Origin of the sequence: Kineosporia mesophila, assembly GCF_021129235.1 — a bacterium.
In the GTDB taxonomy this organism is placed as follows: Bacteria; Actinomycetota; Actinomycetes; order Actinomycetales; family Kineosporiaceae; genus Kineosporia; species Kineosporia mesophila.
This window is the reverse complement of record NZ_JAJOMA010000025.1, coordinates 1-57,671: the sequence shown is the minus strand read 5'-3', so window position 1 is coordinate 57,671 and position 57,671 is coordinate 1. Positions and strand designations below refer to the sequence as shown.

The window sequence follows — 57,671 nt, the reverse complement described above, 5'->3', positions numbered from 1 at the left end:
GTCGGCATGCCGTCACCGGCGCGGCCGAGCCCGATCCGGGCCTGGGTGGTCGCGCGCAGCTCGTCCCAGAAGTCCGTCACCGCGACACTCCCGTCAGGGCCCGCAGAGCGGAGGACGACGCCTCGACCGGCAGCACCCGCCCGTCGTCGTCCATCATCTGCATCTTCCGCAACCAGGCCTCGAACTCCGGCGCGGGACGCATCCCGAGTGCCTGCCGGGTGTAGAGCGCGTCGTGGAACGACGTGCTCTGGTAGCCGAGCATCACGTCGTCGGCCCCGGGGACCGCGATGACGAACGAGCAACCGGCGACGCCGAGCAGGGTCAGCAGGGTGTCCATGTCGTCCTGGTCGGCCTCGGCGTGGTTGGTGTAGCAGACGTCGACGCCCATCGGCAGGCCGAGCAGCTTGCCGCAGAAGTGGTCTTCCAGCCCGGCCCGGATGATCTGCTTGCCGTCGTACAGATATTCCGGGCCGATGAAACCGACCACGGTGTTGACAAGCAGCGGCTTGTACTCCCGGCACACCGCGTAGGCCCTGGCCTCAAGGGTCTGCTGATCCACGGGCCGGTCCCCCACACCCCGGTGGGCGTCTGCCGACAGCGCCGAGCCCTGCCCGGTCTCCATGTACATGACGTTCTTGCCGACCGTCCCCCGCCCCAGCGACAACCCCGCCTCGTAGCCCTCCTTCAGCATCGACAGCGAGACCCCGAACCCCTCGTTCGCCGCCTGCGTACCCGCCACCGACTGGAACACCAGGTCGACCGGCACCCCCGCCTCGATCAACCCGATGGTGGTCGTCACGTGCGTGAGAACGCAGGTCTGCGTGGGAATTTCGTACTCCGAGCGGATCCCGTCGAGCAGGTGCAGCAGATCGGCGCAGGTCTGCGGCGAGTCCCCCGCCGGATTCACGCCGATCACCGCGTCACCACACCCCAGCAGCAGCCCGTCGAGGGTCGCGGCGGCAATGCCCCGCAGGTCGTCGGTGGGATGGTTGGGTTGCAACCGGGTGGCGAGCCGGCCCGGCAGCCCCACGGTCGACCGGAACGCCGTGGTCACCCGGGTCGCCTTCGCCACCGCGATCAGGTCCTGGTTCCGCATGAGCTTGCTGACGGCCGCGACCATCTCCGGGGTCAGCCCGGGGGCGAGCGCGCCCATCACCGAACCCGCTTCAGGACGCGGCGCCAGCTCCAGCAGCCAGTCCCGGAACGCTCCCACCGTCAGCGACCTCACCGGCTCGAACGCCACCGCGTCGTGCGTGTCGAGAATGAGCCGCGTGACCTCGTCCGTCTCGTACGGCACCAGCGGCTCTTCGAGAAACTGCGAAAGGGGGACGTCTGCCAGCGCCAGTTGCGCTGCCACCCGCTCGGCATCGCTGCCGGCGGCGCATCCGGCCAGCTCGTCACCCGAGCGCGCCGGCGTGGCCTTCGCCATCAGCTCGACCAGCCCGTCGAACCGGTACGTCGTGCCCCTGCTCGTCTGCGTGTAAACGCTCATGGCACGCCCTCATCCGTCTGTTTACCGCATCCCATCACCGGGTGCCGACATCGTCAACGAACGGGCCGTTTCGGTCATGGGTCGCTGTGTTTCGCGAGCCGGCGAACCCCTCAGGACAGCAGCGGCTGCGAGGGCCCGGGCGCGACCCAGCGAAAGCCGTCGATGCGGTCGAGATTCTCCTGGGAGAGGTCGTGCAGGGGTTCGTGGGCGAGAACGTCCTGGGTCTGGCCGGGCCGGAATCCGGTGTAGAAGTCGATGTCGATCTCACCACCACCGGCCAGGCTGTAGGCCCCCCCGCGCTCGAAGAAACGCAGGAGGGGTTCATAAGGGTCGGCATCCGGGCCGAGCTGATGCGCCACATTGTCGTAGCGAGGATCGCCGGATGCCGAGAGCGCAGACCAATGCAACGCCTGGTAGATCGAGTTGATCGTGTGCACTCCGCTGATCCGCCCGGCCCAGTGCGCCCGGAACCGGTCCAACGTGGCCTGTTCCGCCCGGATCCCCGGCGCGACGAGCTGCGCGAGGTCTCTGAAGTACCACTGCCGGTGGACCCGGCCCTCGGGCAGGTGCGACTCGATCGTCGTGCACCAGACCGCCGACCTGCGCAGATGTTCCCGCATGAGCAACACCCGGGACGTGACCGGGTCTTTCCCGTCATCGTCGTACTCGATGTCCCAGACGATCTGCTGGATCCGGTCGACCAGATCCTCAGCCGCCTTGATCATCGCGGGGCTGGTGCCGGTCAGGCCGATCTTCTCATCGAACATCTCGTCCGGCCTCCCTGAGTAAGGTCATGGCTGCTTCCACTATCTCGTCGATGCGGGAGAGATCGCCGACCACCCCGGCGGACGGCCTGGTCAGGCCCCATCGTCGCCAGTGCTTCAGGACGTCGGAGGCGTGTGCGTTCGGAGCCACGTCATGGGCTCCATAATGCTTCCGGGTGGCCTGATTGCTGGCCGTCGGATTCGCGTAACAGTCCGGATGCGGCGATCTGTACGGCAGCCCTCTGGCCATCAGTCTGGCCTCGACGTACTCGTGCGCCACGAATTTCCTCAGGAGCTCGAGGTTGCCGGCATCCAGCTCACACCCGGTCGCCACTGATTCCCACCGCGAGGCTTGAGTTCCGTCCGGTGAGAAATACCCGTAGGCGGTCTGTCCGGGGCCAGTCGGTGTGACATGCCGGGTCAGGAAAAAGTGGCGCTTCACCGTCGCAATGACCTCGATCGGGGCACCGAGCACCTGAGCAATGCGCGGGACGTCGTCGGCCATCTGAATGATGCGCGTGTAGATGCGCATTACCTCGGCATCCTGGCTGTCCTCAGTGTCTGGTGGTTCCACGAAACGACGCGGGTCGAGCAGATCCACGACATCCGGGAGGCCGGTGCAACCCGGTGGGTTCTTTGCGGCCTCCGAGGGCGGCGTTCGCCGAGGAGCTTCCAGGGCCGAGCCGGACTCCTCACGCGCCCGGCCCAGGTCGGTGCGGACCTGCTCCGCCCAGGTCTCGGTGTCCTGGTGCAGTTCCTCGATCTCGTCGCGGACCTGCTCGATCCGCCCGGCCAGCACCTCGAAATCCGTGATTTCGGCCCAGTTCCGGGCCTCCTCCAGGTACTCCGCGGCCGAGTGCAGTGCGCGGGCCGCATCCATCAGGCGTTCGTGGGTCGCCGTCAGGATCGCCGCCACCTCGGTGAGGCCCGGGGCCGCCGGCATCGCGGTCTCGAGGGGATCGGCCGTCTCGCTGATCGCATCGAGGGCCTCGTCCAGCTGGGCCACGGCCACGTCCAGGGCCTCCGAACAGGCCTGCAGGCCCTCGGCCAGGCTGTCCCAGCCATGCCCGACCGCGTCGTCCCGCAGCGCCCGGGCTCTCGCGAACAGTGCCCCGACCTCGCCGTAAGCCTCCGCCGCCCGCCCCCGCAGCCGCGTCATCACCCTCCCCGTCCCGAAGAGCCAGGGAGGATAACGGGCTGCGAACCCCACCGGAAACGAAGGACGCCCACCAGCCCGTGGGCTGGTGGGCGTCCTTCATGCAGGTGGTTCGGTCAGCCGACCCGGAAGGGGCGGTCCTCCTCGAAAGGGCCCACCACTGACAGGGACAGCGGGCGGGACGCCAGGTCTGTGGCGAGGTCCTGCACGTCCTGCGCACTGACCGAACGGATCCGGGTCAGTGCCTTGTCCAGGCCCAGGTACTCGCCGTGCACCAGTTCCGCCTTGCCCAGACGGGACATGCGCGAACCGGTGTCTTCGAGGCCCAGCACCAGACCGCCGGCCAGCTGGCCGTGGGCCCGGTACAGCTCTTCTTCCGGCACACCGTCGGCGGCCAGACGCCGCAGTTCGGCGACCATCAGGGTGATGACCTCGTCGACGCGCGCCGGCGTGCAGCCCGCGTAGAGACCGAAGTAACCGCTGTCGGAGTAGCCGCTCGCGAACGAGTAGACCGAGTAGGCCAGGCCCCGCTGCTCACGGATCTCCTGGAACAACCGGCTGCTCATGCCGCCACCGAGCACGGCATTGAGCACCGACATCGCGTAACGGCGAGGGTCGGTCGCGACCAGCGAGGTGGTGCCGGCCACGACGTGCGCCTGCTCGGTGTGGCGGTTGACCACCACGAGCCGGTGCGGGGAACCGTCGGCGGGGAGCTGTGCCGCCTCCCGCTCGGGGAGGGAGACGTTGCGCCGCGCCTTCGGGCTGTGACCGGCATCGAGTGCCCAGCCGGACCGGGCGAGGCTGGCGGAGACCAGCTCGCAGACCCGGTCGTGGTCGACGCCCCCGGCCACCGTGACGACCAGGCCGGGAGCCCGGTAGTGCTCGGCGTAGTGGTCGACGATGTTGTCACGCACGACGGCGCGGATCGTCTCGGGCGTGCCACCGATGGGCCGGCCCAGGGGATGCTGCCCCAGGACGAGCTCGGCGAACCGCTCGTGCACGACGTCCGCGGGGTCGTCGTCGTTCATCGCGAGTTCCTCGAGGATGACCCCGCGCTCGCTCTCCACGTCACCGGCGTCGAGCTTGGCGCCGGTCACCATGTCGCAGAGCACGTCGACGGCCATCGGCAGGTCGTCGTCGAGCACCCGGGCGTAGTAGCAGGTGTGCTCCTTGCCCGTGACGGCGTTCGACTCACCGCCCACCCGGTCGAACGCGGTGGCGATGTCCATCGCCGTACGCCGGCTCGTGCCCTTGAACAGCAGGTGCTCGAGGAAGTGCGTGGAACCGTGGTGCCCGGTGGTCTCGTCGCGCGAGCCGACCCCGACCCAGAAACCGATCGTGGCCGAGCGCAGGCCGGGCATGGCCTCGGACAGGACCCGGACCCCGCCGGGGAGAACGGTACGGCGCACGATGGCGCCGCCGTCCTCCCCAGCGATGATCTGGGACGATCCGGAGGCTCCCGCTGCGACCAGCGGCAGAGGAGTCGCCGTCACGTCAGGCGGTCGCGTCGGCCGCTTCGGACTTGCCCTCGGCGTCTTCCTCCAGGACCGGCGCCAGCGAGAGCTTCCCCCGCGGGTCGATCTCGGCGATCTGGACCTGGACCTTCTGGCCGATGCTGAGAACGTCCTCGACGTTCTCCACCCGCTTGCCACCGACCATGCGGCGGATCTGCGAGATGTGCAGCAGACCGTCCTTGCCCGGCACCAGCGAGACGAACGCACCGAAGGTCGTCGTCTTCACGACGGTACCCAGGTAGCGCTCCCCGACCTCGGGCATGGTCGGGTTGGCGATCGCGTTGATCGCCGTCCGGGCGGCCTCGGCCGAGGGGCCGTCGACCGCACCGATGTACACCGTGCCGTCGTCCTCGATCGAGATGTCGGCGCCGGTGTCGTCCTGGATCTGGTTGATCATCTTGCCCTTGGGCCCGATGACCTCGCCGATCTTGTCGACGGGGACCTTCACGCTGATCACGCGGGGCGCGAACGGGGACATCTCGTCCGGCCGGTCGATCGCCTCGCTCATCACGTCGAGGATGTGCAGACGCGCGTCGCGGGCCTGGGTCAGCGCGCTCGCGAGCACCGACGCCGGGATGCCGTCGAGCTTCGTGTCGAGCTGGATCGCCGTGACGAACTCCGACGTGCCGGCGACCTTGAAGTCCATGTCACCGAAAGCGTCTTCGGCGCCGAGGATGTCGGTGAGCGCGGCGTACTCGGTCTTGCCGTCGACCGTGTCGGACACCAGGCCCATCGCGATACCGGCGACCGGGGCGCGCAGCGGCACACCGGCGTTCAGCATGGACAGGGTCGAGGCGCAGACCGAGCCCATCGAGGTGGAACCGTTGGAGCCGAGGGCCTCGGAGACCTGACGGATCGCGTACGGGAAGTCTTCCCGGCTCGGCAGGACCGGGACGAGCGCGCGCTCGGCCAGGGCGCCGTGACCGATCTCGCGGCGCTTCGGCGAACCGACGCGGCCGGTCTCACCGGTGCTGTAGGGCGGGAAGTTGTAGTTGTGCATGTAGCGCTTGCGGGTCACCGGGGAGAGGGTGTCCAGCTGCTGCTCCATGCGCAGCATGTTCAGCGTGGTGACACCCATGATCTGGGTCTCGCCGCGCTCGAACAGGGCCGAGCCGTGCACGCGCGGGATGACCTCGACCTCGGCGCCGAGCTGACGGATGTCCGCCAGGCCCCGGCCGTCGATGCGGACCTTGTCCTTGAGGATGCGCTGACGGATCAGCTTCTTGTTGACGGCGCGGAAGGCGGCCGACACCTCCTTGTCGCGACCCTCGAACTCGGCCGCGAACTTGGCCTTGATGCCGTCCTTGAGCTCGTCGAGACGGCTCTCGCGCTCCTGCTTGCCGGCGATCGTCAGCGCCTGCGACACGTCGTCGGACGCCGCGGCGGAGACGGCCTGGAACACGTCGTCCTGGTAGTCCGGGAACAGCGGGAACACGGCGGTCGGCTTGGCGGCGGCCGCTGCGACCTCGGCCTGCGCCTTGCACAGCGCGGAGATGAACGGCTTGGCGGCCTCGAGGCCGGCGGCCACGACGTCTTCGGTGGGGGCCTCGACGCCCTGGTCCTTGATCAGGGTCCAGGAGCCCTCGGTGGCCTCCGCCTCGACCATCATGATCGCGACGTCCTCGGTGCCGTCTTCCAGCGTGACGACGCGACCGGCGACGACCATGTCGAAGACGGCCCGCTCGATCTCGCTGTGACGGGGGAAGCCGACCCACTGGCCGTCGATCAGGGCGATGCGCACGCCACCGATCGGGCCGGAGAAGGGCAGGCCGGAGATCTGCGTGGACAGCGACGCGGCGTTGATCGCGACGACGTCGTACGGGTCTTCCGGGTTGAGCGCCAGCACGGTGACGACGACCTGGACCTCGTTGCGCAGGCCCTTGACGAAGGTCGGGCGCAGCGGGCGGTCGATCAGGCGGCAGGCCAGAATCGCGTCGGTGCTGGGCCGGCCCTCGCGGCGGAAGAACGAGCCGGGGATCTTCCCGGCCGCGTACATCCGCTCCTCGACGTCGATCGTGAGGGGGAAGAAGTCGAACTGGTCCTTCGGCTGCTTGCCGACCGTGGTGGCCGACAGAAGCATCGTGTCGTTGTCCAGGTAGACGGCGACGGAACCGGCGGCCTGCTTGGCGAGGCGGCCGGTCTCGAACCGGACCGTGCGCCGGCCGAACGAGCCGTTGTCGATGACGGCCTCGGCCGCGGTGATCTCGGGACCCTCCAAGGGTCACTCTCCTGTTCTTCCGCGGCTCTTCGCCGCGGCATCGGTCAGGAGTGGTGCGGGAGTCGTGGTCGAGGCGTTCCGGTCTTCGATCGAGGCCCACGCGGGTCGCCTGTCGCTGTTACTGACGGCATCTCGCGGAGGCCACTACCGAGGACCGGTGACCGGTGCTCGCCGACCCCTCCTGTTTTCTTGCCTGAGGTTGGTGCTTGGTGCAGGTGATACGCCGGTGCTGCTTTGCGCTACGGCCCACCGATGACCCGATGATCGGGTAACGATGGGCCGAAGACACAACCTGACACACCGAAAAGGCCGTGCCCGGGAGCCCCGGTCACGGCCTCACTTCAGTTAGCGGCGCAGGCCGAGGCGCTCGATCAGCGCCCGGTAGCGGGTGATGTCCTTCTTCTGGACGTACTTCAGAAGGCGACGACGCTGACCGACCAGCAGCAGCAGACCACGACGGCTGTGGTGGTCGTGCTTGTGCTCCTTGAGGTGCTCGGTCAGGTCCTTGATGCGCTGCGTCAGCATCGCGATCTGGACCTCGGGGGAACCGGTGTCACCCTCGACAGTCGCGTACTCCGCGATGATGCTCTGCTTCTTTTCGGCGTCGAGCGGCACTCGATGTCCTCCTGAAAATCGCTGCGCGGCGCGCCGGGGCACATCCACCCGGGCACTCTGGAATCCGCGGCCGATCTAACGGCACCCGCTACGTTAACAGCGCAACGGGCAGTCATCCCAATTGAGCAACGGGTGTTGTGCCGATCAAGCCGGTGTGTTCACTCCCAGCACCTCACGGCACCGGGCCACATCGGCGTTCATCTGGTCGACGAGCGACTCGATACCGTCGAACCGCAGCGTGGGCCGCAGCCTCTCGACGAACTCCACGGCGACCCGCTCGCCGTACAGGTCGAGGTCGGTCCGGCCGAGCACGTAGGCCTCGACCCGGCGTTCCTCACCGTCGAACGTCGGGTTGGTGCCGACCGAGATCGCCGCGGGCAGCCGCTCACCGGTGTCGTGCCGGGAACAGGCCCCGGGCTCACCGTTCTCGCCCGGGCGCACCAGCCAGCCGGCGTACACCCCGTCGGAGGGCACGGCCCCGATCGCGTCGGTGGTCAGGTTGGCGGTCGGGAAACCCAGTTCCCGACCGCGGTGATCGCCGTGCACGACCACGCCGGTCACCCGGTGCGGACGGCCCAGCACGTCGGCGGCCTCGAGCACCTCGCCCGAGGCGATCAGCTCCCGGGCCAGCGTCGAGGACCAGCGCCGGGCGCCGTCCGCCGCCAGCCGGTCGGCCACCTCGTCCACCGAGAAGCCCAGTTCCGACCCGAGTTCGCGCAGCGTGCCGATGTCACCGGCGTTGCGGCGGCCGAACCGGGTGTCGGAGCCGACCACCACCTCATGGGCGCCGAGGGCGTCCGCCATCACTTCCTGGACGAACCGCCGCGGGCTCCACTGCGCCAGCTCCGCGGTGAACGGCAGCATCAGCACGGCGTCCAGGCCGGTGTCGGCCAGCAGCTCGAGCCGGTGCTCCACCGTCGAGAGCGGCTGGGGAGCCCGCTCCGGATGCAGCACCGCCAAGGGGTGCGGGGCGAAGGTGATCGCCACCGCACGCCAGCCGTGGGCGGCCGCGGCCTGCACGGTCCGGTCCAGAACGGCGAGATGACCCCGGTGCACACCGTCGAAGTTCCCGATGGTCACCGCCGAGGGGCCGAAGCCGGGAGGAACCTCGCTCAGTTCCCGCCACACGTGCACCTGGCTCTCTTTCACGGGACAACTCTGCCAGGTGGCCACTTCAGTTCCACGTTCGGTGCTCCGATGTGGTGAAATCAGACGCTCGTCGTGAGAGCAAGGTAACAAGCCCCTCACGATCGGCGATTGAGAAAGCACGTTCAGTTAACCAAGTCCAGCGAGGACACCACTATGGAAAGCCAGCGTGTCGCCGGACGGGCCCCGATGCCCGCCCAACGAGGGATCGACAGTTTTCTCCACAGCAGTGGCGGGGGCTTCTGCGTGATCTGCGGAACCGTCTGGCCGTGCAGCCAGGCCGCTCCGCAGAGCAGCGACGAGAAGACCCTGGCGACCAGCAGCCGCTGATCCGGCTCCCCGCCTGTTCAGTACCTCTCCGCCTGTCAGTACGTCTCAGCCGGTCAGAACCACGAGCGGGCGCGCGGTCAGCCCGGCGTCGGCGATGAGAGCCACCAGTGACCCGTCCGGGGCGTACGCCGCCACGGGTCCCGGGCCCAGCTCACTCGCTTCCAGCCGCTGGCCGTGCGCCAGCTTGCGCGCCTCGTCCTGGGTGAGGTCCCGCCCGGTGAACGCTGCCCGCGCGGCGTCCGCGATGGGCAGCAGGGCGAACGACTCCTCCAGCTCCGGCAGTGTGTGCGCGCCGTCGAGCCGGTAGGGACCGACCCGGGTGCGCCGCAGCGCGGTCAGGTGCCCGGCGCTGCCCAGGGACGCACCGAGGTCGCGGGCCAGGGCCCGGATGTAGGTGCCGGACGAGCAGACCACGTGCACGTCCACATCCAGCACCGGCGTGCCGTCCTGCTCCGCCGGGCGCACCGCCAGCACGCTCAGCTCGGACACCGTGACCGGGCGCGCCTCGAGCTGCACGTCCTCGCCCTCGCGCACCCGGGTGTAGGCCCGTTTGCCGTCTTTCTTGATCGCGCTGACCGAGCTCGGCACCTGCTGGATCTGGCCGCGCAGGAACTCCGCGGCCGCATCGACCTCTTCCGGCGTGAGCGGCGACTGCCCCGGCGACGACGACGTCGTGCCCTCGGCGTCGTCGGTGATCGTGCCGATCCCCAGACGCATCGTCGCCGCGTAGGCCTTGTCCGCGCCGACCAGGTAGGTCAGCAGCCGGGTGGCCCGCTCGACCCCGATCACCAGCACGCCGGTGGCCATCGGGTCGAGCGTGCCGGCGTGGCCGACACGACGGGTGCCGGCCAGCCGGCGGATCCGGCTGACGACGTCGTGCGACGTCATCCCGGCCGGCTTGTCCACGATCACCAGGCCGCTGGGACCCGGCTCACGGGACTTCACGCGTCGTCGTCCTCGTCCGCCACCACGGCGGGCTTCTTGTACGGGTCGGCGTCGCCGGCGTACTGCTTGCCGTTCGCCAGGGCCGCGACCTGAGCGTCCTTCTCGTGCGCCTTGGTCAGGAGCTCGGCCATCTGCGCCGCCGTCTCCGGCAGGGCGTCGGCGATGAACTCCAGGGTCGGCGTGAGCCGGATCCCGGTGCGCTTGCCCACCTCGGACCGCAGAACGCCCTTGGCGCTCTCCAGGGCCGCGGCGGTCGAAGCCCGCTCGGTGTCGTCACCGAAGACGGTGTAGAAAACCGTGGCGTGCTGCAGGTCACCCGTCACCCGGGCATCGGTGACCGTGATGAACCCCAGACGCGGATCTTTGATCCGCTTCTCCAGGGCCTCGGCCACCACCTCGCGCACCCGGTCAGCCAGCTTGCGTGCCCGTGCCGTGTCGGTCATCGTCCGTCCCGCTCGTCAATCGTCGTCAGTGTCGCTCCACACCCGCAGACGGGCGGAGAGCACTTGCAGTTCGGGCCGGCCGGCCACCAGCCGCTCGCAGGACTCGAGCACCTCGCGGCACTGGCCGGACTCGGAAGAGACCAGGGCGACGCCGATCTCGGCGCGCCGGTGAAGATTCGCCTCGCCGGTCTCGGCGGCGTGCACCTCGAACTTACGGCGCAGCTCGGCCACGACCGGTTTGATCACCGACCGCTTCTCCTTGAGCGAGTGAACGTCGCCCAGCAGAAGGTCGAGCGTCAGAGATCCGATGTACACGGCACCTCCGGCAGTTGACGGCGGTGAGGCCGGCCGGTGCGGCCGGCCTCACCTGCCTTCAGCTCGATCAGGCGCGTGCCTTCTCGCGCATTTCGTAGGTCTGAATGACGTCCTCGTTCTGGATGTCGTTGAACGACCCCAGTCCGATACCGCACTCGAAACCTTCGCGGACCTCGGTCGCGTCGTCCTTGAACCGCTTGAGCGACTCGATCGAGAGGCCCTCGGCGACCATCTTCTCGCCGCGGAACACCCGGGCCTTGCTGTTGCGCCGGATCTCCCCGGAGCGAACGATGCAGCCCGCGATGTTGCCGAACCGGCTGGAGCGGAAGATCTCGCGGATCTCCGCGCGGCCCAGCTCGGCCTCTTCGTACTCCGGCTTGAGGAGGCCCTTGAGGGACGCCTCGACCTCTTCGATCGCCTGGTAGATGACCGAGTAGAAGCGCAGGTCGACGCCCTCACGGTCGGCGTACTCGGCGTTCTGGCCCTCGGACTTCACGTTGAAGCCGATGATGATGGCGTTGGAGGCCACAGCCAGGTTGATGTTGTTCTTCGTGATCGCACCGACACCACGGTCGATGATCCGAAGCTCGACCTCTTCGCCGACGTCGATCTGGAGCAGCGCGTCTTCCAGAGCCTCGACCGAACCCGCGCCGTCACCCTTGAGGATGAGGTTGAGGGTCTCGACCTTGCCCTGCTCGAGGGCCTTGGTGAAGTCCTCGAGGCTGATGCGCTTACGGGACTTGGCCAGGGCCGCGTTCCGCTCGATCGCCTCACGCTTCTCGGCGATCTGACGGGCGGTGCGGTCGTCGGGCGCCACCAGGAAGGTGTCGCCGGCGCCGGGCACGCTGGTCAGACCCAGGACCATGACCGGACGGGACGGCGTGGCCACCTCGACGGTCTCACCGTGCTCGTCGATCATGGCGCGGACCCGGCCGTGGCCGGTACCGGCCACGATCGAGTCACCGATGCGCAGCGAGCCGGACTGGACCAGCACGGTGGCGACGGGACCACGGCCACGGTCGAGGTTGCCCTCGATCGCGACGCCGCGGGCGTCCTTCTCCGGGTTGGCCCGCAGGTCGAGCGCCGCGTCGGCGGTCAGCAGGACGGCCTGGAGCAGACCGTCGATGTTGAGCCGCTGCTTCGCCGAGACCTCGACGAACATCGTGTCACCGCCGTACTCCTCGGCGACCAGGTTGTACTCGGTCAGCTGCTGCCGGATCTTGTCCGGGTTCGCGCCTTCCTTGTCCACCTTGTTGATGGCCACCACGATCGGCACGTCGGCCGCCTGGGCGTGGTTGAGCGCCTCGATCGTCTGCGGCATCACGCCGTCGTCGGCCGCGACCACCAGCACCGCGATGTCGGTGACCTTCGCACCACGGGCACGCATGGCGGTGAACGCCTCGTGACCCGGGGTGTCGATGAAGGTGATCGCGCGGTCCTGGCCCTCGTGCGTGGTGTGGATCTGGTACGCACCGATGTGCTGGGTGATGCCACCGGCCTCACCCGCCACCACGTCGGTCTGCCGGATCGCGTCGAGCAGCTTCGTCTTACCGTGGTCGACGTGACCCATCACGGTCACGACCGGCGGCCGCGCCACGAGGAACTCCTCGTCGGCCTCGGCCTCGCCCTCGATGTCGATGTCGAAGGTGCCGAGCAGCTCACGGTCCTCGTCCTCCGGCGAGACGACCTGGATGACGTAACCCAGTTCCTCACCGAGGACGTCGAACGTCTCCTCGTTCAGCGACTGCGTCGCCGTGGCCATCTCACCGAGGTGGAACAGCACGGTGACCAGGCTGGCCGGGTTCGCGTTGATCTTGTCGGCGAAGTCGGTCAGCGAGGAGCCGCGACGCAGGCGGACGATCGTCGTGCCGTCGCCGCGGGGAACCGTGACGCCACCGGGAGCCGGTGCCGCCATGCTCTCGAACTCTTGACGCCGCTGACGCTTCGACTTACGGCCTCGGACCGGACGGCCACCGGCGCGACCGAACGCGCCCTGCGTGCCACCACGGCCACCACGACCGCCACCACCGGGACGGCCGCCGAAGCCACCGCCACCGCCGCCGGGACCACCCGGACCGCCGGGACGACCGCCGAAGCCACCGCGGTTACCGCCACCGCCGCCGCCACCGGGGCCACCGCGACCGGGGCCACCCGGACGCCCGGCGCCACCGCCACCGCCGCCACCGGGGCGACCGACGCTGGTGCGACCGGGCATCATGCCCGGGTTGGGCCGGTTCGGCATGCTGCCGGGGCTGGGACGCGGGCCGCCCGGACGGGGTGCCGGACGGTCGCCGGCGTCGCCGCTACGGGCAGCCGGAGCACCCTCGGGACGCGGGCCGCGCTGCGGGCGCGGCATGCCCTGGGAAGGTGCGAAGGGGTTGTTGCCGGGACGCGTGGGGCCGTTGCCCTCACCGCCGCCGCCACCGGGACCACCACGGCCACCCGGACGGGGCATGCCCTGGGAGGACGCGAAGGGGTTGTTACCCGGACGCGGCGCGCCGGGACCGGGACGCGGGCCCGGACGGGCGTCGCCACCGGGACGGGGACCACGGTCCTGGCGCTCGGGACGATCGCCACGCGCGGCCGGGGCCTGCGGGCGGGCGCCCGGGCCGGGACGCGGGCCACCTCGCTCGGGACGGTCACCCGAGTGCGGACGGTCGGAACGCTCCGGGCGGGGACCACGGTCCTGGCGCTCGGGACGCTCCGTGCGCTCCGGAGCCGGGGCGGAAGCCGCGGCGGCGGGGCGCTCGGCCGGAGCCGGCGCCGGGCGCGGACCGGGCGTGGGACGCGGACCCGGGGTCGGGCGGCCACCCTCGGAACGAGCCGGGGCCGGAGCCGTGAACGGGGCGTCACTGGCCGGACCGGGAGCCGGTGCCGGTGCGGACGGGGCCGCGGCGGCGGGGCTCGGAGCCGGACGGGACGGGGCCGGCGTCGGCGCGGGCCGGGCCGGTGCGGCCGGGGTCGCAGCGACGGCGGGTGCCGACGACGCGGCCGGTGCGGCCGGTGCCGGGGCCGGTGTGGGACGAGCCGGCTTGGCCGGCTTACGGCCACCGGCACCTTCTGCGGCGGGCATCGCCTCGCGGAGGCGGCGCACCACAGGGGGCTCGACGGTGGACGACGCGGAACGGACGAACTCGCCCATGTCCTGCAACTTGCTCAGTACGGTCTTGCTGTCGACTCCGAGCTCTTTCGCGAGCTCATAGACCCGGACCTTTGCCACATCACTCCTGTCTCGGCCCGAGCCAGGAGGAGGCTACGGACCGTAGTTACGTAAAGGGGGTGCTCATCGGAGCGCGCTCATCGGGTGCTCACAGCGCCGACTCTGCCTTCGAAGTGCTGCTCATGGCGTTGGACCCGCTTTCGTCTGGACACACCTGACACCTGTTACTACTTCGCTGCGACGAACTCATGTACCTGAACCGCGTCGAGTGGGCCTCCACGGCGGAGTGCCCGGGGAAAAGCCCTGCGGCGTTCAGCGAGTTCAAGGCAGCCCGGCACAGGGTGCAGTGATGCACCTCTGCCGTACAGCTTATGGCCCGGATCGGGGACGACGCACCACTTACCGTCGACCTCGGCCGCGACCACCCGCAACAGGTCGGACCGCTCGGCGCGTTCACGACATCCCACACACGTACGAATCGGTCCGCGCGGGACCGGGGACGAGCGCTCAGGATTCGTGGCCGCGTCACCGGCCCCGCCCAGCATAGCCCCGGATCCGGCGCGTTTGTTCCCAGGGTGGCTCAAGGCTCGCTCAGAAACTCCCCGGACCGGCCGGCGCCGCCGGTGTGTCCGGACCGGATCGTCCCGACCGCCCCGGCTGCCCGGACTGACCGGAGGGGCCGGAGGGGTCGGACTGACCCGGCTGGGCCGTGTCGGACCGGATGTCGATGCGCCAGCCCGTCAGCTTCGCGGCCAGGCGGGCGTTCTGGCCCTCCTTGCCGATCGCCAGCGACAGCTGGTAGTCCGGCACGATCACCCGGGCGGAGCGGGCGTCCAGGTCGAGCACCTCGACCGACGACACCCGGGCCGGGGACAGCGCACTGGCCACGAAGGCCTCGGGCTCCTCGTTGTAGTCGACGATGTCGATCTTCTCACCGCGCAGCTCGGTCATGACGGCGCGCACCCGCTGCCCCATCGGGCCGATGCAGGCGCCCTTGGCGTTGACACCCGCCACAGTCGCGCGCACAGCCACCTTCGACCGGTGACCCGCCTCCCGGGCCAGCGCCGCGATCTCGACGGTGCCGTCGGCGACCTCGGGCACCTCCAGCGCGAACAGCTTGCGCACCAGGTTGGGGTGCGTGCGGGAGAGCGTGATCGAGGGCCCCTTCAGGCCCTTGCGCACGCCGATCACGTAGCAGCGCAGCCGCGTTCCGTGCGGGTAGGTCTCCCCCGGCACCTGCTCGGCCGGCGGCAGGACCGCTTCGACCGTGCCCAGGTCGACGTGCACCATGCGCGGGTCGGCGCTCTGCTGCACGATGCCGGAGATGATGTCGCCCTCCCGGCCGCGGAACTCGCCGAGCACCTGCTCGTCCTCGGCGTCGCGCAGCTTCTGCAGGATCGTCTGCCGGGCGGTGGTGGCCGCAATCCGGCCGAAACCGGCCGGGGTGTCGTCCCACTCGCGCTTGAGCGCGCCCGTGTCGTCCAGTTCGCGGGCCCAGACCACCACGTGCCCGCTCTTGCGGTCGAGCTCCACCCGCGCCAGCGACTCAGCGCCCTCGGTGCGGTGGTAAGCCTGCAGCAGAGCCGTCTCGATGGTCGTTACCAGCGTGTTGAGCGGGATTTCCTTCTCGCGCTCGAGCGCGCGCAAGGCCGCCAGATCGATGTCCATCGTTCAGCCCTCGTCCTCGTCGGAGTCGTCGTCCGCCTCGAGGTCGTCGAGGTCGGCGAAGTCGTCGGGGTGCCCGAACTCCAATTCGATGCGGCCGCCGGTGATCTCGGCCCAGGGCACCTGCTGCTCGTCGTCCAGCACGATGCCCGCGTCGGTGACGTCGGTGAGCCGGCCGGTCTGCGGGGTGGCCCCGGCCGCGGCCAGGGTGCGCACCAGGCGCCGCCGGGCACGCATCCAGTGGCGGCGCTGCGTCAGCGGACGGTCGGCACCCGGAGAACTGACCTCGAGCACGTAGGGCAGACCGCCCATCACGTTGCTCTCGTCCAGCGCCTGCGAGATCGACTGCGAGACGATGGCCACGGACTCCATGGGCACACCACCGAGTTCGGTCTCGGGAAGATCGACCGTCACTCGCAGTACGCGCCGTTTGCCGGCGGGCGTCACGATGACGCTCTCGATCATCAGCCCGGCGTCTGCGGCCAGCGGTTCCGCCAGGGCCCGCACACCGTCGGCTGCCTGTTGTCCGGAGGACGCGCTCATGCCGACCTCCTCGATATTGGATTGGGAAACCATGGTGGCGCACCCGGGCGGGCGCGCCAGCGGACAAACATACCGTCACTGGGGGGCTTCCCTTGACCTGGGCCCGACTTGTCAAGATCGGCCGGAACCCACGGTTCACATCCGTCTCGTGAAATGATCCCCCGGTGCTGAGCCCGAACACCGGAACGTCCCTTGCCCCACCCGCATCCGTGCCGGTGCCGCCGGCCGGTCGCAGGGCGTTCCTCGCTCTCGGCACCCTGGCCCTGACGAGCGTGGGGCTCACTGCCTGTAGTTCCGCGGGTTCCGCCGTCGGCACCACGGCGGCAGCGAGTACAGACTCCGGCCCCGAGGCGGCCGCCGTCGCGCGGGCCGTGACGACGGTGACGGCCCTGCGCGCCAGTGCCTCGGCCCTGGCCTCCGGCACGCTGCCGAACGGCGCGACCCTGCGGATCAAGGGCAGCACGGCGAAACTGCTCACCCGGACGGCCGAGGCGCACACGGCCCAGCTCACGGATCTCGGCTCCCCCGTGTCCGGGACGACCTCGCCCACCCCGGGGCCCACCTCGTCCGGTACTCCAGACACGTCCGGCACCGAGACGGCCGAGTCCCCCTCCGCCCTGGCCAAGGCCGAATGGTCGGCGGCCCGAACCCTTCTGGGTGATGCGGCCGGCCTGAGCCCGGCCTTCGCCGGGCTGCTCTACCGACTCGCGGCCTCGTGCGCGGCCAACGCCGACCTGCTGCGCTCGGCCACCGGGGGCAAGGCCTTCGGTGAGCTCACGGTCTCCTCGATCGAGGACGACGACGAGGACGCGAGTCCGTCGGCATCGGCTACCAGCGACGAGGACGCCACCACCCCGGGAACGAGCGCAACCTCGTCCTCAAGCACCCTCACCACCGGCGAGAGCGGCGCCCTGAACCGGCTGCTGGCCGGGGAACACGCCGCGTTCTACGCGTACCCGCTGGTGGTGGCCCATATCGGCGGCGACCGACGGGAGGTCGCCGACGAGATCTGGGAGGTGCACCGGCAGCAGCGTGACGAGCTGGAGCGCCTGCTCCTGGCCGCGAACGTGGACCCGGTCCAGGGCAGCGCGGCCTATTCGGTGACCCCGCCGACCAGTGCCGGAAAGGCCGCGGCCCTGGCCACGACGATCGAGCAGCGCCTGGCCGGGCTGGCCGTGGACGTCATCGCGGTGGCGCAGGACGACACGGTCACCACGACCGCCGCCGGGGTGCTGGTCGACTGCACCCGGCGCCAGGCGGCCTGGACGAAGAAGCCGGTCGCCGACCCGGGCAGCAGCAGCTGATCAGCGCCAGCCGTCCACCAGGGTGAGCACGTCGAGGAGCCGGTGGGCCGTGCCGTCCGGGGTGACCTCGACGGGCACCTGCTGGTCGGGCGGAAGGTCGCTGTGCGGCACGTGAACCGCCCGCATCCCGGCCCGCTGGGCCCCGTGCACGTCTTCGTAGACGCGGTCGCCGACGTAGACGCACGCGGCCGGATCGGGTGAGCCCACCGCCTTCAGGGCGGCCCCGAACGCCTCCGGATGCGGCTTCACGTAAGGGATCTCGGACGAGTACACGTCACCGTCGATGAGATCCAGGATGCCGTCACGCGCGAACAGGCCGCGGTGGTACTCCCGCGACCAGATGGTGTTGGAGAGCACTCCGATCCGGATGCCGCGCTCCCGCAGACCGGCGAAGACCTCGGGCACGTCCGGATCGAGATAGGTGTGCGGCTCCCAGAACTCCTCGTAGGCCACCCGGGCGGCCTGATGGCCCGGATGGTCGGTCTGCACACCGACGGCCTCGAACACCTCGGTGAGCCGGGCGCTGGCTCCCGTCTCCTTGAGCCGGGCCCAGGAGTCCCGCTCGGCCTGGCGCATGCGCCGGGCCAGCTCCGTGCCACCGTCCGGATGATCGGCGGCGTAGATCTGCGCGAACACCTGCCACTGGCGATCCAGGTCGATCGCGTGCCACGGAGTCAGCGTGCCGCCCCAGTCGAAGATCACGGCCTCGATCGCCACGGCTCACCCCTTCGCTTCGAGAACGGCGAGAACAGCCCGCGCGTAAGCGGATTCGGCGTCCGCATCGACTTCCCGGAGGGTCGTGCCGTCGTTCCGGGAGAACGTCACCGCGAATCCCCCGGTGACGCTCTCCAGGCTCACGAAGCGCATCGCGAGCAGTTCCCGCAGCTGGGTCTCGCGCGGCATCCAGACCACCTGCTGCTGCTCGAGGGAGTCCAGGGCCCACTCGGTGGTGCCGTTGAAGCCGATCACCTGGCCACCGGGCACGTCGTGCACCTCGACGACCATGTTGCTGACCACGAAGACCTCCTCGTCCATGCCCCGGTCAGGCAGGACGAAGCGGTCCCCGGGCAGGGGGTTCCAGGCCAGACCGGCCTTCCGCAGTTGCTGAGCCAGAGCCAGATCAAGCATGGAACCCCACCCGCCTACTCGTTGATCGCTGCCACCACGTGCTTCACGGCCTCGCCGAGGAGGACATTCTCACTCGCGCCGCTCTTGCGGTCGATGAACTCGATCACGCCGTCGGCCAGTTTCTGGCCCACCACCAGGATCGAGGGCACCCCGATCAGGTCGGCGTCCTTGAACTTCACGCCGGGCGAGACCTTGGGACGGTCGTCGAACAGCACCCGGACGCCCGCGGCCTCCAGCTCCCGCGACAGCTTCTCGGCCGCCTCGAACACCGCGGTGTCCTTGGCCGCCTTGCCCTGCGCGATCACGTGCACGTCGGCCGGGGCCACCTCGCGGGGCCAGCACAGACCCTTCTCGTCCCAGGAGGCCTCGGCGATCGCGGCCAGGGCCCGGCTGACGCCGATGCCGTACGAGCCCATGGTCACCGTGACCAGCTTGCCGTTCTGGTCGAGCACCTTCAGCCCGAGCGCGTCGGCGTACTTGCGGCCGAGCTGGAAGATGTGGCCGATCTCAAGACCGCGGGCCAGCGTGAGACTGCCCTCGCCACCCTCGGCGGCGCAGACCGGGCAGGGGTCGCCCTCCACCACGTTCGCGGCCTCGATCGTGCCGTCGGCGGTGAAGTCCCGGCCGGCGACCAGGTCGAACACGTGCTTACCGGGCTGGTTGGCGCCGGTGATCCAGGCACTGCCCCCGGCCACGCGGGGGTCGAGCAGGTAGCGGATCTTCGTCTGGGACTCGGTGCCCAGCGCCTGCGGGCCGATGTAGCCCTTCACCAGACCGGGGTGCTGGGCGAAGTCGGCCGCCTCGAACGCGTCGATCTCGGCCGGGGCCACCGCGGCCTCGAGGCGCTTGGTGTCCACCTCGCGGTCACCGGGCACACCGATCACCAGCGGTTCGCGCTCGCCGGTGGGGTGCACCAGGGTGACGACGACGTTCTTCAGGGTGTCGGCGGCGGTGAAGTCCCGGCCGGGGAACATCGCGTTGGCCGCGGCGACCAGCGAGTCGATGGTCGGGGTGTCGGGCGTGTCCTCGATGTGCGCGGCGGGCAGACCCTCCAGGGGGATCACGGCCGGGGCGGGCGTGGTGACCGCCTCGGAGTTGGCCGCGTAGTGCCCGGTGGTGCAGCGGACGAACGTGTCCTCACCGATCTCGGTGGGGTGCAGGAACTCCTCGCTGCGGCTGCCGCCCATCGCGCCGGACGTGGCCGACACGATCTCGAAGTCCAGGCCGAGACGCTCGAACGTCTTGATGTACGCGTCGCGGTGCCGCTGGTAGCTGGCGGCCAGACCGGCGTCGTCGATGTCGAACGAGTAGCTGTCTTTCATCACGAACTCGCGGCCGCGCAGCAGACCGCCCCGGGCCCGCGCCTCGTCCCGGTACTTGGTCTGGATCTGGTAGAGCGAGACCGGCAGGTCCTTGTACGAGGAGTACTGGTCTTTCACCAGGAGCGTGAACATCTCCTCGTGCGTGGGCCCGAGCAGGAAGTCGTTGCCCCGCCGGTCTTTCAGGCGGAACAGGTTGTCGCCGTACTCGGTCCAGCGGTTCGTGGCCTCGTAGGGCTCACGGGGCAGCAGCGCGGGGAAGTGCACCTCCTGGAAGCCGGCGGCGTCCATCTCCTCACGGACGATGCGCTCGACGTTGCGGAAGGTGCGGTAGCCCAGGGGCAGCCACGAGTAGATACCGGGCGCCGCGCGGCGGACGTAGCCGGCGCGGACCAGCAGGCGGTGCCCCGGAACCTCGGCGTCCGCCGGGTCCTCGCGAAGCGTTCGCAGGAACAACGACGACATCCGAAGCAGCACGTGACTCATCCTCCTGGGGGTGGACTGAACAGCTCTACAGCCTAGTCCTTGGCCACCAGTGGTTTTATCCTCCACCCGCGCCCGGGGGAACCGGACGCGGGTGGAGGACCTCTTACTGCAGGCGGATCGGGTTGACCACGTCGACGGAGACCGTGAGCAGGGTGAAGGCACCGAAGATCACGATGATCGCCAGGGTGAGCGGGATCAGCTTCTCCCGGTCGACCGGGCCCGGGTCGGGGCGGCTGCGGCGCGCAGCCAGCTTGCGGCGGGCCGCCTCGTACCAGGCCACCGCGATGTGACCACCGTCGAGCGGGGGCAGCGGCAGCAGGTTGAACAGGCCCAGGAAGACGTTCAGCCCGGCCAGGATGGACAGGAAGGTGGCCCCGCCCTGCAGGCCGCTGGTCTGCACGATCTCCCCGCCCAGACGGCTGGCGCCGACGACGCTCACCGGGTCGTCGGGCGAGCGCTCGCCCCCGAGCAGGGCGCTCCACAGCGAGCTGATCTTGCTGGGCAGCCGGGTGATTGCCTCGACGCCGCTGACCAGGGTCTGCCCGGTGGTCTTGAACGCCTGGCCGACGCTGTCCACGAAGCCGTAGCGGTCGTTGTAGACCTCGGTCTGGTTCTGGATGCCGATGGTCGGGGTGGCGACCAGCGAGCTGGAGTCGGTGGCCCCCAGCGGCGGGCGCTGGGTGTTGACCAGCGTCACCTGGGTGGTGCTCTCCTGGCCGTCGCGCACGTAGGTCAGTGCCACGGCCTGGTCGGTCGGCTGCTCGCGCACGGCCTTCTGGAACGCCGCGTACGAGGGGATGCCGGAGGTGCCGAGACGGGTGATCCGGTCGCCCTGCTTCAGCCCGGCCAGGGCCGCGGGCGACTTCGGGTCGTCGGCCGTGCAGGCGCGCAGGGCGCCGTCACCGGTGACGTCGTAGTCCGGGATCACGCACTGCGAGACCGCGCCGACCACGGCCGGGGTCTGGTCCAGGGCCTTCGCGGTGGGCACGCCGAAGAGCCAGAAGGCGGGCACCAGCAGCAGGATGCAGATGACCAGGTGGGTGATGGAGCCGGCGGCGAGCACGATCGTGCGCTGCCACAGCGGCTTCTGCCAGAAGGCCCGGCCCTGGGCCTCGGTCTCCTCGGCCTCGGGTTCCTCCACACCCGGCGCCATGCCGATGATGTTGACGAACCCGCCCAGCGGTACGGCCTTGAAGCCGTACTCGGTCTCACCCCGGCGGAACGACCACACCGTGGGCCCGAAACCGGCGAAGTAGCGGGTGACCCGCATACCGAACAGTTTCGCCGAGAGCATGTGCCCGGCCTCGTGCAGACAGACGCTGATGAGAAGGCCGAGCGCGAACAGGACCACCCCGATCGTGTAACTCATCCCCGCCGTTACTCCCTGATCGCCGTCAGATGCACCCTGTTCGCCCGGATCGGGGAACGCCCCACTTTTATACCCGCCCGGCCTGTCGACCGGTGGCACAGGACAGCCCGGGTTCTTTCTTCTGGAGCTCTGTCGGCCGGGATGAACATCCGGTGTACCCACCGTGCGGGTGAGGACAGGTGAGAAGGAGCACCCACCGGGCACGGCATAATTGACGCTCCGATCCGTTCTGAATGGACGGAAGGGCAGTTAAACGGGGTTTTCCCAAGGAGGCACGGTTCAGGTCATGAGCGTCAGTCTGGGTATTCCAACCGCGCCGCCGCCCGTTCTCAACCCCCGCCGCAAATCCCGCAAGATCCAGGTCGGCAAGGTCGCGGTCGGCGGTGACGCACCGGTCTCGGTGCAGTCCATGACGACCACGCTGACCTCCGACGTGAACGCCACGCTGCAGCAGATCGCCCAGCTCACGGCGGCCGGGTGCGACATCGTGCGGGTCGCCTGCCCGAGCCAGGACGACGCCGACGCGCTGCCGGCGATCGCGCGGAAGTCGCAGATCCCGGTGATCGCCGACATCCACTTCCAGCCGAAGTACGTGTACGCCGCGATCGACGCCGGCTGTGCCGCCGTCCGGGTGAACCCGGGCAACATCCGGCAGTTCGACGACCAGGTCAAGCAGATCGCCAAGGCCGCGGGCGACGCCGGCACCTCGATCCGGATCGGCGTCAACGCCGGCTCGCTCGACAAGCGCCTGCTCGCCAAGTACGGCAAGGCCACGCCCGAGGCGCTGGTCGAGTCGGCGGTGTGGGAGGCCTCGCTGTTCGAGGAGCACGGCTTCCACGACTTCAAGATCTCGGTCAAGCACAACGACCCGGTGGTCATGGTTCGGGCGTACGAGCTGCTCGCCGAGCGCGGTGACTGGCCCCTGCACCTCGGGGTCACCGAGGCCGGCCCGGCGTTCCAGGGCACGATCAAGTCGGCCGTCGCCTTCGGCCACCTTCTCGGCAACGGCATCGGCGACACCATCCGCGTGTCCCTCTCCGCCCCGCCGGTGGAGGAGGTCAAGGTCGGCATCCAGATCCTGCAGTCGCTGAACCTGCGCCCGCGCAAGCTCGAGATCGTCTCCTGCCCGTCCTGCGGTCGCGCCCAGGTCGACGTGTACACGCTCGCCGAACAGGTGACCGCGGGCCTCGAGGGCATGGAGGTGCCGCTGCGCGTCGCCGTCATGGGTTGCGTGGTGAACGGCCCGGGCGAGGCGCGTGAGGCCGATCTGGGAGTAGCCTCCGGCAACGGCAAGGGCCAGATCTTCGTCCGTGGTGAGGTCGTCAAGACCGTGCCCGAGTCGAAGATCGTCGAGACCCTGATCGAGGAAGCGATGCGCATCGCCGAGGAGATGGGCGATGATGCGCCGGAGGGCTCTCCCCAGGTGTCCGTCAGCTGACCTGCGGCCGGCTGCGGGGCGCACCATGACGACAGGTGAGGTTTGCACGTGCTGCGCTCGGCGCTGAAGGTTCTGGCCAGGGACGACGTCGAAGAGGCCCTGGCCCTGTGTGCCCAGGACCCGGTCGCGAACCTTTTCGTGGCCGCCCGGCTGCGGGCCCTGAAGGGTGACCCGCGCCGGCACGGCGGCGAGATCTGGGGCTGGTACGAGTCCGGCGCCATGCGGGCCGCCTGCTGGTCGGGCGCGAACCTGGTGCCCGTCAACGCCAACGAGCAGGCCGTGGAGGCGTTCGCCTACCGCGCCCGGCGCAGTGGCCGGCAGTGCTCCAGCATCGTCGGTCCGGCGCACATGGTGCTCGGGCTGTGGCAGCACCTCCAGGCGTCGTGGGGTCCTGCCCGCGACATCCGGGCCAACCAGCCGCTGATGGCCATGTCCACCCCGCCCACGGTGGAGTCCGACCTCCTGGTGCGCCGCAGCCAGATGTCCGAGCTCGAGCTGCTCGTGCCGGCCTGCGTCGCGATGTTCACCGAGGAGGTCGGCTACTCCCCCGTCGCCGCCGACGGTGGAGCGGTGTACCGGGCCCAGGTCAGCGGCCTGGTCGCGTCGGGCCGCTCGTTCGTGCGCATGGACGAGACCGAGTCCGGCCCCGTCGTCGTGTTCAAGGCCGAGCTCGGTTCGGTGGTGCCCGAGGCCGTGCAGGTGCAGGGCGTATGGGTGAACCCGCGCTACCGCGGCCAGGGCGTCGCCGCCCCGGCCATGGCCAGCCTGGTCGAGACCGTGCAGCGTGAGGTCGCCCCGATCGTTTCCCTGTACGTCAACGGCTACAACACCCGGGCCATCCGGGCCTACGAGCGGGTCGGGTTCCAGACGGTCGGCACCTACGCGACGATCCTGTTCTAGATCACTGCCTGAAGACGACCGGAGCACCGATGGTGCTCCGGTCACCTTCCGGCGGGGTCACCTTGTCGGCGGGGCCGGGGACGCGGGTCCCGTCACCCTCGACACCCAGCTGGTCCGGATCGGGGGGTCAGGACAGCTTCGCCATCCGCTCGCGGGCCCGCTCACGAGCCCACGTGTCGGCAGCCAGCACGGCCTCGATCGTCAGGGAACCCTCCTGCGTGTGGTCGGCCAGCACGTCGCCGACCACGTCGAGGATCTGGTTGAAGCCGATGCGCCCGTCGTGGAAGGCCCAGACGCACTCCTCGTTCGCGGCGTTGTAGACGGCCGGGAACGTGCCCGCCCGCTCGCCCGCGGCGCGGGCCAGCCGCACTCCCGGGAAGGCCTCGTCGTCGAGGGGGAAGAACTCCCAGGTGCTCGCGGTGGTCCAGTCCAGGCCGCCGATCGCCTCGGGAACCCGGTGCGGCCAGCCCATCCCGAGAGCGATGGGCAGGCGCATGTCGGGGGGCGAGCACTGGGCCAGGGTGGAGCCGTCGGTGAACTCGACCATCGAGTGGACGATCGACTGCGGGTGCACGACCACGTCGATCCGGTCGAAGGGGATGCCGAACAGCAGGTGCGCCTCGATCACCTCGAGACCCTTATTGACCAGGGTGGCCGAGTTCGTCGTGACCATGGGGCCCATGTTCCAGGTGGGGTGCCTGAGAGCCTGGGCCGGCGTGACCTTCTCGAGGTCCGCGCGGGTCCGGCCCCGGAACGGGCCACCACTGGCCGTCACCACCAGCCGCTTCACCTCGTCGGGCGTCCCCCCGCGCAGGGCCTGGGCCAGCGCCGAGTGCTCGGAGTCGACCGGCACGATCTGGCCGGGGGCGGCGGCACCGGTCACCAGCTCGCCGCCGATGATCAGCGATTCCTTGTTGGCCAGGGCCAAGGTGCTGCCGGCGCCGAGCGCGGCGAGCGTGGGGGCCAGGCCGATCGCCCCGGTGATGCCGTTCAGCACCACGTCGGCCGGGCGGGCCGCGACCTCCGCGGCGGCGTCGGGCCCGGCCAGCACCTCGATACCGTGCCCCGCCCCCGCGTGACGGTTCAGGAGCTCCTCGAGAGCCGCGCGCTTCGACGCGTCCCCGGTTGCGACGACCGCCACCCGCAACTGCGCCGCCTGGGCGGCCAGCAGCTCGAGGTTGCCGCCACCGGCGGCCAGGGCGACGACGCGGAAGTGGTCAGGATTACGACTCACCACGTCGATCGCCTGAGTACCGATGGAACCGGTGGAACCGAGGAGCACGACGTCGCGACGTTCAGACATGGCGGCCAGTCTGGCATCCCGGAGCGCAGGCCCGGTGCCGGGGCGAACGGCTCATGATCGCCGGGGGAACCACCGACGAGCATCTCGGCCCCGGTGCCCACGGCGTCGAGATCGGCGTCGGGGTGGACCAGGAAGGGCGCGTTGCCGCCGAGTTCCACCGACGCGCGCAGCAACTGGGTGGCGGACTGCTCGACGAGCTTCTTCCCCGGAGTCCCTCGGGGAAGACAGACCGTGCCCGGGCGATCACGCGAAATCCGTACGGAAACTATGCTGGGCCCATGCCCGACTCCAGCCTCCCCCAGTCCGGCGCGGCCGGCCTGTCCGCAGCGCCGTACTCCGCCCCGGCCGTCGCCCAGAAGCGCCACCTGGTCACCGAATTGCCCGGTCCCCGCTCCCGTGAGCTGGCCGCCCGGCGGGACGCGGCGGTGGCCTCGGGGGTCAGCAGCCTGATGCCGGTGTTCGCGGCCCGGGCCGGTGGCGGCATCGTGGTGGACGTCGACGGTAACCACCTCATCGACCTGGGTTCCGGCATCGCCGTCACCACGGTGGGCCACGCGGTGCCCGCCGTCGTCGCCGGGGTGCAACAGCAGATCGCGCAGTTCAGCCACACCTGTTTCACCATCACCCCGTACGAGGGTTACGTGGCGGTCTGCGAGGCGCTCAACCGCCTTACCCCTGGTGACTTCGAAAAGCGTTCCGCCCTGTTCAATTCCGGCGCCGAGGCAGTGGAGAACGCGGTGAAGATCGCGCGCCGCGCCACGGGCCGCGACACCGTGGTGGTGTTCGACCACGCCTACCACGGCCGCACCAACCTGACGATGGCAATGACCGCCAAGAACATGCCCTACAAGGACGGTTTCGGCCCGTTCGCCGGTGAGGTGTTCCGGGCGCCGATGTCCTACCCGCTGCGCGACCCGCTGGGTACCGACGGGGCCGCGGCGGCCGCCCGGGCCATCAGTGACATCGAGAGCCAGGTCGGTGCCGGACGGGTGGCCTGCCTGGTGCTCGAGCCGATCCTGGGTGAGGGCGGTTTCATCGAGCCCGCAACGGGTTTCATCCCGGCTCTGGCCGCCTGGTGCACCGCGAACGAGGTGGTGTTCGTGGCCGACGAGGTGCAGTCCGGCTTCGCCCGCACCGGTCATTTCTTCGCGAGCGAGCACGAGGGCGTGGTGCCCGACCTGGTCGTCACCGCCAAGGGCATCGCGGGCGGCATGCCGCTCTCGGCGGTCACGGGCCGGGCCTCGATCATGGACGCCGCCCACGCCGGCGGCATCGGTGGCACCTACACGGGCAATCCGGTGGCGTGCGCCGCCGCGCTCGCCGCGATCGCGACCATCGAGCAGGACGGTCTGGTGGAGACCGGGAGGCGGCTGGGCGAGCGGCTGCGGTCCTTCCTGCTGGATCTCCAGGCGAAGTTCCCACAGATTGCGGACGTCCGGGGGCGCGGAGCCATGCAGGCGATCGAACTGAACGTCCCCGGCTCGGCCACCCCGGACGCGGGCCTGGCGGCCCGGGTCGCGAAACACTGCCACCAGCACGGCGTGATCGCCCTGACCTGCGGCACCTACGGCAACGTCATCCGCCTGCTACCGCCCGTGACGATCACCGACGACCTGCTCGACGACGCCCTCACCGTGCTCGCCGAGGCCTTGGCCGAACAGGTCGGCTGAGCGCCCCCGGGCAACGGGTGGGCGAACCGCACCTCGGTAGCGTTCCGTGATACCGGACGGGGGCCGCCCACGAGGCGCCCCCACCGGGCATCGCGCGGGGCGCGACCCAGCGTTCGGAATCTCCGCCCGAAGTGACGAGCCATCCACTGATTGTAACGAAAACCAGGCCGTTCAGAGGATCCCTCGGTGCGGGCCCTATGGAAGGCTTCACGAACGGCCGCAATCCCACGGCCCCGTTGAAGCCCTTCTCCCCCAGGGGTCGCACGATGGAAACCGCTTCCGTTCCGTCCGCCCGGCGCGGCTCGGTGAGTCACGAGGACAAGCACGCCTGGCCGTCCATGAATGCGTCGCGGCTCGCACTGCACCGCCTGCTCGACAGTGGTGGCCCGAAGATCGTCTATCAGCCGCAGCTCTCGCTGTCGCGAATGACGGTCGAGGGCTACGAGGCACTGGCCCGGTTCCCCGCGAGCCCCATCCGCGGCGCCGAGGACTGGTTCACCCGGGCTCGCGATCTAGGTCTCGGCACCGCGCTGGAGTCCGCAGCCGTCGTGCGTGCCCTCGCCCGCCGGCACGAGCGTCCCCCCGGCACCACGATCGCGGTCAACGTCTCGCCGACCGTTCTGACCAGCCCGTCGTTCATCGCCGTGCTGCCCGCCGATCTGACCGGTATCGAGATCGAGCTGACCGAGCACGAGTGGTCGCCGGGCACCGGCGCCCTGCGCCGTCAACTCGATCAGCTGCGCGAACGGGGCGCCCGGGTCGCGATCGACGACGTCGGTACCGCCCACTCAGGCCTGCGCCGGGTACTGAACCTCGTTCCCACCAAGCTGAAACTCGACCGGGCGATCGTGCAGGGCGTGGCGGGCAATCCGTCGAAGGCCGCGCTGATCAGGGCCGTCGTGGACCTGGCCGAACAGATCGGCGCGACCGTCTGCGCCGAGGGGGTGGAGAACCTCGACGATCTGGAGGCCATCGCCGATCTCGACGTCGCCTCCGCGCAGGGCTGGGCCGTCGGCCTGCCGGAGGCGGAGTTCCGCGCCGCCGAGCCCGGCGCCGTGCGTTCGGCGCACGCCCGCATGGTGGCGATGCTGTCCGGCCGACCGGCGCAATCCGGGCGCCCGCTTGCTTCCGGAGATCCGGCCCGACCGGCGCCGGCCACTTCCTCGCCCCGGCCCTCGGCGCCGGAGGCGAGAAGCGCCCCCGCCATCGACGAGTTCCTGACCCGCCTCACTTCCGTCACCTCCCTGACCGGCCTGCATACTCTGGTGACCGGCTGCGGACGGGTGCTCGGCGCGGACCACCTCGAGGTCAGTGTGCTCACCGACGACGAGTCGGCCCTGGTCGCAGCCGGTCGCCCGGACGCCGCCCCGTCCGGCGACAGCACGCCGACCTATCCCCTGGCCAGTTATCCGCTCACCCAGCTCTGCCTGAGCACCCGCTCCGTCGTCCCCGTCTACCGGGGTCACGATCCCTTCGGCCGTGGTGCCCCGGGGAAGCAGACCGAGCGGGACCTGCTGCAGCGCCTGCACTTCGAGACCGTACTGATGGTGCCGGTGATCAGCCGCGACCGGGTGATCGGCCTGCTGGAGTGCTACCGCCGCGACGACGCCCCCTGGTCCCGCCGCCAGATCCGCGGTGCCCGCACGATGGCGGCCATGCTGGGCCCGGTGCTGGACGGCCTGCTGCCCTGAGCCCGCGCCCTCCTGGTTTCCGCGCTGCAGGCTCTCCTGTCCTCCGCCTCACCGTGGGCCCCGTTACGGCGACCGGTCTTCCGTACGCCCTGGACCGCATGCCTCGCGCCCCCGTCGGAGCCTGGATGCAGAGCGTCGGCGCCCAGTGGTTCCCGAACGGGCACTCCTACTCGGCGAGCTTCGTCGCCCTGGTGCAGACCGCGTCGCTCCTTCCCGTTCTCGCCCCCTCCCTACCGGCCGGGGCGCTCGCCGACTCGCTCGGCCGCCGCCGTCTGCCGGTCACGACCACCGCACTCTCCGCCAGCGCCACCGTGCTGACCGGGCTCGACGCCACCGGGGTGCTCACACCCGGGTCGCTGCTCCCGGCGCTGCCCCGGTGGCTGAGTTCCTCGTGGCTGCCGGCCGGCTCGGCGATCGCCGACGCCGCGGGCTGCGCCGCTCCCGCCCTCGACCCGGTCCGGCTGTTCGTGCCGGTGTTCCTGGTCACGGGCACGTCCTGGATCGTCACGTCGACCCCTTCCGTGAGCAGACCACGAGTGGCGGTTCACCGCATCGGCTGTCAGCTGTCGAACCCCAGGCCGAACCGGTCGAGGGTGCGCAGCCAGAGGTTGCGGTGGCCGTTCGAGGCGTCGGCGCGGGCCAGGCTCGCGCGGGTCAGCTCGATCCCGGCCCAGCGCACGGGTTCCGGGGGGAAGGGCAGCGGGGGGCGGCGCACCATGCTCAGGCGGGTGCGCTCGTTCTCCACGCCGTCGAGCAGGTCCAGGGCCACGCGGGCGCCGAAGCGGGACGCGCCCACGCCGAGCCCGGTGAAGCCGTTGACCGACGCCACCTTGCCCCCGAGGGCCCGGGCCCAGAGCGCCGTGAACCGAGTGCTCGTGTCGATGGCACCGCCCCAGGTGTGACTGAAACGCACGCCTCGCAGCTGCGGGAAGGTGGTGAAGAAGTGCTCGGCCAGACGTTTCTCGGTGTCCTCGCGGCGCATGCGGCGCTGGGACAGGTCCGAGCCGTAGTAGTACAGGGCGTCGTATCCGCCCCAGACCACGCGCCGGTCGGCGGTCGTGCGGTAGTAGTGGAACTGGTTACCGGCGTCCGAGATGCCCTGCCCGCCGTGCCAGCCCAGGTCGTCCCACTGCCGGTCGGTGAGAGGTTCGGTGGCCAGGACGTGGTCCCAGACCGGCACCGTGAACGGTCGCAGACGGCGCAGCGGGTTCGGGAACACGTTGGTCGCCAGCACCACCCGACTCGCCCGCACGGTGAACTCCCGCACGAGGGACGATTCCGGGGCCGCCGCCAGACCGGTGTCCAGACCCGTGCAGACTCCGACGGCCACCCGCGTTCCCTCGTCGCGCAGACCCACCACGCGCGTCCCCTCGACGATCGTGACCCCGAGCCGCTCGACCGCGTTCGCCAGCCCCCACACCAGGCGGGCCGGGTCGAGCACGGCCGTGGAGTCCGGGTCCACCGCACCCGCCAGGTACGTGTGGGAACCGGCGACCGCCCGGGCGCCCACCGCGTCCACCATTGTCGCTCTGCCACCCAGCTGCCGGGACACGCGCACCGACTCGACCAGGTCGTCCACCTGCCAGGACTCGACCGCGGCGGTCATCTCGCCCGCCCGCGTCCACCCGCAATCGATGCCGTGGCGCGCGATCGACTGCTCGATCCCGTCGAGGTTCTCCCGGCCCAGACGCTCCAGCAGAGCCATCTCCCCGGGCCAGCGGGACATCCCGTTGCCCAGGCCGTGCGTCAGGGTGGCGGAGCAGAAACCGCCGTTGCGGCCACTGGCCGCCCATCCCAGGGAACCCGCCTCGACCAGGGCGACGACGAGTCCGGGATTCTCCTCCGCCGCCTGGAGAGCAGCCCACAGACCGGTGAAACCACCACCCACGACGAGGAGATCGACCAGCAGGTCGGCGTCGAGGCTTCTGCGGGGAGCGGGTGCGCCGGCCGTGTCCAGCCAGAGCGGGGTGTGGGAGGCCCCGGTCAGGGAGCCCCCGGCCCAGGAACTCGACCGTGCCATCCCGGCCTCCTAGAGGTTCTTGGCCCGGCGCCAGCGGAACAGCTCCGCCGCCAGCACGATCGCCATGGCCAGCAGGAACATCGCCGAGCCGATGACGTAAGCATCGGCCGGGATACCGCGCCCCGCCGACACGTACACGAACTTGGGGAAGGTGTTGACGTCACCGGAGACGAAGTTGGTGATGATGAAGTCGTCGAACGACAGGCTGAACGCCAGCAGGGCGGCCCCCGCGATACCGGGCGCGACCAGGGGCAGCGTGATCCGGCGGAAGGTCTCGAACTCTCCTGCGTAGAGGTCCTGCGCGGCCTGTTCCAGCCGTGGGTCCAGCGAGGCGATGCGCGCCTTCACGGCCACCACCACGAAGCTGATGCTGAACATCACGTGCGCGATGATGATGGTGGTGAAGCCCAGCTGCACGCGCATGTTCAGGAACAACGTGAGCAGCGACGCGGCCAGCACCACCTCGGGCGTGGCCATCGGCAGGAAGATCAGCAGGTTGGTGGTCGTGCGGCCGCGGAACCGGTAGCGAGCCAGTGCGAACGCCACCATCGTGCCGAGCACCGTGGCGATGACCGTCGAGGCCACCCCGATCTTCAGGCTGTTGCCCAGGGCGTTGCAGACGTCCGGGGCGTTGCAGGGGTTGGTCCAGTTCTCCAGCGTGAAGCCGCGCCAGGTGAGGTTGCTGCGCGCGGGCCGGTTGAAGCTGAACACCATCACGTAGGCGATCGGTGTGAAGATGTACGCGAAGGCCAGCACCCCGTAGATGTGCAGGGCATGGCGGCCGAGCCAGCGACGGGCCTTGATCCCGGTGCTCATACGAGCTCCTCCGTTCCCGCGCGGCGCACGTAGAGCACGACGAGCACCAGGATGATCGCCATCAGGATGAAGCTGAGGGCGGCGGCGGTCGGGTAGTCGACCACGCGGAAGAAGCGGCTCTCCACCACGTTCCCGACCATGGTGGTGCGGTTGTTGCCCAGCAGCGCGGCGTTCACGTAGTCACCGGAGGCCGGGATGAACGTCAGCAGCGTGCCGGCGACCACCCCCGGCATCGACAGCGGGAACGTGACCTTGCGCAGCACCGCGAAACCGTTGCCGTAGAGGTCTCCCCCGGCCTCGATCAGCCGCGGGTCGATGCGCTCCAGGCTGGAGTACAGCGGCAGCACCATGAACGGCAGGAAGTTGTAGGTGATACCCGCGACCACGGCCAGCGGGCTCGCCGTCACCGCCATGTCCTGCGGGATGACGTGCACCCACTTCAGCGAGGAGACCACCCAGCCGTCGTCGGACAGGATCTGCCGCCAGGCCAGCGTGCGCAGCACGAAACTGGTGAAGAACGGCGCCACCACCAGCACGAGCAGCAGGTTGCGCGCCCGGCCGGCCCGGAACGCGATCAGGTAGGCCAGCGGGTAGCCGATCGCCAGGCAGAGCGCCGTGGCCAGGATCGAGTAGAGGAACGAGCGGCCGAAATGGCCCTTGTACTCGCTGATCACGTCCCAGTAGTTCGCCAGGTGGAAGGTCTGGACGAACTCGCCGGGGATACCGGAGCCCGAGGGGGTCTGGGTCGAGGTGCCGGCCAGCGTGAACAGCGGCACCACGAAGAAGATGCCGAGCCAGAGCAGACCCGGGACCAGCAGGATCAGAACGGTGCGCAGCTGACGGCCGGTGGCCCGGGGAAGCTCCTCGGTGGCGTCGGCGCGGGGGGCGATGGCGGCCATGGCGATCAGCCCTGCGGAGCCGAAGCCGCCGCGGCCAGCGCGGCCGCTTCCTCGTCGACGCCGGCCGCGGCGTCACCGGCCAGGCCGAAGCTGTGGTCCGGCTCCCAGGCCAGCGTCACCGCCGAGCCGTCCCGGAAACGCTCGGTGATACCCAGGTTCTGGGAGAACACCGTGAGGTTCTGACCCCACGGCAGGCGCACCAGGTATTGGGTGGAGACACCGAGGTAGCTGGCGTCGACGACCACACCGCCGGTGAGCCGGTTGAGACCGGTGGGAACCTCGTCCCCTGCTTCCTGGATCCGGATCTTCTCCGGCCGGACTCCGAGCAGCAGGTCACTCCCCGGGACGCAGCGACTCTGGAGGATCCGCGCCTTCTGGCCGTGGCTCTCGATCACGACGTAGCCGCCGTCGGTACCCGTCCGGGTGCCCGGCACCAGGTTGGACTGCCCGAGGAAGTTCGCCACGAAGGTGGTGTCGGGCGACTCGTACAGGTCACTCGGCGCCCCCAGCTGCTCGATCTTCCCGTGGTTCATCACCGCGACCCGGTCGGCCATCGTCATGGCCTCTTCCTGGTCGTGCGTGACGTGCACGAAGGTGATGCCGACCTCGGTCTGGATGCGCTTGAGCTCGATCTGCATCTGTCGGCGGAGTTTCAGGTCCAGGGCACCCAGCGGCTCGTCGAGCAGCAGCACCTGCGGCCGGTTGACCACGGCGCGGGCCAGGGCGATGCGCTGCTGCTGACCGCCCGAGAGCTGGGCCGGCTTGCGCTGGGCCAGGTGCCCCAGCTCGACCAGGTCCAGGGCGTCGGTGGCCTGCTTCTTCACGTCCTTCACACCGCGCCGGCGCAGGCCGAACGCGACGTTCTCGAAGATCGTCAGATGCGGGAACAGGGCGTAGTTCTGGAACACCGTGTTCACCGGCCGCTGGTACGGCTTCTTGTGCGTGACGTCGAGATCGCCCAGGTGGATGGAGCCTTCGGTGGGTTCCTCCAGCCCCGCGACCATCCGCAGCGTGGTGGTCTTGCCGCAGCCCGACGGCCCGAGCATGGCGAAGAACTCGCCCTGCGCGATCGTCAGGTCGATGCCGTCGACGGCGGTGAACGCCGAGAACCGCTTGGTCACGCCGCTCAGCCGCAGGTCTCCGCCTGCTTCCGCAGTCGCCATCGGTGCCCTCTTCCTGGGTTGTTACTAGTTACCGAGCACGCGCTGGAACTCGGACGTGAAGTCGGTCTGCTCCGTGCCTTTCAGCGTGCGGAAGACCTTGACCTTGGCCAGGTCCGCGGCCGTCGGGAAGATGTTGGCATTGCCCGCGAGCGCGGCCAGCTCCTTGTCCTTACTGGCGGCCATGATTTCCTGGGCGCCCTTGACCGGGCAGATGTAGTTCACGTAGGCGGCGACCTCGGCCGCCACCTCGGGCTCGTAGTAGTAGTTCATAAGGGCCTCGGCGTTCGCCTTGTGCGGCGAGCCGATCGGAACGAGCATGTTGTCGCTCCACAGCGTGCCGCCGGCCTCGGGGATGGCGAAGCCCCACTTGTCGCCGTTCTCGGCGTTGAGCTGCGTGATGTCGCCCGACCAGCCGATCACCGCGACCGCGTCGCCGGAGATCAGGTCCTCCTTGTAGGAGTTGCCCTTGACCTGGCGGATCTGGCCCTCGTTGAGCTGCTTCTCGAGCACGTCGAGGGCGTTGCCGAAATCGTCGCTGCTGAAGTCGCCGGAGATGTCGACGCCCTGGCCGAGCATGATCAGGCCGAGGGTGTCGCGCATCTCGGAGAGCACCTCGACGCGTCCCTTGAGCGAGGGCCGCCACAGGTCGTCCACACTCTTGATGCCCTGCGGCAGCTTCTCCTTGTTCCAGGCGATGCCCGCGTAGCCGGACTGCCAGGTCAGGGAGTAGTTGCGGCCGCTGTCGAAGTCGACGGTCTTCAGGTTGTCGAGGATGTTCTTGCTGTTCGGGATGCTGCCGAGGTCGAGCTTCTGCACGTAGCCCTGCTCGATCACCCGGGCGGCCATGTAGTCGGTGAAGACGATGACGTCCTTGCCGATGTCCTGGCCGTTGCGTAGTTGTCCCTGGATCTTGCCGTAGTACGAGTCGTTGTCCTCGATGGCCTCGTCGTAGGTGGCCTCGATCCCGGTCTGCTTCTGGAAGGCCTCGAGCGTCGGGTAGGTCTTGGTGTTCTCGTCGTAGTCCAGGTACAGCGTCCAGTTGGCCCAGTTGACCATCTTGTCCTTGGCCGACGTGTCCTGCGCGGCAGCGGGTTTGGAGTCGCTGCCACCGGTGGCGGTACCGGAGGTGCCGCAGGCGGCCAGGGCCGCACCGAGGCCGAGCGCACCGGTGCCTCCGAGCAGGGAGCGACGGGAGAAACCGCGCTGCGCCCGGATCACGGCCGCGGCCTCGGGGGAGAGCGGACGGCGACGACGCTGGGTCATGGGACGAAAGTCCTTTCCTGGCGCTACGGGTGACGTTCTCGGGGCGGCGTCGGCGGGGGGCGTCAGCCTAGGCACGAAATCCGGCATCGACGCCGATCACGCTTGGTTCGCAATACGTCGTTAACTTTCACGGTCACCCGGACGCTTTCACACTCAGTGAACACTGATGGGTAGTTCCGGCCGAACAGCTCGGATACTGACACGGGGTCAAGAGACACGGCAAGGAGTCGACGCGGTTTTTCGTAGCGCCGACCGGGTAAACGCAACGGATTCGTTACCGGATACCGACACGGGCCCGTGAAACCGGTCGATTGTGGGGGTTTCGACGGCCGGAAAACGCAGTGCGGGATTCGCAGTCAATGTTTCCGGCATGTGTCCCGGACGGGGCTGTGGCCTGCCCACCGGTTCCGTCGTCCCGAACGCACCGCAGGCATGGATCCGAATGTTTCCGCACCAGAAACAACGAAATCTATTGCCGAACCCGCCGCAGACGGGCCAGGATCGAGAGGTGACGCGTAAACCCGTGCCGGCGCCCGGCAGGTCCGCCTCGCAGCCTCTCGACGAGACCTCGAAGCAGATCATCGAGCAGCTGCAGGAAGACGGCCGACGTCCGTATGCCGCCATCGGCAAGGCCGTGGGCCTGTCCGAGGCGGCCGTCCGGCAGCGCGTGCAGCGCCTGCTCGACGGCGGGGTCATGCAGATCGTCGCCGTCACCGATCCCCTGCAGGTGGGTTTCACCCGTCAGGCCATGATCGGCGTGCGGGTCGACGGGGAGATCGAGCCGGTCGCCGACGAGCTGTCGGCGATGGCCGAGGTGGACTACGTGGTGGTCACCGCCGGCTCGTTCGATCTCCTGGTCGAGCTGGTGTGTGAAGACGACGACCACCTCCTCGACCTGGTCAGCCGCCAGATCCGTGGTCTGGCCGGCGTCCGCAGCACCGAGACCTTCGTCTATCTCAAGCTCCGCAAACAGCTCTACAACTGGGGTACCAGATGACCGACGCTTTGACCCAGGCCCTGCAGGACAAGTCCCGGGACCACCTCTGGCTGCACTTCACCCGGCACTCGGGATATTTCGGGGAAGCCCCCGACCCGGTGCCGGTCATCGTGAAGGGCGAGGGTCACCACATCTGGGACTCCACCGGCCGCCAGTACATCGACGGCCTGGCGGGCCTTTTCGTGGTGCAGGCCGGTCATGGCCGGGAGAAGCTGGCCGAGGCCGCCGCGAAGCAGGCCAAAGAGCTGGCCTTCTTCCCGCTCTGGTCGTACGCCACGCCGCCCGCGATCGAGCTGGCCGAGAAGCTGGCCCACTACGCCCCCGGCGACCTGAACCGCGTCTTCTTCACCACCGGCGGCGGTGAGGCGGTCGAGACCGCCTGGAAGCTGGCCAAGCAGTATTTCAAGCTCAAGGGCAAGCCGGGCAAGACCAAGGTGATCTCCCGCTCGATCGCCTACCACGGCACCACCCAGGGTGCTCTCTCGATCACCGGGATCCCCAGCCTGAAAGAACCTTTCGAGCCGCTGGTGCCCGGCGCGTTCCGGGTGCCGAACACCAACATCTACCGGGCCGAACCGCAGTTCCGCGACGACCCGAAGGGCTTCGGGCGCTGGGCCGCCGACCGTATCGCCGAGGCGATCGAGTTCGAGGGCCCCGACACCGTGGCGGCCGTGTTCCTGGAGCCGGTGCAGAACGCCGGTGGCTGTTTCCCGCCCCCGCCCGGCTATTTCGAGCGGGTGCGGGAGATCTGCGACCAGTACGACGTGCTGCTGGTGTCGGACGAGACGATCTGCGCGTTCGGCCGGGTCGGGGGCATGTTCGCCTGCACCGAGATGGGCTACGTGCCCGACATGATCACCTGTGCCAAGGGCATGACCAGCGGGTACTCGCCGATCGGCGCGATGATCGCGAGCGGGAAGCTCTTCGAGCCGTTCAGCAAGGACTCCACCTACTTCGCGCACGGCTACACCTTCGGCGGGCACCCGGTGTCGGCGGCCGTGGGCCTGGCCAACCTCGAGCTGTTCGAGGAGGAAGGGCTGCTGGAGAACGTGCGGGTGAACGGCCCGGTCTTCCGCGCCACCCTGGAGAAGCTGCGCGACCTGCCGATCGTCGGTGACGTGCGCGGCGAGGGCTTCTTCTACGGCATCGAGATGGTGAAGGACAAGACCACCCGGGAGACGTTCAACGACGAGGAGTCCGAGCGCCTGCTGCGCGGATTCCTCTCCAAGGCGCTGTTCGACGCCGGTCTGTACTGCCGCGCCGACGACCGGGGCGACCCGGTGATCCAGCTGTCCCCGCCCCTGACCATCGGGCCGACGGAGTTCGACGAGATCGAGGGCATCCTCCGGTCCGTCCTGACGGAGGCGTGGAACCGACTGTGAGACAGGAACGTCCGAAGACGCAGGTGCGGCGGGCGCCACACAAGCAGGTCACCTCGCGGGAGGCTCTGGACGCGGTGCTCGACGCGGCCCTGGTGGCCCACGTCGCCGTCCCGGCCCCCGGCCGGCTGGCCGTCGTGCCGACCGGCATGGCCCGCGACGGCGATCGCCTGCTGATCCACGGCTCCACCGCGTCCCAGGCGTTCCGCTTCCTCGCGACCGGGGTGGAGACCTGCACCACCATCACCCTGCTCGACGGGGTGGTGGTGGCCCGCAGCCAGTTCGAGTCGTCCATGAACTACCGCAGCGCCATGCTCTTCGGCGGGTACACCGCTCTGGAAGGTTCGGAGAAGGCCCGGGCCCTCGCGGTGCTCTCCGAGGCGCTGATGCCCGGCATGACCCAGGCCCGCACCCCGTCGGCCCAGGAACTGGTGGCCACGTCGGTGCTGGCGCTCCCGCTGACCGAGTGGTCACTCAAGGTGTCGGCGAAAGACGCGCCCGACGACGCGTCCGAAGACCTGGACTCTCCGGTGTGGGGCGGCATCGTGCCGCTGCGCCACACCTGGGGCGAGCCCCTGAGCGCTCCCGGCATTCCCGGTGATCCGGCTGTGCCGGCGGCTCTTGCGGACTGGCCGGAGGGCCGGTCGTGAGCTACCCGTCGGTGTCGCTGTGGTTCGACCAGGCGGCGGCCGCGGGTGATCCACTCACCCCTCGGCCCGGTCTGGACGGCGATCTGACGGTGGACGTCTGCATCGTCGGCGGTGGCCTGACCGGGCTGTGGACGGCGTACTACCTGCTGCGGGCCGATCCCACGCTGCGGGTCGCGGTGCTGGAGGCCGAGATAGCGGGCTTCGGGGCCAGCGGGCGCAACGGTGGCTGGTGCTCGGCCCTGTTCCCCGTCGGCGTACAGGCCATGGCCCGGCGTCACGGCCTGGGACCGGCGCTCGACATGCGCCGGGCGATGAACGAGACGGTCGACGAGGTCGGCCGGGTGGCGGCGGCTGAGGGCATCGACTGTCATTTCGCGAAGGGCGGCACCATCGAGCTGGCCCGCTCGGCAGTACAGTTCGAACGGGTGCGCGCGTCGGTAGCCGCCGATGCGGCCCGCGGCGGTATCGATCAGTACGAAATGTGGGACGAGGATCAGACCACCGCCCGCGTGCGGGCTTCCGGGGTGGTCGGGGCCGGGTTCACCGCGAGCTGCGCCCGTCTTCAGCCCGCGCTGCTCGTGCGCGGCCTGGCCGACGTGGTCGAAGGGCTCGGCGCTCAGGTGCTGGAGCGCACCCCGGCCCTGGAGATCCTTTCGCGCACCCCGGACAACGGCACCGGCGGCGCCGGGCCGCGCGTACGCACCGCCCGGGGCACGGTGTACGCACAGCACGTCGTCCGGGCCACCGAGGCCTGGACCTCGCAGTTGCCGGGCACCCGGCGGGCCATCGCGCCGATCTACTCGCTGATGATCGCGACCGAGCCCCTGCCCGCCTCGTTCTGGTCCACCGTCGGCCTGTCGCGGGGCGAGACCTTCACCGACGCAAGACATTTGGTGATCTACGGACAGCGCACCGCCGACGACCGCATCGCCTTCGGCGGCCGCGGGGCCCCGTACCACTTCGGCTCCCGCATCGACCCGTCCTTCGACCGGCACCCCCGGGTGTTCGCCGCCCTGCGCCGGACCCTGACCGAACTCTTCCCGGCCCTGCGCGATTTCGGGTTCACCCACAGCTGGGGTGGCCCGCTCGGCATCGCCCGCGACTGGAACGCCTCGGTGGGACTGGACGCCTCGTCCGGCATCGGCTGGGCCGGGGGCTACGTGGGCGACGGCCTGTCCACCACGAACCTGGCCGGACGCACCCTGACCGACCTGGTGCTGGGCCACGACACCCAGCTGGTGCACCTGCCCTGGGTGGGCCACCACTCCCCCGCCTGGGAGCCCGAACCCCTGCGCTGGCTGGGCACCAACGCCGGCCTGACCGCGATGACGGCGGCCGACACCGAGGAACGCCTGACGAAGCGCGAGTCGGTAGCGGCCCGCCTGATGTCCCCGCTCCTGGGCCACTGACCGCCACCAACCCCTTCGTGATGGGGGGTTACCGGTGCCTCAGAGGTAGCTCGTCCGATGCCTCAGGCTGCCCTCCAGCCGGCCCACCGCCTTGCCCGTCACCGTGGCGAGCTTCGCCCGGCCGGCCGGGCTGAGAGCTCCCGGCAGGGCGAACAGCACCCGCGCCCAGCTGCCGACGGCCTGGCGGGGTCCCCGGCCGGGCATGCCGAGATGCCGGAACTTGCGGTACAGCATCACCTCGCCGAGACCGTAACCGCGCTCCTGCCGGAAGGTCTCACGGGATCCGGGGCGGTAGCGGTAGTGCAGCACCGCGCCGGGCACGAACGTCGCGGGCACGCCGGCTCCGGCCAGGCGCCAGGAGAGGTCCAGATCGTGCTGGGTGGGCAGAGCCTCGTCGAAACCCCCGACCCGGGCGATCGCCTCACGCCGGACCCCCATCGAGGCTCCGACGACGGCCGGGCGGTAGTCGAAGAACACGTCGATCCGCCGGCTCTGCAACAGGTCGCGGCGGGCACGCACGGGCGGCGGGTTGAGCCGGGCCACCTCCAGCTCGCCGCCGGCGTACGGCACGTCGGCCAGCGCCCGGGCCATCTTCTCCAGGTAGCCCTCAGCCGCCAGGTCGTCGCTGTCGACGAAGACGATCACCTCACCGGTGCTCTGCTCGATGCCGTGGTTGAGCGCCACCGCCTGGAATCCCGGCTCCGGCACCCGCAGCACCCGCAGCTTCGGCAGCCGCCCGGCGAACCCCTGCGCCACCTCGACGGTGCGGTCGGTGGAGCCGTTGTCGACGACCACGGTTTCCCACCAGCCCGGGTACCCCTGCGCGGCCACCGATTCCAGGGTCCCCGCGAGGGTGGACGCGCTGTTGCGGCAGCAGATCACCACACTGAGCGTGGGCAGACTCCCGGTCATCCGGCAGCGCCGGCGAAAATCTTCATACCCACCAGTGTTGCTGGTGGGAAACGGCTGGCCCGAGCCGGCCTCGGGGACGCTTGGCCTGATCACGGACGCGGCTGGGGAGATCGGCTCTCGGCCGGCGGGCGGTGGGATCGGGTAGAGGGCGTCCGGGGTGCCGGCAAACGCAGTCGGATGCCCTGGTGCGCGAATCCCTGCAAGCGCCCCTTTTGAGGCGGGACACCTTCCGCCTGCACCCCTTCCCTGCCAATGTTGATCACACCGGCCGGCCGTCGGTGGCCCGGGTCGGCCCGCCACCGGGCTTTCCGTGCCGCCGACCGGACAACTCGGCACCGTGGCGCTCGTCACCGATATGCCCTCGGTCCGGGTGGGCCCACAGAGCAGCGCGCCGGTGGTTGCGACCGGGCCCGGGAACAGGGTCCGGCCTCAACCTTGAACTATCCTCAAATACCCGTAACGGACATAAAGAATGCCCGGCCCGCCATTCCCGAGGCGATTCGCGGGGGTTTACCCCACACCGGACTCGCCCGAACGGGTGATAATGAACCGGTCTCCGCAATTGCCCGATCACCGAAAATGATTCGTCATCGAATCGTGACCGCGAAGGATTGCCGGGATCAATACGACGGGAAAGAAATCAGCCGGCGAACGCTGCGTGACAATGCGCATCGTAATTCTTTCATCACTCTCAGAAATACCTCGAGCCAAGTGCTCGTATTCCGTATCCGTCAGTTGCCGGATCTCGACACAGCGTTAGTATCGCGTTCTGGAACGATCCTCTAACACGGTTAAATGACCAGCCGCTTCTCACGGGGTGTTGCGGGACCATCGCACAATGGATCACAATTTCGTCACCGTGCGTCGCCGGACCAGCGTGACTTGGGTGTTTCCCCCCAGCCCGGAGCAGCTCGTCGGCGGGCATTTCTGAATGCTGCTTCCCTGCCCTGACAACGTATGTTTCCATTGTCGGACAGTGGGGAGGGCACAGTCCGTTAGAGCCTTCGGCCCTCGATGACTGGAGACTCGATGAGCAATTCGCAGAGGGGCTTTGCCGGCTTACGCCAGCGCATGGCCCGCACTGAGCCGAGACATGCCACCACGGGCACCCCGTCGAGTGCGATCCCCGCACCCACTGCGACCGACTCGGGTGAGATGCCCGTGCCCCTGCGGCCCGGCGACATGCGTGACGGCGACCGTCTCGACCTGAACCTGTCGCCGGAAGACCAGGAACACCTGTTCGCCTTCGAGCCGGGCGCACCGCTGCCGGCCCGGACCCGGCGCCCCAAGCCCCAGTCGGAGCAGCCGGGTGAACACCCCCTGGCCGGCGCGGACGTACCGCCCGTCACCGGCGCCGAGTCGATCATCTCCTCCGCCACTGTCATCTCGCCGGTCTCCGGTACCTATCTGGTCTCGTCGTCGCCGATCGCGGCCGAGGCCCGCCGTCAGGAAGAAGCTCGCCGGGCCATGGTCGACGGCACTCCCGCACAGCCCCCTCGCGCACAGCCCACCCACACGCAGATCCCCCACACCCAGCCCCCGCAGGCAGCGGCCCCGGGTGAGTACGGGCCGTCCTTCCCCAACGACTACCGCACCGAGCAGGGCTACCGCGCCGCCCGTTCCGGCGCGCAGCCGGCCGCGCCGAGGGTGCCGGACCCGGCCCCCCGCAGCCAGCCGCAGCAGCTCGTGCACGGGACGGCCCGGCCCGCCCCCGTCGACCCGGGCCGCCCCGGCGGTTACGCGGGCTACGACGGCACCGGCTACGGCACCCCGCCCAGCGCCTCCCCCGGCTCCCCCGAACGAGCACCCGCCCGGGTCTCCCCCAATACCGAGCCCATCGATCTGCGGCACGTCCGGGCCCAGGCCCAGCCGGCCACCCGGTCGGCCCCGGAGGGCGCCCTGCGTCGCCGGACCGACCAATCGGCGGATTGGTATCCGGCCAGGACTGCCGAAAGACAAGCAGAGAGCATTCCCGACGGGTCTGCTGTCAGTCCTGCCCGCCGGCCCCTTGGTTCCGGGTCCGGTGACCGGCCCGGAACCGCTCTGCAACTCCGCTCCCCTCACACCAGCCTTCAGGGCCGGAAGGAAGACAACGTGACGAACATCGACATCGTCCTCAAGGAAGCCATGCAGATCGACGGCGCCGTCGGCGTCGCGCTGGTGGACTACACGAGCGGTATGACGCTCGGCCAGGCCGGTGGCGGCAGTCTGAACCTCGAGGTCGCCGCGGCGGGCAACACCGAGGTCGTCCGCTCGAAGCTGCGCACCATGGAGGCCCTGGGCCTGCGTGAGGGCATCGAGGACATCCTGATCACGCTGGACACCCAGTACCACCTGATCCGCCTGATCACCGACCAGTCCGGCATCGGCCTGTTCCTCTACCTGGCGCTGGACAAGCACCGCTCGAACCTGGCCCTGGCCCGCCGCAAGCTGGCGAACCTGGAGCGCACCATCGAGATCTGAGGGGGTACCCCCGCCCCGAGGGCGCTGGAGGCCCGGGCACAGACCGAGACTGTGCGCAGCATCCGGTTCGACGGTTCCCTGAAGATCACGCTCGACTGAGAGCACCACGAAGGCCCCGGTCCACGGACCGGGGCCTTCGTCGTCCCGTAAGCCTCCGGGATCAGCCCCGCAGGACCGGCGTGAGCGCGTCCAGCACCGACACGTCCTCGATCGTGCTCGGTACGCTCACCGGCGCCCCGTCGGCGATCTCCCGCATCGTCTTACGCAGGATCTTTCCCGAGCGCGTCTTGGGCAGCGCGGCCACCACATCCACGCGCCGCAGGGAGGCGACCGCACCGATCTCGGTGCGCACGAGCGTCACCAATTCGTCCCGCAGCTGATCGCCCGGAGTCTCGACGCCCGCCTTCAGCACCACGAAACCGCGCGGCAGCTGGCCCTTCAGCTCGTCGTGCACCCCGATCACCGCGCATTCGGCGACCGCCGGGTGCGCCGCCAGCACGGCCTCCATCGACCCGGTCGACAACCGGTGCCCGGCCACGTTGATCACGTCGTCGGTGCGGCCCATGACGAACAGGTAGCCGTCCCCGTCCCGGTACCCGCCGTCACCCGAGAGGTAGTAGCCCGGGAAGGCGGACAGGTACGAGGAGACGTACCGCTCGTCGTCCTGCCAGAGTGTGGCCAGGGTGCCCGGCGGCAGCGGCAGGCGGATGCAGATGGCCCCCTCCTGGTCCGGGCCCAGCGGCTGTCCCAGGGGGTCCAGCACCTGCACGTCGTAGCCCGGCAACGGCACCGAGGGAGACCCCGCCTTGACCGGAAGATCCTCCAGCCCACGCGGATTCGCACAGATCGGCCAGCCCGTCTCGGTCTGCCACCAGTGGTCCACCACCGGCACCCCGAGCTTCTCCGACGCCCAGCGGTAGGTGTCCGGGTCGAGCCGCTCACCGGCCAGGAACAACGTGCGCAGGCTCGAGATGTCATAGCCCTCTAGCAGTTTCGCCGACGGGTCGATGCGGCGGATCGCCCGGAACGCGGTCGGCGCGGTGAACACAGCATTTACCTTGTACTCGTCCACGATCCGCCAGAACACCCCGGCGTCGGGCGTCCCGACCGGCTTGCCCTCGTAGAGCACTGTGGTGGCCCCGGCCAGCAGCGGCGCGTAGACGATGTACGAGTGCCCCACCACCCAGCCGACGTCGCTGGCGGTGAACATCACGTCGCCCGGCCCGATGTCGTACACGGCCTTCATCGACCAGGCCAGGGCCACCGCGTGCCCGCCGTTGTCGCGCACGATGCCCTTCGGCCGGCCGGTCGTGCCCGAGGTGTAGAGGATGTACAGCGGATCGGTCGCCTCCACCGTGACGCACGCCGCCGGCGGCACCGCGTTGGGCGTCATCAGCGTGCGCCAGTCGACGTCCTGGGGTCCCATCTCGGCCACCGCCTGGGGCCGCTGGAAGACCACCGTCGTCTCCGGCCGGTGCCCGGCCCGGCGCAGCGCCTCGTCGAGCAACGGCTTGTACTCGATCACCCGGGTGGGCTCCACGCCGCACGACGCCGCGACCACGACCTTGGGCCGGGCGTCGTCGATCCGGACCGCCAGTTCGGCCGGGGCGAAACCGCCGAACACCACCGAGTGCACGGCGCCGATCCGCGCGCAGGCCAGCATCGCGATCACCGCCTCGGGCACCATCGGCATGTAGATCAGCACGGTGTCGCCCTTCGTCACCCCGCAGGCCTCCAGACCACCGGCGAAACGGGCCGTCAGGTCGAGCAGTTCGGCGTAGGTGTAGGTGCGTTTCGTCCCGGTGACCGGCGAGTCGTAGATCAGCGCGGCCTGGTCGGCCCGGCCCGCGACGACGTGGCGGTCCAGCGCGTTGTAACAGGTGTTCAGCCGCGCGCCGGGGAACCAGCGGTAGATCGGGGCGTTCTCCTCGTCCAGGACCTGCCGGGGCTTGCGGTTCCAGGAGATGGCCCGCGCCGCCTCACCCCAGAACGCCGCCGGGTCGTCGAGGCTCTTGCGGTACTCACCGGCGTAGCTCGTCATGTGTGCACTCCTCCGTCCATCGGTATCGAGGACCCGTGGCACCCTTGCCCCGTGGCCTTCGACCCCGCTGATCTTCCCGCCTCCGCCCGGCCCCTGCTGACCGAGCGGCATCTGGCGACCCTCACCACCCTGCGCGCCGACGGCAGTCCGCACGTCGTGCCCGTCGGTTTCACCTGGGACGCCCCGGCCCGCCGGGTGCGGGTGATCTGCTCGGGCGACAGCGTCAAGGCCCGCAACGCCGCGCGCGGCACCCGCGCGGCGGTGTCGGTGGTGGACGGGCGTTTCTGGCTCACCCTGGAGGGTCCGGCCCACCTGCTGGAGGACGAGGCCGAGGTTCGGGAGGGCGAGCGCCGGTACGCGGAGCGGTACCGGGAGCCGCGGGAGAACCCGTCCCGCGTGGTCCTGGCGATCCAGGTCGACCGCGTGCTGGGGAACCTCCCGAAGGAGTAGGTCCCACCGCCCGCGTCGTTCACCCACCCGTCGTGATCAGGCAAATCTTCCCCGGCCGGAGGCTGGGTGACTACCTGATCACGGGGAAGGCCCGACTGATCACGAGAGGGCGCGGTGGGTGGCGTGTCGTGCGGGTCGCGCATGGCGTGCATCTTGCGGGAGCCGGGGTTGCGTGGGGGTTGCTCCTACGAGGTGAACTGGGTGGCGTAGGTGCTGAACCAGGTGGCCGCGACGTAGGCGGTCCGCACGCCCGGGACCTGGGTGGGGACGGCCCGGTCGGTGGTGTCGCTCAGGCCGAGCTGACCGGTGCCGTTGAAGCCCCAGCACCACAGCGAGGTGTCGGCCTGGATCGCGCAGGTGTGGGCGTAGCCGAGGCTGAGCGAGTACCAGGCGGTGCCGGCGACCTGGGTGGGGGCGGTGCGCTGGGTGCTGTCGTTCAGGCCGAGCTGACCGTTGTCGTTGGCGCCCCAGCACCAGAGTGTGTGGTCGGTCTTCAGGGCACAGGTGTGCACCCCGCCGGTCTGCACGTCGGCCCAGTCGGTGTCCGTGCCGACCTGGACCGGGGCGGTGCGGTTGGTGGTGTCGCCCAGGCCGAGCTCACCGCGCAGGTTCCAGCCCCAGCACCACAGGCTGCTGTCGGCCCGGATCCCGCACGAGGCCCCGTAGACCGAGTTGACCCGGCGCCAGGTGGTGTCGGTACCGACCTGGACCGGGACCGTGCGGTCGTTCGTGTCGCCGAGCCCGAGCTGACCGGTGGAGTTCAGGCCCCAGCACCACAGGGAGCCGTCGGTGCGGGTGGCGCAGGTGTAGGCCAGGCCCGCGGAGACGGTGGCCCAGTTCGTGTCGGTGCCCACCTGCCGCGGTGAGACGTAGTTCGCGGTGTTGCCGAACCCCGCCTCACCGTTGGAGTTCTCGCCCCAGCACCAGAGCGATCCGTCGGAGCGGACCCCGCACACGTGGTACTGCCCGATGCCGACCGACCGCCAGGCTGCCGTACCCACCTGGGTGAGCGCGGACCGCACCAGGTAGTCACCCTGGCCCAGCTGTCCCCAGCCGTTGTAGTCCGCGCACCACAGGGTCGAGTCCTCGCGCAGGCCGCAGAGATTGAGCCGTCCGGGGGCCAGACGTTGCCAGGATGTCACCGATCCGACCTGAGACGGCGCGGCCAGGGTCTTGCCCAGCTGGCCGCTGAACCCGTATCCCCAGCACCAGAGGGTGCCGTCGCCCCGGACCCCGCAGGTGTGCTGCACGCCGGCGCCGATCGAGCTCCAGTCGGTGGCGCTGCCGATCCGGGTCGGGGCCGTGCGGTTGGTGGTGTCACCGGTGCCGAGCATGCCGCGGGCTCCGGAGCCCCAGCACCACAGTCCGCCGTCGGTGCGCACGCCACAGCTGTCGGCGTTGCCGAGCGCGACCGTGGACCAGTCGGTGCCGGTCCCGGCCTGAACGGGCGACGACCGGGCCGTGGTGTCGCCCAGGCCCAGCTGACCGGAGGTGTTCAGGCCCCAGCACCACAGCGTGCCGCCCGAGCGCACCCCGCAGGTGTGCTGGCTCCCGGCGCTCACCGAGCTCCAGGTGGCCGAGCCGACCTGGACCGGGGCCGAGCGGTCGGCGGTGTCGCCCAGCCCGAGCTGGCCGCTGCCGTTGCTGCCCCAGCACCACAGCGCCCCGGCCGTGGTCACGGCGCAGACGGAGGTCCCGTTCAGGCTCACGCCCGCCCAGCCGGTGCCGGGGACCTGGACCGGGGAGGTGCGGCGGGTGGCATCGCCCAGCCCGAGCTGGCCGTAGGTGTTGTCGCCCCAGCACCAGAGCGTCCCGCCCGAGCGCACCCCGCAGGTGCTGGTGTCGCCGGTCGCCACCCGGGTCCAGTCCCCCGCGGAACCGACCTGAACCGGCACGGTCCGCGACGCCGTGTCGCCGAGACCCAGCTGGCCGCTGCTGTTGCGGCCCCAGCACCACAGGGTGCTCGTGGTCCGGATCGCGCAGGTGGTGGCGCTCCCGGCGGAGACCTGTGAGTAGTTGCCCGAGCCGACCCGGGTCGGGCCGACGACGTACTCGGACGCGCCGATCCCCAGCCCGAGCTCCCCGGAGCTCGACGTCCCCCAGCACCACAGGCTGTAGTCGGTGCGCACGGCGCAGGAGTGCCCGCTGCCGGCCGTCGCCCGGCTCCAGGTGGTGTTGCGGCCCACCTGTGACGGGCTCTGCTGGGGCGTGGTGTTCAGGCCCCACTTGTAGAGCGGCCCCACGGCGAAGTCGCCGCGGCTGGACAATGTCGCGCCGGTGTCGGTGCCGGCGCTGAAGACCGCCTGGGTGGTGGGCAGCACGACAGCGGCCGCGACGAGGAGGCCCGCCACCGCGACCACGAAGGCCCTGCCGCGCCACCTCATCCGAAAGATCAGCCCTGCCCGTCACATCCCGTCCTGCCCACGACTCTTCCGGGTCCTGTCGACCGGGGGCGGGCCGGCTGTAGGGGTCAGGCGGGATCGGTGATCAGCCGGCCCACCGCGTCCGGGGCGAAGATCGCGTCGGCCACCGAGAGGGCCAGACCGATCGGGCCGGCCGTGTTGTCGAGCGAGCTGCGCACGATCTGCAGGCGGGTGGTGGCCAGGGGCAGCGAGCGCCGGTAGACCATCTCGCGGATCCCGGCGAAGAGCTGCCCCTCGACGCGGGCCAGCTGACCGCCGATCACCACGACGCGCGGGTTGAACAGGCTCACCGCGCCGGCCACGGCCGCACCGAGCACGCGCCCGGCCCGGCGGGTGATCTGCACGGCGACCGGGTCACCGGCCAGCGCCAGCTCGATCGCGGCGTCGACACTGGCCACGTCGCGGCCGGCCGCCTGGAGGTCACGCATGAGGGCCCAGCCCCCCACGTACGCCTCCACGCAGCCGACGTTGCCGCACCGGCACAGCGGCTGGTCCTCGTCGTCGGGCTGGGTCATCTGGGAGTGGCCGATGTCGCCGGCCGCGCCGTCGGCCCCCCGGTAGATCTGGCCACCGACCACCACCCCGGCGCCGATCCCGGTGCCCAGCTTGAGCATCAGCAGATGGCCGGTGGTGGGGAAGTTGCGGCGGTACTCGCCGAACGCCATCGCGTTGACGTCCTTGTCCACCAGGACCGGGCAGTCGTAGGAGCGGGCGAACCAGCCGCGGATGTCGTAGCCGTCCCAGCCGGTCATGATCGGCGGGTTCACCACGACACCGCGGTTGAAATCGACCGGTCCGGGCACCGACATCCCGATGCCGTGGACATCGTGCGGAGTGTTGCCGGTCTCCGCCAGCAGGCGGGTGAAATGCTCTCCGACCAGGCCGATGATCCGGTCGGGGCCCTCGGTGATGTCGATGCGCTGCTGGCTCTCCGAGGCGATGACGCCGTTCAGGTCGCACACGGCCGCCCGCATCCCGGTCGCGCCGAGGTCGGCCACGAGCAGCACACCCCGGGCGGCATTGAAGCCGAACCGGGTGGCGGGCCGGCCCCGGGTCGGGCTGTCCTCACCGGCGGGCGCGATCAGGCGGGCCTGCAGTAACTGGTCGAGCCGCTGGTTCACCGTGGTGCGGGACAGGCCGGTGCTGGTCATCACCTCGGACCGGGTGAGGGCCGTGCCGTCGCGGAACAGGGCGAGGATCTCGCCCACGCCACTCACGCTTCCGGGCGCAGCCGGAGCTGAGCCGTCCGGGGGGACGGAGGACGTGGCCGGGGCCTGGGGGACGGCAGTCATCGCAGCATCTCCGGGGGGACGTACGAGTCAACGCTGAGCTCGCGGGATTCGGACACGACCACATCCTATTTCTGTCTAGCGAGTTTGCAAAAGGTCCCCTCTTAACGATTGACAGTGGACGCAACAGGACGTGTAATCAACCAGACCGTTGGCGGTACGAAGCCGTACCCCGTTCGAAAAGGAGGCTCCAACGTGGGAGCCAGCACCTCGATCCGACGCATCGCCACCCTCGGCGCCACCCTGACCTGCACCGCCGCCGCCCTCGCGGCCTGCGGCAGTTCGTCCTCGGGCTCCGGCCCGGCCTCCGGTGATCCGGCCAAGCCGGCCAAGGTCGCCGCGGTGATCAAGGGCCTCGACAACCCCTTCTTCCAGACGATGGAAGACGGCATCAAGGCCGGCGCGAGCACGGCCGGTATCGACCCGACGATCCAGGCCGCGAACTCGATCACCGACACCACCGGTCAGGCCGACAAGCTCACCGCCCTCGCCGGGCAGGACTTCAGCTGTTACGTCGTCAACCCGATCACCGGCACGAACCTGGTGCAGGGCCTGGCCAAGCTGGCCGCGGCGAAGAAGACGATCGTCAACATCGACTCCCCCGTCGAGGAGGAGGCGGCCCAGGCCGCGGGTGCCACCCCCGCCACCTACATCGGCACCGACAACGTCGCGGCCGGCCGGCTCGCCGGCCAGGAGATGGTCAAGCAGATCACCTCCGGCGAGGTGGCCGTGATCGGCGGTACCTCCGGCGACGTGACCAGCGGCAAGCGCGTGGAGGGCTTCACGTCCGGCCTCTCGTCCTCGGTGAAGGTCGTACAGGAGGTCGCCGCCGACTGGAACCGCGAGAAGGCCCTCACCCAGGCCACCACCGTGCTGCGGGCCCACCCCGACCTGAAGGGCTTCTACGTCGCCAACGACGACATGGCCCTCGGCGTGGTGCGCGCCGTCGAGAACGCGGGCAAGACCGGCGACGTCAAGGTGATCGGTACCGACGGCGTCGAGGAGGCCCTGACCTCGGTCAAGGACGGCGGCCTGACCGCCACCGTGGCCCAGTACCCGTACACCATCGGCGAGATGGGTGTGGAGGCCTGCGCCGCCGCGGCCGCCGGCAAGACCCTGCCGACCACCGTGAACGCACCGGTCGAGCTGGTCACCCAGGACGTCGCCGACCAGGCCCTCAAGGCCACCCCGAAGCCGTTCGGCGACTACGAGGACCCGATCGCCGACCTGCTCAAGTAGCGGTCCGCCCTCCCCCCGAACCTCGGGCCCCGGCCCGCGCGCGCCGACCACATCGTCCGTAAGCCGTTCGCAGGCAACCGGAATTCCGACGCGACCGGCCTCGTCGGCGACCCCCGGCGTCCCCTGTTCCCGGACCGAAAACCCGCCGCTTCAGACCCGAAAGGTTCTGCGATGACCGCGACCACCGTCGAGGCGCCCCCCGCACCCCCGGCGCCCGCCCGTAGTCAGCGACTACGTGACCCCGCGTTCTGGGCCGACTGGGCCGCGCTCGTCGGCCTGATCGGCCTGACGATCGTGTTCCAGGCGCTCAACTCGACCTTCCTCAGCTATGGCAACGTCCAGTCGATCCTGGTCGCCGCCGCCATCCTGATCATCCTGTCGATCGGCCAGACCTTCACCATCGCCACCGGGGGCATCGACCTCAGCGTGGCCTCGGTGATGACCTTCGCCGCCTGCGCCTTCGGCTGGGCCTTCACCCAGGGCTGGGCCCTGCCGCTGTGCATGGTGCTCGCGGTCGTGACCGGCCTGGTGTTCGGCGCGGTCAACGGCGCCCTGATCGCCAAGGGCAGGATTCCCGACTTCGTGGTCACCCTGGGCTCGCTGAGCGCGGCCTCGGGCCTGGCCCTGATCCTGGCCGACGGAAAGCCCACCACCGTGATCAGCCCGTTCCTGCTCAAGTTCTCCACCCGCGGCATCGGCCTGTTCGGCTGGACCTTCCTGCTCGCCGTCGTCATCGCCGTGATCACCCACGTGGTGCTGTTCAACACCAGGTTCGGCACGCACGTGCTGGCCGCCGGCGGCTCCCCCGAGGCGGCCACCGCGACCGGTATCAGCACCGCCCGGATCAAGATCGCCGTCTACACCGTCTCCGGTGTGCTGGCCGGGCTCTCGGGCATCCTGCTGGTCGCCCGGATCGGCGCCTCCTCCCCCGCCGCCGACACCACGATGACCCTGAACACCGTGGCCGCCGTCGTGCTCGGTGGCGTCAGCCTGCTCGGCGGCCGGGCCACCATCGTCGGCCCGGTGCTCGGTGCCCTGGTGCTGACCGTGCTGGTCAACGGCCTGACCCTGGTCGGCGTCTCGCAGTTCTACCAGCCGCTCGCGGTCGGCATCGTCGTGGTGCTCGCCGCCCTCCTGATGCGCTTCCAGAAGTAGGAGATCACCGTGACCGCGACCACCGTGACGCACGACCTCGTCTCCGTCGAGAACGTCTCGCTCTCCTTCGGCAGCGTCCGCGCCCTGCGCGACGTCTCCCTCACCCTGCAGCCCGGTGAGATCACCGCCCTGGTCGGCGACAACGGCGCCGGGAAATCCACCCTGGTGCGGTGTCTCAGCGGAATCCACCGCCCCGACGACGGCACGGTCCGCTTCGACGGGCAGCCGGCGCACTTCTCCACCCCGGAGGACGCACGCAACGCCGGCATCGAGACCGTGCACCAGAACCTGGCCCTGGTCGAGGACCTCACCGTCTGGCAGAACCTGTTCCTGAACCGCGAGATCGTGCACGGCTTCGGGCCGCTGGCGATCCTCGACAAGCGCGCCATGAAGCGCGAGGCGCAGCGCATGGTCTCGACGCTGGCGGTCAACGTACCCAGCGTCACCTCCACCGTGCGGCGTCTGTCGGGCGGCCAGCGCCAGGCCGTCTCCATCTGCCGCGCCGCCGGTTTCAGCTCCAAGCTGGTGATCATGGACGAGCCGACCGCGGCTCTGGGGGTCCAGGAGACCGAGCGCGTCGAGAAGCTCATCACCAAGCTCCGCGAGGACGGCCACGCCGTGCTGCTGATCAGCCACAACTTCGCCCAGGTGATGCGCCTGGCCGACCACGTCTGGGTGATGCGCGCGGGCCGCTGCGTCGCCGGGCGGCGGATCGCGCAGACCACCGGCGAGGAGATCGTCGCGCTGATCACCGGCGCCCAGCAGTCCTGACTTTCATTTCATCGTAAGGAGATTCACCATGAACGCTCTGGGTGTGCACGCGCTGGTCTGGGCCGGCAGCACCAGCCCCGCCGAGGTCGAGCAGGCGGTGAGAAGCACGAAGGAGGCCGGGTACGACCTGCTGGAGTTCTCCCTGCACGACGGCCTCACCATGGACACCGCGCACGCCCGCACCACCCTGGAGCAGGCCGGTCTCCAGGTCGCCTGCTCACGCGGCCTGGCCCCCGACGCCGACGTGTCCAGCGAGGACCCGGCCGTGGTGGCCCGCGGCGCGCAACTGCTCAGCAAGTCGCTCGAGATCACCGCTGCCATCGGCGGCACGATGTTCGCGGGTGCCCTGTACAGCGCGTTCGGGAAGGCTGCGGCGCCGCTGTCGACAGCCGGCCGCAACAACGTCATCGCAGTGCTGCGCGACCTGGCCAAGCAGGCTGCGGAGCACGACATCACGCTGATGCTCGAGATCTGCAACCGCTACGAGACCAACGTCATCAACACCGCGCACGACGCCCTGCTGCTGGCCGACGACATCGGTGCCGACAACGTGAAGATCCACCTCGACACTTACCACATGAACATCGAGGAGGCCGACATGGTGCGGCCCGTGCACGAGGTCGGCGACCGGCTCGGCTACGTGCACATCGGCGAGAACCACCGCGGCTACCTGGGCAGCGGACACATCGACTTCACCGCGTTCTTCCACGCCCTGGCCGACATCGACTACACCGGCCCGATCACCTTCGAGTCGTTCAGCTCGGCCGTCGTGGCGCCCGGCCTGTCCAACGACCTGGCGATCTGGCGCAACCTCTGGTCGGACGGCGCGGACCTGGCGAAGCACGCCCACACCTACCTGGTGAACGGTCTGTCCGCGGCTCGTCACCCGTGAGCGGCGCGCCCGTACCTGCGCAGAACACGGTGGCAGGGCATGATGCCCTGGTGCGACCGACGATGGACGAACTCAGCACCCGGGTCCTGAAACTGGCCGCCGCGCGGATGGGCGACCGGGTCATCGTCGGCATCGCCGGAGTGCCCGGCGCGGGCAAGAGCACACTGGCCGAGAAGCTGGTCGCGGTGCTCGCCGACCGGATCGGCCCCGAGCACGTGGCCCACGTGCCGATGGACGGATTCCACCTGGCCGACGTCACCCTCGACCGACTCGGCCTGCGCGACCGCAAGGGGGCCCCGGAGACGTTCGACGCGCTCGGGTACTCGGCGCTGATGCACCGGCTGCGCGAGTCGGGTGACCTGGTCTACGCCCCGGGTTTCGAGCGCACCATCGAGCAGCCGATCGCCGGGGCCATCGCCGTGCCGCCCAGTGTCCGGGTCGTGGTCACCGAGGGGAACTACCTCCTGCTCGGCGGCGACTGGGACCGGGCCCGGGAACAGCTCGACGAGGTCTGGTTCTGCCGCACCCCGGAAGACCTGCGCCTGGAACGCCTGCTCGCCCGGCACGTGCTCTTCGGCAAGACCCCCCAGTTCGCGGCACAGTGGATCGAGCAGACCGACCAGCCCAACGCCCTGCTCATCGAGGCCAGCAGTGACCGCGCCGACCTCGTGGTGGAGATGGATTAGTCCCCTTCCCGGGTGGGGAGGCGACCACCGAATTGAGGACGCCCGACAGCTTTCGGCTGTCGGGCGTCCTCAATTCTGGGGCTTGGTTCTAGACCGTCTGGACCACCAGCAGCTCGACCACGCGGTCGAGGAAGGCGTCGACCGAGGCCTCGCGGTAACCGCGGGAGCCGCGCCGGCTCTTGAACACCGCCAGGCGCACGGCGTCGGGCGGCAGGGGCTGGCCCATCGCGAACGATTCCTCGATGCGGATGCAGAGGTCGTCGACCGCGTCGAGGTCGTAGGTGAGTTCCATGCCGCTGCCCCGCGGGAACCGCTCGCCGTCGCCCCGGCCGAGCTGGGCGCGCAGCGACTGCTCCTGAGTACGGAGCTGGGTCTGCCAGGCCTGGCTACCGCTGCGCTCCTCACCCCGCTGCTTCTCACGACGGGCGAAGGCATCTTCGATGCGGTCCAGGGCCGCGTCGACCGCGTCCACGTCGTACCCGCCGCGCACCAGGTCGAAGCCGACCGTGCGGACGTGCCACGACGTCATCGCGGGCCCACGCCCGTTCTCCTCGTACGCGGACCGGGCCCGGCCCAGGAAGGACTCGACCTGGTCGATGTCGTAGCCCTTGGATAGCCGGCCTGCCCGCGGAAAGGTGTCGCTCACGGCTCACATTCTGCACCCGACGGGCGCGTCCGTGGGGGTCGGTCCGCAGATGGGACACGTGAAATTTGCAGCAGCTCACCAGTTGTGATGCACCCGTGACTTTTTGATGCCGCTGTGGTCCGTCCGGAGAGCGTTCCGGTACGTCAGCTGTGCGGTGGGCACCCGCCGGTGCCCACCGTCACGCCACTGCTCGGGGTTGCTCGGGGTTGCTCAGACGGTGGCGGCCAGCTGGCCGCACGCGCCGTCGATCTCCTGGCCCCGGGTGTCGCGGACCGTGGTGGGCACGCCGCGCTCACGTAGGGCGTTCACGAAGGCGTTCTGGGCGCGGCGGGTGCTCGCGGTCCACTTGGAGCCCGGCGTGGGGTTGAGCGGGATCGGGTTGACGTGCACCCAGCCCTTGCCCCGCTTGTTCAGCTCGCGGCCGAGCATGTCGCCCCGCCACTCGTGGTCGTTGATGTCCTTGATCAGGGCGTACTCGATACTGACCCGGCGACCGGTGGCGTCGAAGTAGCGCCGCGCGGCATCGAGGGTCTCGCCGACCTTCCAGCGGGTGTTGATCGGCACCAGCTCGTCGCGCAGCTCGTCGTCGGGGGCGTGCAGACTCAGGGCCAGCGTGACCGGGATGCCCTCGGCCGCGAGCTTGTCGATGGCCGGCACCAGGCCGACCGTCGACATGGTGATGCCCCGGGCGGACATGCCCAGACCCTCGGGGGCCGGGTCGGTGAGGCGGCGGATCGCGCCGATCGCGGCCTTGTAGTTGGCCAGGGCCTCGCCCATGCCCATGAAGACCACGTTGCTGACGCGGCCGGCCTGGCCCTCCTCCGCCTCCTCGCCGAGGGGCGCGCCCTCGGTGCTCTTGCCCAGGGGCGCTGCCGTGCGCATGTGCCGCGCAGCCGTGCGGACCTGCTCGACGATCTCGGCCGTGGACAGGTTGCGGGTGAGCCCGGCCTGGCCGGTGGCGCAGAACGGGCAGTTCATGCCGCAGCCGGCCTGGCTGGAGACGCAGACCGTGGCCCGGTCGGGGTAGCGCATGAGCACGCTCTCCACCAGGGCCCCGTCGAAGAGCCGCCACACCGTCTTGATCGTGGCGCCGTCGTCGCAGACCAGCTCGCGCACCGGGTGGATCAGGTTCGGCAGCAGGGCGTCGAGCAGCGGCTGACGCGAGGCCGCGGGCAGGTCGGTGAGGGCCGCCGCGCTGTCCGGGTTCTTCGCGTCCAGCTCGGCCAGGCGCTCGAAGTAGTGCACCGACAGCTGACGACCCCGGAACGGCTTCTCGCCCAGCTCCTTGACCGCGGCCATCCGCTCGGCGAGCGTCAGGTCGGCCAGGTGCTTCGGCGGCTTGCCCCGGCGGGGCGCCACCATGAGCAGCTTGCCGGGCTCGGGGGCGGTCGGCCGCGGCTCGGGCAGCGGTGCGGACGGGGCTTCGGAGGTCATCAGATCTTTCTTCGGGTCTAGAGCAGGAAGAACAGCAGCAGGTAGACGACAGGCGCCGAGGGAAGCAACGAGTCCATCCGGTCCATGATTCCGCCGTGGCCGGGCAGCAGGTTGCCCATGTCCTTGATGCCCAGGTCACGCTTGAGCAGGGACTCGGACAGGTCTCCCCCGGTGGCGGTGAACACGGCGGCGATGCCGATCACCGCACCCACCCAGGGCGGGCCGTCGAGCAGGAACACCACGCAGGCCGTACCGGCGATCAGGCAGGCCACCATCGACCCGGCGAAGCCCTCCCAGGACTTCTTCGGGCTGATCCTGGGGGCCATCGGGTGTTTGCCGAACAGCACCCCCGCGATGTAACCACCGATGTCGCTGGCGATGGTGACCAGGATGAACGTCACCACCCGCTTGGGCCCCTGGTCGGCCGCGAGCATGAGGATCGCGAACCCGGCCAGCAACGGCACGTACGCCGCCACGAACAGGCCCGCGGTGACGTCGCGCATCGCGCCGTCGAGGCCCTCGACGATCCGCCAGAGCAGGATGCCGAAGGCCGTGAGCATGTAGCTGACCAGCAGCCCCTCCGGCCCGGCGACGTACGCCGAGACCAGCATGCCGAGTGCCCCGACCGCGACCGGGATGACCGGCACGACGATCTGCTTGGCCGCCAGCGCGCCGGAGAGCTCCCAGACCGAGAGCACCACGACGAACGAGGCCAGCGCCACGAACGCCTCGGGCCGCACGAACAGAGAGGTCAGGGCCAGGACGCCGAGGGCGACACCGACACCGATGGCCGCGGGCAGGTTGCGGCCCGCCCGGCCGTGGTCCTTGGCCGCCACGGCCACGATCGTCGCATCCGGCAGGGGCGGATGATCCATGTTCCGCAAGGCTGCCCGGGCGGCCTCGTGGCCGGTCGGGTCGTTCTCGATCGATCGGTCCATCGAGCGGTCGCCTCGTTCGGGTCGGTCTCCTCGTCGCTGTCGGACGGGATGGGTGAGCTCGTCCTGCGCCGGTCCCGCCATCGGGAACGGGTCGGGCTCACGGCGGCGGGAACGCCCCGGCCGGCGGCCGTCGTCGGCCGCGTCGAGCAGCCCACGGCTGCCCTCGGCCGGGGTGAAGGGGTCGTCGTCCCGGTCGTCGTCGGGAACGGGGCCGAGCAGGCCCCGGCCACCGGTGGGCGGGCCGGACGGGTCCGGGTCGCGACGGCGGCCCTCACCGACGGCGTTCGCGGCCCGGGCATCGGGGAACGGGTCGGGCTCCGGCTCGGCCCGGCCGCGACCGAACAGACCGCGGGAACCCGTGGGCGGGCCGGACGAGCCGGACGGGTCGGCGGTGCGGCGGCTACGACCTGAGCGCCGGCCCTCCTCGGCCGGTGCCGACGGGTCGGGGAACGCGTTCCCACCCGAGCGGCTCGCGGAACCGGGGCGCCGGACAGGACCGCTGTCCCTCAGGCGGGACTGACTGCCGGTCGACGGACCGGACGGGTCGGGGAAGGGACTGTCGTCCCCACCGAGCAGACCACCACCGGTGGGCGGACCGGACGGCTCCGGACCACGACGGCCCCGGCCGAACACCCCGCGACGACCTTCGCCGGCCGGGCCGGGTGTGCTGGGTGTACCGGGTGCGCTGGGGAAAGGGGCGTCGCCCCCACCGAGCAAGCCACCGCCCGTGGGCGGGCCCGCCGGAGCGGGACCCCGACGACCCCGACGGTTCTCGTCGGCGGCACCGGGGAACGGGTCCCCGGCGGCACCCCCACCGAGCAG

At 70.1% G+C, this 57,671-nt stretch carries 49 protein-coding genes and 3 pseudogenes (1 of these 52 running past the window's edge); 18 read left to right on the top strand and 34 right to left on the bottom strand.

All coding sequences use genetic code 11. The features are described 5' to 3' along the window. The 8 genes from eutC to LR393_RS27860 form a co-directional block, all read right to left on the bottom strand. On the bottom strand, nt 1-80 hold the 5' portion of the coding sequence (gene eutC, locus LR393_RS27895; protein WP_231487869.1) for an ethanolamine ammonia-lyase subunit EutC. It extends 757 nt beyond the left edge of the window; only the first 80 of its 837 coding nucleotides appear in the window; it begins with the start codon at nt 78-80; the stop codon falls past the left edge of the window. Continuing rightward, the gene (locus LR393_RS27890) at nt 77-1,492 is read right to left on the bottom strand and encodes an ethanolamine ammonia-lyase subunit EutB (RefSeq protein ID WP_231487868.1); all 1,416 of its coding nucleotides are present in this window, start codon (nt 1,490-1,492) and stop codon (nt 77-79) included. The genes eutC and LR393_RS27890 overlap by 4 nt, the downstream gene beginning before the upstream one ends. A gap of 110 nt (nt 1,493-1,602) precedes the next feature. Then, a complete protein-coding gene (locus tag LR393_RS27885) occupies nt 1,603-2,259 on the bottom strand; it encodes a hypothetical protein (protein ID WP_231487867.1) in 657 nt (218 codons plus the stop codon). After that, on the bottom strand, nt 2,249-3,415 hold the full coding sequence (locus LR393_RS27880; RefSeq protein ID WP_231487866.1) for a DNA repair protein RecN: 1,167 nt from the start codon (nt 3,413-3,415) through the stop codon (nt 2,249-2,251). The genes LR393_RS27885 and LR393_RS27880 overlap by 11 nt, the downstream gene beginning before the upstream one ends. A 113-nt stretch (nt 3,416-3,528) precedes the next feature. Next, nucleotides 3,529-4,905 (bottom strand): M16 family metallopeptidase, encoded by a 1,377-nt coding sequence (locus tag LR393_RS27875; RefSeq protein WP_231487865.1) that lies wholly within the window; start codon nt 4,903-4,905, stop codon nt 3,529-3,531. A 1-nt stretch (nt 4,906) separates the two neighbouring features. Continuing rightward, nucleotides 4,907-7,144 carry a polyribonucleotide nucleotidyltransferase gene (locus tag LR393_RS27870; protein WP_231487864.1) on the bottom strand — a complete coding sequence of 746 codons (2,238 nt, stop codon included), beginning with the start codon at nt 7,142-7,144 and terminating at the stop codon, nt 4,907-4,909. A 345-nt stretch (nt 7,145-7,489) separates the two neighbouring features. Continuing rightward, the gene (rpsO, locus tag LR393_RS27865; RefSeq protein ID WP_231487863.1) at nt 7,490-7,759 is read right to left on the bottom strand and encodes a 30S ribosomal protein S15; all 270 of its coding nucleotides are present in this window, start codon (nt 7,757-7,759) and stop codon (nt 7,490-7,492) included. A 144-nt stretch (nt 7,760-7,903) separates the two neighbouring features. Continuing rightward, nucleotides 7,904-8,893: a bifunctional riboflavin kinase/FAD synthetase gene (locus tag LR393_RS27860; protein WP_345718591.1), complete on the bottom strand. Its 990-nt coding sequence runs from the start codon at nt 8,891-8,893 to the stop codon at nt 7,904-7,906. Nucleotides 8,894-9,061: 168 nt separating this feature from the next. Between LR393_RS27860 and LR393_RS27855 the strand changes: the two genes are divergently transcribed. After that, entirely contained in the window at nt 9,062-9,235 is a 174-nt protein-coding gene (locus LR393_RS27855) for a hypothetical protein (RefSeq protein ID WP_231487861.1), read from the top strand. Between the two features lie 45 nt (nt 9,236-9,280). Here the strand turns inward: LR393_RS27855 and truB are convergent, their stop codons facing one another. From truB to LR393_RS27810, 8 genes and pseudogenes are all read right to left on the bottom strand, one after another. Next, complete coding sequence (gene truB / locus LR393_RS27850; RefSeq protein ID WP_231487860.1) at nt 9,281-10,180, bottom strand: tRNA pseudouridine(55) synthase TruB; 900 nt, start codon at nt 10,178-10,180, stop codon at nt 9,281-9,283. Further along, entirely contained in the window at nt 10,177-10,623 is a 447-nt protein-coding gene (rbfA, locus tag LR393_RS27845) for a 30S ribosome-binding factor RbfA (RefSeq protein WP_231487859.1), read from the bottom strand. Before rbfA ends, truB begins: the two co-directional genes overlap by 4 nt. Before the next feature lie 15 nt (nt 10,624-10,638). After that, on the bottom strand, nt 10,639-10,938 hold the full coding sequence (locus tag LR393_RS27840) for a DUF503 domain-containing protein (RefSeq protein ID WP_231487858.1): 300 nt from the start codon (nt 10,936-10,938) through the stop codon (nt 10,639-10,641). A gap of 67 nt (nt 10,939-11,005) precedes the next feature. After that, a complete protein-coding gene (gene infB, locus LR393_RS36715; RefSeq protein ID WP_407937368.1) occupies nt 11,006-14,011 on the bottom strand; it encodes a translation initiation factor IF-2 in 3,006 nt (1,001 codons plus the stop codon). Between the two features lie 9 nt (nt 14,012-14,020). Next, nucleotides 14,021-14,158, bottom strand: a pseudogene (locus LR393_RS37270) (translation initiation factor IF-2 N-terminal domain-containing protein); the annotation flags it as partial. 167 nt (nt 14,159-14,325) lie between these two features. Beyond that, complete coding sequence (locus LR393_RS27820) at nt 14,326-14,643, bottom strand: YlxR family protein (RefSeq protein WP_231487857.1); 318 nt, start codon at nt 14,641-14,643, stop codon at nt 14,326-14,328. 46 nt (nt 14,644-14,689) lie between these two features. After that, entirely contained in the window at nt 14,690-15,766 is a 1,077-nt protein-coding gene (nusA, locus tag LR393_RS27815; RefSeq protein ID WP_231487856.1) for a transcription termination factor NusA, read from the bottom strand. A gap of 3 nt (nt 15,767-15,769) precedes the next feature. Next, nucleotides 15,770-16,306, bottom strand: coding sequence for a ribosome maturation factor RimP (locus LR393_RS27810; RefSeq protein ID WP_231487855.1), 537 nt, complete (start codon nt 16,304-16,306; stop codon nt 15,770-15,772). 164 nt (nt 16,307-16,470) lie between these two features. On the opposite strand from LR393_RS27810, the gene LR393_RS27805 reads away from it, so the two are divergent. Continuing rightward, nucleotides 16,471-17,610 (top strand): ferritin-like domain-containing protein, encoded by a 1,140-nt coding sequence (locus LR393_RS27805; RefSeq protein WP_231487854.1) that lies wholly within the window; start codon nt 16,471-16,473, stop codon nt 17,608-17,610. Here LR393_RS27805 and LR393_RS27800 read toward each other — a convergent pair whose 3' ends face one another. From LR393_RS27800 to LR393_RS27785, 4 genes are all read right to left on the bottom strand, one after another. Continuing rightward, the gene (locus tag LR393_RS27800) at nt 17,611-18,327 is read right to left on the bottom strand and encodes an HAD family hydrolase (protein WP_231487853.1); all 717 of its coding nucleotides are present in this window, start codon (nt 18,325-18,327) and stop codon (nt 17,611-17,613) included. It abuts the gene before it with no gap. Between the two features lie 3 nt (nt 18,328-18,330). Beyond that, nucleotides 18,331-18,738: a pilus assembly protein CpaE gene (locus tag LR393_RS27795; RefSeq protein ID WP_231487852.1), complete on the bottom strand. Its 408-nt coding sequence runs from the start codon at nt 18,736-18,738 to the stop codon at nt 18,331-18,333. A 14-nt stretch (nt 18,739-18,752) separates the two neighbouring features. Continuing rightward, nucleotides 18,753-20,534, bottom strand: a complete 1,782-nt coding sequence (locus LR393_RS27790) for a proline--tRNA ligase (protein ID WP_231487851.1) — start codon at nt 20,532-20,534, stop codon at nt 18,753-18,755. Nucleotides 20,535-20,646: 112 nt separating this feature from the next. Beyond that, nucleotides 20,647-21,912: a M50 family metallopeptidase gene (locus tag LR393_RS27785; RefSeq protein ID WP_231487850.1), complete on the bottom strand. Its 1,266-nt coding sequence runs from the start codon at nt 21,910-21,912 to the stop codon at nt 20,647-20,649. 286 nt (nt 21,913-22,198) lie between these two features. On the opposite strand from LR393_RS27785, the gene ispG reads away from it, so the two are divergent. Then, nucleotides 22,199-23,350: a flavodoxin-dependent (E)-4-hydroxy-3-methylbut-2-enyl-diphosphate synthase gene (gene ispG, locus LR393_RS27780; protein ID WP_231487849.1), complete on the top strand. Its 1,152-nt coding sequence runs from the start codon at nt 22,199-22,201 to the stop codon at nt 23,348-23,350. Between the two features lie 48 nt (nt 23,351-23,398). After that, nucleotides 23,399-24,250 carry a GNAT family N-acetyltransferase gene (locus tag LR393_RS27775; RefSeq protein ID WP_231487848.1) on the top strand — a complete coding sequence of 284 codons (852 nt, stop codon included), beginning with the start codon at nt 23,399-23,401 and terminating at the stop codon, nt 24,248-24,250. A 127-nt stretch (nt 24,251-24,377) separates the two neighbouring features. On the opposite strand, the gene dxr is transcribed toward LR393_RS27775, so the two are convergent. Further along, nucleotides 24,378-25,553 (bottom strand): 1-deoxy-D-xylulose-5-phosphate reductoisomerase, encoded by a 1,176-nt coding sequence (dxr, locus tag LR393_RS27770; protein ID WP_231487847.1) that lies wholly within the window; start codon nt 25,551-25,553, stop codon nt 24,378-24,380. An 86-nt stretch (nt 25,554-25,639) separates the two neighbouring features. Beyond that, nucleotides 25,640-25,759, bottom strand: a pseudogene (locus LR393_RS37265) (aldehyde dehydrogenase family protein); the annotation flags it as partial. A 72-nt stretch (nt 25,760-25,831) separates the two neighbouring features. Here LR393_RS37265 and gabT point away from each other — a divergent pair. The 3 genes and pseudogenes from gabT to LR393_RS37260 form a co-directional block, all read left to right on the top strand. After that, on the top strand, nt 25,832-27,223 hold the full coding sequence (gabT, locus tag LR393_RS27765; RefSeq protein ID WP_231487846.1) for a 4-aminobutyrate--2-oxoglutarate transaminase: 1,392 nt from the start codon (nt 25,832-25,834) through the stop codon (nt 27,221-27,223). Between the two features lie 266 nt (nt 27,224-27,489). Continuing rightward, entirely contained in the window at nt 27,490-28,914 is a 1,425-nt protein-coding gene (locus LR393_RS27760) for an EAL domain-containing protein (protein ID WP_231487845.1), read from the top strand. A gap of 98 nt (nt 28,915-29,012) precedes the next feature. Continuing rightward, nucleotides 29,013-29,216: pseudogene (locus LR393_RS37260) on the top strand (MFS transporter); the annotation flags it as partial. 257 nt (nt 29,217-29,473) lie between these two features. On the opposite strand, the gene LR393_RS27750 reads toward LR393_RS37260, so the two are convergent. Genes LR393_RS27750 through LR393_RS27730 form a run of 5 tightly spaced genes read right to left on the bottom strand, consistent with a single transcriptional unit; the run spans nt 29,474 to nt 35,075 of the window. Next, nucleotides 29,474-30,934: an NAD(P)/FAD-dependent oxidoreductase gene (locus tag LR393_RS27750; RefSeq protein WP_231487843.1), complete on the bottom strand. Its 1,461-nt coding sequence runs from the start codon at nt 30,932-30,934 to the stop codon at nt 29,474-29,476. Between the two features lie 9 nt (nt 30,935-30,943). Continuing rightward, a complete protein-coding gene (locus tag LR393_RS27745) occupies nt 30,944-31,750 on the bottom strand; it encodes an ABC transporter permease (RefSeq protein WP_231487842.1) in 807 nt (268 codons plus the stop codon). After that, nucleotides 31,747-32,649, bottom strand: a complete 903-nt coding sequence (locus LR393_RS27740; protein WP_231487841.1) for an ABC transporter permease — start codon at nt 32,647-32,649, stop codon at nt 31,747-31,749. Before LR393_RS27740 ends, LR393_RS27745 begins: the two co-directional genes overlap by 4 nt. 5 nt (nt 32,650-32,654) lie before the next feature. Next, a complete protein-coding gene (locus LR393_RS27735; RefSeq protein ID WP_231487840.1) occupies nt 32,655-33,812 on the bottom strand; it encodes an ABC transporter ATP-binding protein in 1,158 nt (385 codons plus the stop codon). Between the two features lie 24 nt (nt 33,813-33,836). Next, nucleotides 33,837-35,075 (bottom strand): polyamine ABC transporter substrate-binding protein, encoded by a 1,239-nt coding sequence (locus tag LR393_RS27730; RefSeq protein WP_231487839.1) that lies wholly within the window; start codon nt 35,073-35,075, stop codon nt 33,837-33,839. Between the two features lie 508 nt (nt 35,076-35,583). Here LR393_RS27730 and LR393_RS27725 point away from each other — a divergent pair. The 4 genes from LR393_RS27725 to LR393_RS27710 are packed head-to-tail and all read left to right on the top strand — an operon-like array spanning nt 35,584 to nt 39,510. Beyond that, the gene (locus LR393_RS27725) at nt 35,584-36,072 is read left to right on the top strand and encodes an Lrp/AsnC family transcriptional regulator (protein ID WP_231487838.1); all 489 of its coding nucleotides are present in this window, start codon (nt 35,584-35,586) and stop codon (nt 36,070-36,072) included. Continuing rightward, nucleotides 36,069-37,454 carry an aspartate aminotransferase family protein gene (locus LR393_RS27720; protein WP_231487837.1) on the top strand — a complete coding sequence of 462 codons (1,386 nt, stop codon included), beginning with the start codon at nt 36,069-36,071 and terminating at the stop codon, nt 37,452-37,454. The genes LR393_RS27725 and LR393_RS27720 overlap by 4 nt, the downstream gene beginning before the upstream one ends. Then, nucleotides 37,451-38,101 (top strand): pyridoxamine 5'-phosphate oxidase family protein, encoded by a 651-nt coding sequence (locus tag LR393_RS27715; protein WP_231487836.1) that lies wholly within the window; start codon nt 37,451-37,453, stop codon nt 38,099-38,101. Before LR393_RS27720 ends, LR393_RS27715 begins: the two co-directional genes overlap by 4 nt. Then, nucleotides 38,098-39,510, top strand: a complete 1,413-nt coding sequence (locus LR393_RS27710; RefSeq protein WP_231487835.1) for an NAD(P)/FAD-dependent oxidoreductase — start codon at nt 38,098-38,100, stop codon at nt 39,508-39,510. Before LR393_RS27715 ends, LR393_RS27710 begins: the two co-directional genes overlap by 4 nt. 39 nt (nt 39,511-39,549) lie before the next feature. Here the strand turns inward: LR393_RS27710 and LR393_RS27705 are convergent, their stop codons facing one another. Beyond that, nucleotides 39,550-40,422 (bottom strand): glycosyltransferase, encoded by an 873-nt coding sequence (locus tag LR393_RS27705; protein ID WP_231487834.1) that lies wholly within the window; start codon nt 40,420-40,422, stop codon nt 39,550-39,552. A 2,127-nt stretch (nt 40,423-42,549) separates the two neighbouring features. On the opposite strand from LR393_RS27705, the gene LR393_RS37255 reads away from it, so the two are divergent. Beyond that, nucleotides 42,550-42,885, top strand: coding sequence for a hypothetical protein (locus LR393_RS37255; protein WP_407937367.1), 336 nt, complete (start codon nt 42,550-42,552; stop codon nt 42,883-42,885). 160 nt (nt 42,886-43,045) lie between these two features. On the opposite strand, the gene LR393_RS27695 is transcribed toward LR393_RS37255, so the two are convergent. Next, on the bottom strand, nt 43,046-44,926 hold the full coding sequence (locus tag LR393_RS27695) for a propionyl-CoA synthetase (protein ID WP_231487832.1): 1,881 nt from the start codon (nt 44,924-44,926) through the stop codon (nt 43,046-43,048). A gap of 51 nt (nt 44,927-44,977) precedes the next feature. On the opposite strand from LR393_RS27695, the gene LR393_RS27690 reads away from it, so the two are divergent. Continuing rightward, a complete protein-coding gene (locus tag LR393_RS27690; protein WP_231487831.1) occupies nt 44,978-45,376 on the top strand; it encodes a PPOX class F420-dependent oxidoreductase in 399 nt (132 codons plus the stop codon). Between the two features lie 185 nt (nt 45,377-45,561). Here the strand turns inward: LR393_RS27690 and LR393_RS27685 are convergent, their stop codons facing one another. Then, the gene (locus tag LR393_RS27685) at nt 45,562-47,760 is read right to left on the bottom strand and encodes an RCC1-like domain-containing protein (protein WP_231487830.1); all 2,199 of its coding nucleotides are present in this window, start codon (nt 47,758-47,760) and stop codon (nt 45,562-45,564) included. 86 nt (nt 47,761-47,846) lie between these two features. Further along, complete coding sequence (locus tag LR393_RS27680; protein ID WP_231487829.1) at nt 47,847-49,007, bottom strand: ROK family transcriptional regulator; 1,161 nt, start codon at nt 49,005-49,007, stop codon at nt 47,847-47,849. Between the two features lie 276 nt (nt 49,008-49,283). Between LR393_RS27680 and LR393_RS27675 the strand changes: the two genes are divergently transcribed. The 5 genes from LR393_RS27675 (at nt 49,284) to LR393_RS27655 (ending at nt 53,831) form a co-directional block, all read left to right on the top strand. After that, on the top strand, nt 49,284-50,327 hold the full coding sequence (locus tag LR393_RS27675; protein ID WP_231487828.1) for a substrate-binding domain-containing protein: 1,044 nt from the start codon (nt 49,284-49,286) through the stop codon (nt 50,325-50,327). Between the two features lie 171 nt (nt 50,328-50,498). After that, entirely contained in the window at nt 50,499-51,482 is a 984-nt protein-coding gene (locus tag LR393_RS27670; protein WP_231487827.1) for an ABC transporter permease, read from the top strand. A 9-nt stretch (nt 51,483-51,491) separates the two neighbouring features. Further along, a complete protein-coding gene (locus tag LR393_RS27665) occupies nt 51,492-52,253 on the top strand; it encodes an ATP-binding cassette domain-containing protein (RefSeq protein ID WP_231487826.1) in 762 nt (253 codons plus the stop codon). A 28-nt stretch (nt 52,254-52,281) separates the two neighbouring features. Beyond that, nucleotides 52,282-53,145, top strand: coding sequence for a sugar phosphate isomerase/epimerase family protein (locus LR393_RS27660; RefSeq protein ID WP_231487825.1), 864 nt, complete (start codon nt 52,282-52,284; stop codon nt 53,143-53,145). A gap of 62 nt (nt 53,146-53,207) precedes the next feature. Further along, nucleotides 53,208-53,831, top strand: a complete 624-nt coding sequence (locus tag LR393_RS27655) for a nucleoside/nucleotide kinase family protein (RefSeq protein WP_269328000.1) — start codon at nt 53,208-53,210, stop codon at nt 53,829-53,831. An 88-nt stretch (nt 53,832-53,919) separates the two neighbouring features. On the opposite strand, the gene LR393_RS27650 is transcribed toward LR393_RS27655, so the two are convergent. From LR393_RS27650 to LR393_RS27640, 3 genes are all read right to left on the bottom strand, one after another. After that, the gene (locus LR393_RS27650) at nt 53,920-54,477 is read right to left on the bottom strand and encodes a DivIVA domain-containing protein (RefSeq protein ID WP_231487823.1); all 558 of its coding nucleotides are present in this window, start codon (nt 54,475-54,477) and stop codon (nt 53,920-53,922) included. Nucleotides 54,478-54,687: 210 nt separating this feature from the next. Next, nucleotides 54,688-55,911: a 23S rRNA (adenine(2503)-C(2))-methyltransferase RlmN gene (rlmN, locus tag LR393_RS27645; protein ID WP_231487822.1), complete on the bottom strand. Its 1,224-nt coding sequence runs from the start codon at nt 55,909-55,911 to the stop codon at nt 54,688-54,690. A gap of 17 nt (nt 55,912-55,928) precedes the next feature. Further along, a partial coding sequence (locus LR393_RS27640; RefSeq protein ID WP_231487821.1) for a phosphatidate cytidylyltransferase occupies nt 55,929-57,671 on the bottom strand: 1,743 nt, incomplete at its 5' end.

What these genes read in the sequence shown, in the direction of transcription:
- LR393_RS27785 (WP_231487850.1), bottom strand. Translation starts at nt 21,912, where the DNA reads ATGAGTTACACGATCGGGGTGGTCCTGTTCGCGCTCGGCCTTCTCATC.
- LR393_RS27885 (WP_231487867.1), bottom strand. Translation starts at nt 2,259, where the DNA reads ATGTTCGATGAGAAGATCGGCCTGACCGGCACCAGCCCCGCGATGATC.
- LR393_RS27890 (WP_231487868.1), bottom strand. Translation starts at nt 1,492, where the DNA reads ATGAGCGTTTACACGCAGACGAGCAGGGGCACGACGTACCGGTTCGAC.
- LR393_RS37255 (WP_407937367.1), top strand. Translation starts at nt 42,550, where the DNA reads ATGCAGATCGACGGCGCCGTCGGCGTCGCGCTGGTGGACTACACGAGC.
- LR393_RS27660 (WP_231487825.1), top strand. Translation starts at nt 52,282, where the DNA reads ATGAACGCTCTGGGTGTGCACGCGCTGGTCTGGGCCGGCAGCACCAGC.
- LR393_RS27810 (WP_231487855.1), bottom strand. Translation starts at nt 16,306, where the DNA reads ATGAGCGCGTCCTCCGGACAACAGGCAGCCGACGGTGTGCGGGCCCTG.
- LR393_RS27685 (WP_231487830.1), bottom strand. Translation starts at nt 47,760, where the DNA reads ATGAGGTGGCGCGGCAGGGCCTTCGTGGTCGCGGTGGCGGGCCTCCTC.
- LR393_RS27880 (WP_231487866.1), bottom strand. Translation starts at nt 3,415, where the DNA reads ATGACGCGGCTGCGGGGGCGGGCGGCGGAGGCTTACGGCGAGGTCGGG.
- LR393_RS27695 (WP_231487832.1), bottom strand. Translation starts at nt 44,926, where the DNA reads ATGACGAGCTACGCCGGTGAGTACCGCAAGAGCCTCGACGACCCGGCG.
- LR393_RS27750 (WP_231487843.1), bottom strand. Translation starts at nt 30,934, where the DNA reads ATGGCACGGTCGAGTTCCTGGGCCGGGGGCTCCCTGACCGGGGCCTCC.
- LR393_RS27745 (WP_231487842.1), bottom strand. Translation starts at nt 31,750, where the DNA reads ATGAGCACCGGGATCAAGGCCCGTCGCTGGCTCGGCCGCCATGCCCTG.
- LR393_RS27655 (WP_269328000.1), top strand. Translation starts at nt 53,208, where the DNA reads ATGGACGAACTCAGCACCCGGGTCCTGAAACTGGCCGCCGCGCGGATG.
- LR393_RS27670 (WP_231487827.1), top strand. Translation starts at nt 50,499, where the DNA reads ATGACCGCGACCACCGTCGAGGCGCCCCCCGCACCCCCGGCGCCCGCC.
- nusA (WP_231487856.1), bottom strand. Translation starts at nt 15,766, where the DNA reads ATGGACATCGATCTGGCGGCCTTGCGCGCGCTCGAGCGCGAGAAGGAA.
- rlmN (WP_231487822.1), bottom strand. Translation starts at nt 55,911, where the DNA reads ATGACCTCCGAAGCCCCGTCCGCACCGCTGCCCGAGCCGCGGCCGACC.
- gabT (WP_231487846.1), top strand. Translation starts at nt 25,832, where the DNA reads ATGCCCGACTCCAGCCTCCCCCAGTCCGGCGCGGCCGGCCTGTCCGCA.
- ispG (WP_231487849.1), top strand. Translation starts at nt 22,199, where the DNA reads ATGAGCGTCAGTCTGGGTATTCCAACCGCGCCGCCGCCCGTTCTCAAC.
- LR393_RS27740 (WP_231487841.1), bottom strand. Translation starts at nt 32,649, where the DNA reads ATGGCCGCCATCGCCCCCCGCGCCGACGCCACCGAGGAGCTTCCCCGG.
- LR393_RS27735 (WP_231487840.1), bottom strand. Translation starts at nt 33,812, where the DNA reads ATGGCGACTGCGGAAGCAGGCGGAGACCTGCGGCTGAGCGGCGTGACC.
- infB (WP_407937368.1), bottom strand. Translation starts at nt 14,011, where the DNA reads ATGCCCGCCGCAGAAGGTGCCGGTGGCCGTAAGCCGGCCAAGCCGGCT.
- rbfA (WP_231487859.1), bottom strand. Translation starts at nt 10,623, where the DNA reads ATGACCGACACGGCACGGGCACGCAAGCTGGCTGACCGGGTGCGCGAG.
- dxr (WP_231487847.1), bottom strand. Translation starts at nt 25,553, where the DNA reads ATGTCTGAACGTCGCGACGTCGTGCTCCTCGGTTCCACCGGTTCCATC.
- LR393_RS27720 (WP_231487837.1), top strand. Translation starts at nt 36,069, where the DNA reads ATGACCGACGCTTTGACCCAGGCCCTGCAGGACAAGTCCCGGGACCAC.
- LR393_RS27760 (WP_231487845.1), top strand. Translation starts at nt 27,490, where the DNA reads ATGGAAACCGCTTCCGTTCCGTCCGCCCGGCGCGGCTCGGTGAGTCAC.
- LR393_RS27795 (WP_231487852.1), bottom strand. Translation starts at nt 18,738, where the DNA reads ATGCTTGATCTGGCTCTGGCTCAGCAACTGCGGAAGGCCGGTCTGGCC.
- LR393_RS27855 (WP_231487861.1), top strand. Translation starts at nt 9,062, where the DNA reads ATGGAAAGCCAGCGTGTCGCCGGACGGGCCCCGATGCCCGCCCAACGA.
- LR393_RS27820 (WP_231487857.1), bottom strand. Translation starts at nt 14,643, where the DNA reads ATGCTGGGCGGGGCCGGTGACGCGGCCACGAATCCTGAGCGCTCGTCC.
- LR393_RS27705 (WP_231487834.1), bottom strand. Translation starts at nt 40,422, where the DNA reads ATGACCGGGAGTCTGCCCACGCTCAGTGTGGTGATCTGCTGCCGCAAC.
- LR393_RS27730 (WP_231487839.1), bottom strand. Translation starts at nt 35,075, where the DNA reads ATGACCCAGCGTCGTCGCCGTCCGCTCTCCCCCGAGGCCGCGGCCGTG.